The organism is Paenibacillus dauci (assembly GCF_000971985.1).
In the GTDB taxonomy this organism is placed as follows: domain Bacteria; phylum Bacillota; class Bacilli; order Paenibacillales; family Paenibacillaceae; genus Saccharibacillus; species Saccharibacillus dauci.
Genome location: NZ_LAQQ01000001.1, coordinates 288357 through 346027, shown reverse-complemented (window position 1 = coordinate 346027; position 57671 = coordinate 288357). Strand labels below are relative to the sequence as shown.

Annotated in this window: 50 protein-coding genes and 1 pseudogene (2 of these 51 cut by a window edge); 38 read left to right on the top strand and 13 right to left on the bottom strand. The window is 46.3% G+C overall.

Translation table 11 applies throughout. The annotated features are described in order from the left end of the window. On the bottom strand, window positions 1-809 hold the 5' end (the start) of the coding sequence (hcp, locus tag WH46_RS08920) for a hydroxylamine reductase (RefSeq protein WP_017812300.1). It extends 886 nt beyond the left edge of the window; only the first 809 of its 1695 coding nucleotides appear in the window; it begins with the start codon at window positions 807-809; its stop codon lies beyond the left edge, outside the window. Between the two features lie 205 nt (window positions 810-1014). Further along, on the bottom strand, window positions 1015-1896 hold the full coding sequence (locus tag WH46_RS08915; protein ID WP_017812299.1) for a LysR family transcriptional regulator: 882 nt from the start codon (window positions 1894-1896) through the stop codon (window positions 1015-1017). Window positions 1897-2252: 356 nt separating this feature from the next. On the opposite strand from WH46_RS08915, the gene WH46_RS08910 reads away from it, so the two are divergent. The 11 genes from WH46_RS08910 (at window position 2253) to WH46_RS08860 (ending at window position 16290) form a co-directional block, all read left to right on the top strand. Continuing rightward, the gene (locus WH46_RS08910) at window positions 2253-3968 is read left to right on the top strand and encodes an NAD-dependent malic enzyme (RefSeq protein ID WP_017812298.1); all 1716 of its coding nucleotides are present in this window, start codon (window positions 2253-2255) and stop codon (window positions 3966-3968) included. Between the two features lie 157 nt (window positions 3969-4125). Beyond that, window positions 4126-5088 carry an AEC family transporter gene (locus WH46_RS08905; RefSeq protein WP_017812297.1) on the top strand — a complete coding sequence of 321 codons (963 nt, stop codon included), beginning with the start codon at window positions 4126-4128 and terminating at the stop codon, window positions 5086-5088. A 195-nt stretch (window positions 5089-5283) separates the two neighbouring features. Further along, on the top strand, window positions 5284-6330 hold the full coding sequence (locus WH46_RS08900) for a bifunctional transcriptional activator/DNA repair enzyme AdaA (RefSeq protein WP_046226463.1): 1047 nt from the start codon (window positions 5284-5286) through the stop codon (window positions 6328-6330). A 2-nt stretch (window positions 6331-6332) separates the two neighbouring features. Next, window positions 6333-7115, top strand: a complete 783-nt coding sequence (locus tag WH46_RS08895; protein ID WP_046226462.1) for an isocitrate lyase/PEP mutase family protein — start codon at window positions 6333-6335, stop codon at window positions 7113-7115. A gap of 126 nt (window positions 7116-7241) precedes the next feature. Further along, the gene (locus WH46_RS08890; protein WP_046227168.1) at window positions 7242-7748 is read left to right on the top strand and encodes a GNAT family N-acetyltransferase; all 507 of its coding nucleotides are present in this window, start codon (window positions 7242-7244) and stop codon (window positions 7746-7748) included. 81 nt (window positions 7749-7829) lie between these two features. Further along, on the top strand, window positions 7830-8273 hold the full coding sequence (locus tag WH46_RS08885; RefSeq protein WP_046226461.1) for a MaoC family dehydratase: 444 nt from the start codon (window positions 7830-7832) through the stop codon (window positions 8271-8273). Between the two features lie 190 nt (window positions 8274-8463). Further along, window positions 8464-9639: a sensor histidine kinase gene (locus tag WH46_RS08880; protein WP_046226460.1), complete on the top strand. Its 1176-nt coding sequence runs from the start codon at window positions 8464-8466 to the stop codon at window positions 9637-9639. A gap of 9 nt (window positions 9640-9648) precedes the next feature. Further along, window positions 9649-10341 (top strand): response regulator, encoded by a 693-nt coding sequence (locus WH46_RS08875; protein ID WP_017812291.1) that lies wholly within the window; start codon window positions 9649-9651, stop codon window positions 10339-10341. 501 nt (window positions 10342-10842) lie between these two features. After that, on the top strand, window positions 10843-12366 hold the full coding sequence (locus tag WH46_RS08870) for an efflux RND transporter periplasmic adaptor subunit (protein ID WP_046226459.1): 1524 nt from the start codon (window positions 10843-10845) through the stop codon (window positions 12364-12366). Beyond that, window positions 12359-15490 carry an efflux RND transporter permease subunit gene (locus WH46_RS08865; protein WP_046226458.1) on the top strand — a complete coding sequence of 1044 codons (3132 nt, stop codon included), beginning with the start codon at window positions 12359-12361 and terminating at the stop codon, window positions 15488-15490. Before WH46_RS08870 ends, WH46_RS08865 begins: the two co-directional genes overlap by 8 nt. A 170-nt stretch (window positions 15491-15660) precedes the next feature. Beyond that, window positions 15661-16290 (top strand): hypothetical protein, encoded by a 630-nt coding sequence (locus WH46_RS08860; RefSeq protein ID WP_046226457.1) that lies wholly within the window; start codon window positions 15661-15663, stop codon window positions 16288-16290. A 178-nt stretch (window positions 16291-16468) separates the two neighbouring features. Here WH46_RS08860 and cyoE read toward each other — a convergent pair whose 3' ends face one another. Further along, window positions 16469-17389, bottom strand: coding sequence for a heme o synthase (gene cyoE / locus WH46_RS08855; protein WP_081604070.1), 921 nt, complete (start codon window positions 17387-17389; stop codon window positions 16469-16471). A 469-nt stretch (window positions 17390-17858) separates the two neighbouring features. Further along, entirely contained in the window at window positions 17859-19112 is a 1254-nt protein-coding gene (locus tag WH46_RS08850; protein ID WP_082208351.1) for an MDR family MFS transporter, read from the bottom strand. Window positions 19113-19252: 140 nt separating this feature from the next. On the opposite strand from WH46_RS08850, the gene WH46_RS08845 reads away from it, so the two are divergent. The 3 genes from WH46_RS08845 (at window position 19253) to WH46_RS08835 (ending at window position 22389) form a co-directional block, all read left to right on the top strand. Then, complete coding sequence (locus tag WH46_RS08845) at window positions 19253-21013, top strand: ABC transporter substrate-binding protein (protein WP_046226456.1); 1761 nt, start codon at window positions 19253-19255, stop codon at window positions 21011-21013. Window positions 21014-21029: 16 nt separating this feature from the next. Next, a complete protein-coding gene (locus tag WH46_RS08840; RefSeq protein ID WP_046226455.1) occupies window positions 21030-21659 on the top strand; it encodes an NUDIX hydrolase in 630 nt (209 codons plus the stop codon). A 214-nt stretch (window positions 21660-21873) separates the two neighbouring features. Beyond that, window positions 21874-22389, top strand: a complete 516-nt coding sequence (locus tag WH46_RS08835; protein WP_017812283.1) for a hypothetical protein — start codon at window positions 21874-21876, stop codon at window positions 22387-22389. 143 nt (window positions 22390-22532) lie between these two features. Here WH46_RS08835 and WH46_RS08830 read toward each other — a convergent pair whose 3' ends face one another. The 6 genes from WH46_RS08830 to psiE form a co-directional block, all read right to left on the bottom strand. Beyond that, a complete protein-coding gene (locus tag WH46_RS08830) occupies window positions 22533-23051 on the bottom strand; it encodes a GNAT family N-acetyltransferase (protein WP_046226454.1) in 519 nt (172 codons plus the stop codon). A 68-nt stretch (window positions 23052-23119) separates the two neighbouring features. Beyond that, window positions 23120-23611 (bottom strand): DedA family protein, encoded by a 492-nt coding sequence (locus WH46_RS08825; protein ID WP_046226453.1) that lies wholly within the window; start codon window positions 23609-23611, stop codon window positions 23120-23122. A 4-nt stretch (window positions 23612-23615) separates the two neighbouring features. After that, complete coding sequence (gene pssA, locus WH46_RS08820; protein ID WP_046226452.1) at window positions 23616-24140, bottom strand: CDP-diacylglycerol--serine O-phosphatidyltransferase; 525 nt, start codon at window positions 24138-24140, stop codon at window positions 23616-23618. A gap of 57 nt (window positions 24141-24197) precedes the next feature. Then, the gene (locus WH46_RS08815; RefSeq protein WP_046226451.1) at window positions 24198-24878 is read right to left on the bottom strand and encodes a response regulator transcription factor; all 681 of its coding nucleotides are present in this window, start codon (window positions 24876-24878) and stop codon (window positions 24198-24200) included. A gap of 32 nt (window positions 24879-24910) precedes the next feature. Further along, on the bottom strand, window positions 24911-26653 hold the full coding sequence (locus WH46_RS08810) for a sensor histidine kinase (RefSeq protein ID WP_046226450.1): 1743 nt from the start codon (window positions 26651-26653) through the stop codon (window positions 24911-24913). Between the two features lie 72 nt (window positions 26654-26725). Next, complete coding sequence (gene psiE / locus WH46_RS08805) at window positions 26726-27142, bottom strand: phosphate-starvation-inducible protein PsiE (protein WP_046227166.1); 417 nt, start codon at window positions 27140-27142, stop codon at window positions 26726-26728. A 314-nt stretch (window positions 27143-27456) separates the two neighbouring features. Between psiE and WH46_RS08800 the strand changes: the two genes are divergently transcribed. Then, window positions 27457-28062 carry a pentapeptide repeat-containing protein gene (locus WH46_RS08800; protein ID WP_046226449.1) on the top strand — a complete coding sequence of 202 codons (606 nt, stop codon included), beginning with the start codon at window positions 27457-27459 and terminating at the stop codon, window positions 28060-28062. 294 nt (window positions 28063-28356) lie between these two features. Here WH46_RS08800 and WH46_RS08795 read toward each other — a convergent pair whose 3' ends face one another. Then, entirely contained in the window at window positions 28357-28761 is a 405-nt protein-coding gene (locus tag WH46_RS08795; RefSeq protein ID WP_046226448.1) for a cupin domain-containing protein, read from the bottom strand. Between the two features lie 279 nt (window positions 28762-29040). Continuing rightward, the gene (locus WH46_RS08790) at window positions 29041-29967 is read right to left on the bottom strand and encodes an AraC family transcriptional regulator (protein WP_046226447.1); all 927 of its coding nucleotides are present in this window, start codon (window positions 29965-29967) and stop codon (window positions 29041-29043) included. 185 nt (window positions 29968-30152) lie between these two features. On the opposite strand from WH46_RS08790, the gene WH46_RS24495 reads away from it, so the two are divergent. From WH46_RS24495 to cntE, 18 genes and pseudogenes are all read left to right on the top strand, one after another. Beyond that, window positions 30153-30287 (top strand): hypothetical protein, encoded by a 135-nt coding sequence (locus tag WH46_RS24495; protein WP_269430600.1) that lies wholly within the window; start codon window positions 30153-30155, stop codon window positions 30285-30287. A gap of 154 nt (window positions 30288-30441) precedes the next feature. Next, window positions 30442-31422, top strand: coding sequence for an aldo/keto reductase (locus WH46_RS08785; RefSeq protein ID WP_046226446.1), 981 nt, complete (start codon window positions 30442-30444; stop codon window positions 31420-31422). 102 nt (window positions 31423-31524) lie between these two features. Beyond that, window positions 31525-32376, top strand: coding sequence for an aldo/keto reductase (locus WH46_RS08780; RefSeq protein WP_046226445.1), 852 nt, complete (start codon window positions 31525-31527; stop codon window positions 32374-32376). Between the two features lie 489 nt (window positions 32377-32865). Then, window positions 32866-33567 (top strand): hypothetical protein, encoded by a 702-nt coding sequence (locus WH46_RS08775; RefSeq protein WP_046226444.1) that lies wholly within the window; start codon window positions 32866-32868, stop codon window positions 33565-33567. A gap of 596 nt (window positions 33568-34163) precedes the next feature. Further along, window positions 34164-36395, top strand: a complete 2232-nt coding sequence (locus WH46_RS08770) for a TerD family protein (protein WP_046226443.1) — start codon at window positions 34164-34166, stop codon at window positions 36393-36395. An 81-nt stretch (window positions 36396-36476) separates the two neighbouring features. Further along, the gene (locus WH46_RS23350; protein WP_052714170.1) at window positions 36477-36983 is read left to right on the top strand and encodes a hypothetical protein; all 507 of its coding nucleotides are present in this window, start codon (window positions 36477-36479) and stop codon (window positions 36981-36983) included. A 141-nt stretch (window positions 36984-37124) separates the two neighbouring features. Next, window positions 37125-38000: an aldo/keto reductase gene (locus WH46_RS08760; RefSeq protein WP_046226442.1), complete on the top strand. Its 876-nt coding sequence runs from the start codon at window positions 37125-37127 to the stop codon at window positions 37998-38000. Window positions 38001-38225: 225 nt separating this feature from the next. Beyond that, complete coding sequence (locus tag WH46_RS08755) at window positions 38226-38807, top strand: LysE family translocator (RefSeq protein WP_046227164.1); 582 nt, start codon at window positions 38226-38228, stop codon at window positions 38805-38807. Window positions 38808-38831: 24 nt separating this feature from the next. Further along, window positions 38832-39608 carry an AraC family transcriptional regulator gene (locus WH46_RS08750; RefSeq protein ID WP_046226441.1) on the top strand — a complete coding sequence of 259 codons (777 nt, stop codon included), beginning with the start codon at window positions 38832-38834 and terminating at the stop codon, window positions 39606-39608. 285 nt (window positions 39609-39893) lie between these two features. Beyond that, window positions 39894-40730: a histidine racemase CntK family protein gene (locus tag WH46_RS08745; RefSeq protein ID WP_046226440.1), complete on the top strand. Its 837-nt coding sequence runs from the start codon at window positions 39894-39896 to the stop codon at window positions 40728-40730. 94 nt (window positions 40731-40824) lie between these two features. Further along, on the top strand, window positions 40825-41628 hold the full coding sequence (locus WH46_RS08740; RefSeq protein ID WP_046226439.1) for a class I SAM-dependent methyltransferase: 804 nt from the start codon (window positions 40825-40827) through the stop codon (window positions 41626-41628). Next, a pseudogene (locus WH46_RS08735) lies at window positions 41625-42922 on the top strand (opine metallophore biosynthesis dehydrogenase). The gene WH46_RS08740 and the pseudogene WH46_RS08735 overlap by 4 nt, the downstream one beginning before the upstream one ends. A 13-nt stretch (window positions 42923-42935) precedes the next feature. Beyond that, window positions 42936-44549, top strand: coding sequence for a staphylopine-dependent metal ABC transporter substrate-binding lipoprotein (cntA, locus tag WH46_RS08730; RefSeq protein ID WP_046226438.1), 1614 nt, complete (start codon window positions 42936-42938; stop codon window positions 44547-44549). Window positions 44550-44593: 44 nt separating this feature from the next. Beyond that, window positions 44594-45526 carry a nickel/cobalt ABC transporter permease gene (opp1B, locus tag WH46_RS08725; protein ID WP_046226437.1) on the top strand — a complete coding sequence of 311 codons (933 nt, stop codon included), beginning with the start codon at window positions 44594-44596 and terminating at the stop codon, window positions 45524-45526. After that, window positions 45527-46408, top strand: a complete 882-nt coding sequence (gene cntC, locus WH46_RS08720) for a staphylopine uptake ABC transporter permease subunit CntC (protein ID WP_046226436.1) — start codon at window positions 45527-45529, stop codon at window positions 46406-46408. Further along, window positions 46405-47217, top strand: coding sequence for a staphylopine uptake ABC transporter ATP-binding protein CntF (cntF, locus tag WH46_RS08715; protein ID WP_046226435.1), 813 nt, complete (start codon window positions 46405-46407; stop codon window positions 47215-47217). The genes cntC and cntF overlap by 4 nt, the downstream gene beginning before the upstream one ends. Before the next feature lie 2 nt (window positions 47218-47219). Then, window positions 47220-47966: an ABC transporter ATP-binding protein gene (locus WH46_RS08710; RefSeq protein WP_046226434.1), complete on the top strand. Its 747-nt coding sequence runs from the start codon at window positions 47220-47222 to the stop codon at window positions 47964-47966. Window positions 47967-47985: 19 nt separating this feature from the next. Next, the gene (cntE, locus tag WH46_RS08705) at window positions 47986-49188 is read left to right on the top strand and encodes a staphylopine family metallophore export MFS transporter CntE (RefSeq protein ID WP_046226433.1); all 1203 of its coding nucleotides are present in this window, start codon (window positions 47986-47988) and stop codon (window positions 49186-49188) included. Here the strand turns inward: cntE and WH46_RS08700 are convergent. Beyond that, the gene (locus tag WH46_RS08700) at window positions 49172-50017 is read right to left on the bottom strand and encodes an AraC family transcriptional regulator (RefSeq protein ID WP_046226432.1); all 846 of its coding nucleotides are present in this window, start codon (window positions 50015-50017) and stop codon (window positions 49172-49174) included. The two genes, cntE and WH46_RS08700, sit on opposite strands and share 17 nt — an antisense overlap. A 175-nt stretch (window positions 50018-50192) precedes the next feature. On the opposite strand from WH46_RS08700, the gene WH46_RS08695 reads away from it, so the two are divergent. The 5 genes from WH46_RS08695 to WH46_RS08675 form a co-directional block, all read left to right on the top strand. Continuing rightward, complete coding sequence (locus tag WH46_RS08695; protein ID WP_046226431.1) at window positions 50193-52244, top strand: beta-galactosidase; 2052 nt, start codon at window positions 50193-50195, stop codon at window positions 52242-52244. Between the two features lie 253 nt (window positions 52245-52497). Further along, window positions 52498-55650 (top strand): GNAT family N-acetyltransferase, encoded by a 3153-nt coding sequence (locus WH46_RS08690; protein ID WP_046226430.1) that lies wholly within the window; start codon window positions 52498-52500, stop codon window positions 55648-55650. Window positions 55651-55668: 18 nt separating this feature from the next. Then, window positions 55669-56532 (top strand): amidohydrolase family protein, encoded by an 864-nt coding sequence (locus WH46_RS08685; RefSeq protein ID WP_046226429.1) that lies wholly within the window; start codon window positions 55669-55671, stop codon window positions 56530-56532. A 266-nt stretch (window positions 56533-56798) separates the two neighbouring features. Further along, window positions 56799-57497: a response regulator transcription factor gene (locus WH46_RS08680; protein WP_017815099.1), complete on the top strand. Its 699-nt coding sequence runs from the start codon at window positions 56799-56801 to the stop codon at window positions 57495-57497. A gap of 2 nt (window positions 57498-57499) precedes the next feature. Further along, a protein-coding gene (locus WH46_RS08675; RefSeq protein WP_046226428.1) for a HAMP domain-containing sensor histidine kinase crosses the window boundary here: on the top strand, window positions 57500-57671 show its start. 1292 nt of this gene lie beyond the right edge of the window; only the first 172 of its 1464 coding nucleotides appear in the window; it begins with the start codon at window positions 57500-57502; the stop codon falls past the right edge of the window.

Sequence of the window (57671 nt, the reverse complement as noted above, 5' to 3'; positions counted from 1 at the left end):
GTTTGTTTGAGCAACTCTTCCATATCGTGCAGATCATGTCCACTAATCAGAATACCAGGGCGTTGACCGACACCGATATTTACTTTGGTTACCTGTGGATGACCATAAGTTGTTGTATTGGCTTGATCCAGCAGTGCCATCGCATCGACGCCATATTTGCCGGCTTCCATAGCGAGAGCGAGCAGTTCGGGTACGCCTTGCGTATCATCGAGCGTAGCAGCTAGTGCCTGACGCATAAACTGATCGATGCCGTTGTCGACATAACCGAGGTGGTCTGCATGATACGTGTAGGCAGCCATACCTTTGAGTCCATAGGTCAGCAGTTCGCGAAGAGAGCGAATATCTTCATCGGCAGTACGAAGTACCCCGATATGCCGTGCTTTCTCATCCAGCTCTTCAGCGGTATAACCTTTCCATACTGCTGCATCCGGCAGATGCGCAGGCTCTGAAAGAGTCGCTCCGATACAGGTTTGCCAGAATAAATGAACTTCATTGCGTAGAGCCAGTGCTTCATGAATTTTATCGATAAAGAATTCACGGTCAAAGTTGGCATTGGTAATTGTCGTAAATAGACCATCGGTAATCATGAGGGAAATGCGGCGATTCAGTTCATCACTCAGCTGAAGATCTTTGCTAAGATAGGATATGCCTTTGATTGTATAAATAAGCAAATCCTGCAGATTGGCTACATCATGTGGCTTGCCGCAGACGCCTTTGATCGTGCAACCGGTGCCTTTAGAGGCTTCCTGGCATTGAAAGCAGAACATGGATGGTTGGGATTCAAGTGTAGCAGTGGATTGAGTTGTCATTGGGTATTACCTCCTGAGATGAATTTTCTCGCTGCAATTCAAGCTTATGTATTCAGCATAGCCGCTTGTTGGAGGCCACCTTGTGATTACAATCACTTATTCAAAATTAGGTAAGTGAAATTTGGAATATGTGACAGATCGTTTACAACGCATAATAAAACCGCCTATATAACAAGGCGGTTTTATTATGTTCTGTGCAATCACTTCAATCTACCTTCAGATTATCCTGCACCATCCGGATAAATTCCTTGGCAGCTACACCGAGAAACTTATCTGTCCGATAAATAATTCCGATCTGCCGTGTTGGTGGATAATCACTGATTTTGATCAATCGCAGTGTTGGATCGTTGAGCGAGTTGGACAGGGAGTAGGGCTGCAGACAGGCACCTACATCGGATTTGACGAATCCGTATAGGGAAGATGCGGTTGATGTCTCTACAATAATATTCAGGTTGAATCCTTTTTCCCGGCAATGAGTCTCGATTAGTTCGCGTGCTTTGAATCCCTTCGGATAAGCGATTAGAGGAAGGGCAGATACGGTCTCCAGTGATACCGATTTCTCATTAGCCAGTTCATGCTCCTCGGAGACGACCAGGACGAATTCTTCCGTATACAGCGGAGTAATAATCAGCCTCGGATCAGTAAATTCAATCAATGTAATCCCGATATCGACGACATTATTAATAACCATCTCGGCGACTTCAATTGCAGAAGAGATTTTGAGATGAATATTGGGGAATTGATGATGGAAATCGATCAGAATCGGTGTGATTCGGTAATCCAGTTCGGCAGCCATAACGCCGACAACCAGATTTCCACCATTATATTCGCGCAGTCCATTAATCTCATCGTATGCATCCTGCAGCTTTAATAGAATACTGCGAGCCTGCCGAAGTAGAATGAAACCGGCTTCGGTGATCGTGATTTTTTTGCCGATCCGGTCGAACAGCAGTGTTCCGAGTTCTTCTTCCATCGTACGGATCTGAATACTGAGCGTGGGCTGGGTGATGCCGAGCCTTTCGGCAGCCTTGGTAAAATGAAGCTCCTCACAAACTGCTACAAAGTATTCCAGTTGTCTGATTTCCATATGTAACACTCCTCAAGCCTGGTTTAAATTATAATTTGCTTCCAACATTATCATTGCTTATAACTATGATGATAATTTATAGCATTAATTTGAACAATACAACGAATATATCATTTTTGCCTGCTATATAGCTAATGGAAGCGTTATGCTAAATTATATTTTATTTCAGAAACGTAAGTAAAATTTTGAATATATGAATTAATGATAGTTTTTAGCTATGATAAAATAATTTATCATAGAAAATATTCGCAAAAAGTCTTTACAATATGTCAAAATGATACTATTATTAAACATGTGATCAACGAGCTTACGAAAAGTAATAATAAAAAGAAAAGTAAGAAAGAAGGCATTTAACCATGAACGCTTTTTACCTTGACCGTGATGGATCGATCCGAACTCTTTTGAAAGGAAAAGATATCCTCTCCAATCCTATTCTGAACAAAGGCGTGGCTTTTACCGCTGAAGAGAGAAAAGAACTGGATTTGAACGGGATTCTGCCTCCTATGATTCTGACCATCGAAGAGCAGGTGAGCCGCGTATATGAGCAATTAAACAGCGAGCCCAACAATCTTCGCAAAAATATTATGCTAAACGATCTCTATAACCGTAATGTTGTATTGTACTATCGTCTGCTGAGCGAGCATCTGAGCGAGATGCTGCCTATCGTGTACACACCAACTGTCGGCCAATCCATTCAGGAATATAGCCAGCAGTACCACAAACCGGGCGGCGTATACCTGTCCATTGACAATATGGATGGTATTGAAGAAGCATTCCGTAACAGCGGTGTACAGCCTGGCGATATCGACCTGATCGTAGCAACAGACTCCGAGAGTATCCTCGGAATCGGTGACTGGGGCGTGGGCGGTATCAATATTGCGATCGGTAAACTGGCTGTATACACTGCAGCTGTAGGTATTGATCCAAGCCGCGTACTGCCGGTTGTACTGGACGCCGGTACCAACAACGAGAAATTGCTGAATGATCCACTCTATATCGGTAACCGTCATGAACGGATTCGCGGTGACCGTTATGATGAATTCGTCGATCGTTATGTACAGACAGCACTGAAGCTGTTCCCGGATGTGCTGCTGCACTGGGAAGATCTTGGTAATGTCAATGCGCGTAATATCATTAATAAATACGGTGACAAACTCCTTACTTTTAACGATGATATTCAGGGTACCGGAGCAGTTACACTGGCTGCGATCATGTCCGGCGTACAGGTGAGCGGTACACCACTGTGTGAACATCGTGTACTCGTATTCGGTCCTGGTGCTGCCGGTATCGGTAACGCTGACCAGATTCGGGATGCAATGATGAAAGAAGGCCTGTCCCAGGAAGAAGCGGAAGGACGCTTCTGGGCATACGACTATCGCGGATTGCTGACTGATGCGACCGAAGGCGTACTGGAATTCCAGAAGCCTTATGTCCGCCAAACATCCGAAGTCGAAGGCTGGGCTGTAGAAGCAGACGGCAAGATCAGTCTGCTGGAAGTAGTTAAACAGGTCAAACCAACGATTCTGCTCGGTACTTCCGGTGTAACCGGAGCATTCAGCGAAGAGATTATCAAGGAAATGGCCAAGCATGTAGAGCGTCCAATTATCATGCCAATGTCCAACCCAACTTCGCTGGCCGAAGCGGTTCCGGCGGATCTGCTGGAATGGACTGATGGCAAAGCGCTGATCGCTACAGGCAGTCCGTTTGCACCAGTAGCTTACAAAGGTGTAACTTACGAGATCGGACAATCCAACAACGCATTTGTATTCCCGGGACTGGGACTGGGTGCGATTGTAGCCAAAGCGACTGTATTTACCAAAGGTATGTTCACGGCTGCAGCCGATGCGGTAGCGAATGCTGTTGATTCTTCCGAGCCGGGTGCACCGCTGCTGCCTCGTGTGAATGAGCTGCAAAATGTATCCTTTGCCGTCGCTGTCGCTGTCGCCAATGCGGCTATCCAGGATGGAGTTGCCCGCAATACACCGGAAAATGTGGAACAGGCTGTCAAAGATGCCATGTGGCATCCTGTATACAGAACACTCAAATCGGTTGCTGTTACACAAGCTGTCTAATCCCCAATTGTCTAGAGTAAGCCGGGTTCACCGTCTGTTCGTAGAGATGACGGGGATGAGGTAGAACCCATGTACCAATCAGGTTGCCTATCCGCTATGGATAGGCAGTCTGCCCTTATGGGGATAAGTTGTAACAATAAGATGGAGGTCCTGTATCATGTCAGTCGGTCATATTTTTGTGATATTAATTCCAATTTTCTTTGTCATCATACTGGGTTTTCTGGGTGGGCATTTCAAAGTATTTAATCCCGCTTCATCCAAAGGCCTGAACACCCTGGTGACCAAGTTTGCGCTGCCAGCGCATCTGTTCATCGGTATTACGACTACAAGCAAGCAGACGCTGATCGATAAATGGCCGTTTTTTATGACCATGTTCCTTGGTATCATCGGTTTTTATGTCATTCTGCTGCTCGTTATGCGTCTTCTTTTCAAAAAAGATCTGAACACATCGTCGATCTTCTCTCTGAATTCTACACAGCCTTCTTTTGCATTTATGGGTATTCCCGTACTGGGCAGTCTGTTCGGTCCGGCTGAAGTAGCCATCCCGATTGCTATTACCGGGGTGGTAGTCAATGCACTGCTTGATCCAATAGCTACCATTGTTAGTTCGGTCGGCAAAAAGACCCAGGCAGGCCATGACAGCGGTCATCAGGAGAATCTGTTCAAGCTGACCATTCATTCTATTCTGCATGGTCTGAGAGAGCCGCTGGCCTGTGTGCCATTGATCGGTGTAATCCTGACCCTGTTTGGATTCCATTCGCCGCAGCTGCTGCAGGATTCCCTGGATCAGATCGGTGATATTACTTCCGGTGCGGCATTGTTTGCGATTGGTGTAACGATTGGTCTGAATCAAATCAAATTCAGTGCCAATGCGATCAGCATTTCACTGCTCAAAGTTATCGCCCTTCCAGTACTGACTTATCTGATCGCTCTGATGTTCGGTCTGTCAGCTACCGATATTACGATGGCAGTTCTGCTCGTATCCTTCCCGGGCTCTGCAGTAGCAGCCATGATTGCTACACGCTTTGAGACACTCGAAGTCGAGACGGCTTCTTCCTTTGTAATCAGTTCAGTATTGTCGCTCATTTCGCTGCCTATACTGATTTCTATTCTTTTGTAATATAGCTTTAATTTTAACTAAAATTTGATAAGGTCATCCGCTGCATAACCTGGTTACGGCGGATGGCCTTTTTTATATGGTTTGGTGATGTTCACCTGCAGTAGCGTACCAAGAATCAATGCCTGAATTTCGGCGATGTGGTTGTATAGCATCCTTTATAATAAGAGCATGACATTGCAAATAAGGAGCATAGCTATGATATCTACCGAGCATCATCACGAATACTATCAGGCACTGCTGGACAAAAAGACGGAATATGAAGGTCTGTTCTATGTCGGGGTAAAAACGACCGGTGTATTCTGCCGACCGACTTGTCCGGCACGCAAGCCCAAGTTCGAGAATTGTGAATTTTACCAGACTGCACAGGAAGCATTGTTGGCTTCGTATCGTCCCTGTCAGCGCTGCCGACCGCTGTCTCATCCCAATCAGGTATCGGATATCGTTCGTATGCTGGTCGAAGAGGTTGAGAAGCATCCCGAGAAAAGATGGAGCCAAGCAGACTTTCGTGCATTGGCAGTAGATGAATCAACCGCCCGCAGGCAGTTCAAAAAGCGCTTTGGCATGACCTTTGTGGAATATGCTCGCGCTCGTCGCATGGGACTCGCACTCAAACATATTCGCTCCGGGCAGTCGGTTATTGATACCCAGTTATCGGCGGGTTACGAATCCAGCAGTGGCTTTCGTGATGCTTTTGCCCGTATTATGGGTGCTGCTCCAACACTGGTGAATGAAAATCATGTGCTAAAAGCTTCCTGGATCGATACGATGCTGGGACCCATGATTGCTATTGCCAGCGAAGAAGCCTTGTATCTGCTGGAATTTGTAGATCGGCGTGGATTAGAGCGTGAGGTGGAGCGTTTACGGCAAAAGCTGCGCTGTGCTATCGTGCCGGGAATAACCGCTCCGATTTGCCAGATCGAGCAGGAATTGCACGAATATTTTGAAGGGCGACTTACTGTATTTACAACACCGCTGGCACTACTGGGGTCGCCTTTTCAACAGCAGGTATGGGAGCAATTAATGAAAATCCCACCAGGGGAGACGCGTTCATATGGTCAGATTGCTATAGCACTGGAACATCCTTCGGCTTTTCGCGCAGTTGCCCGGGCAAATGGTGCCAATCAGCTGGCAATTGTGATTCCTTGTCATCGTGTGATTAATGCCAATGGAGAATTGGGAGGCTACGGCGGAGGCCTTACCCGCAAAGAATGGCTGCTACAATTAGAAAAAAAGGGGGATTGATCATGACTACCTTACAGGAACAGGCTGCACATTTTCATGCTCTGCATATCAAAGGTGATCCACTAGTGCTGGTCAATGTATGGGATGTAGGCAGCACAGCTGCTGTGCAGGCTGCAGGTGCAAGGGCAATTGCTACCGGCAGTTGGTCTGTTGCAGCTGCTCATGGTATGCAGGACAGCGAGGCAATGCCACTGGATGATGTTGTTGCCAATATTGAACGAATACGGCGGCAGACCGATCTTCCTTTATCTGTTGATATTGAAGGAGGCTACGGTATTCATCCCGAAGAAGTTGGTCATACTGTTCGTAGAATACTCGGCGCAGGCGCGATCGGAATCAATATCGAAGATCAGATCATGGGCAGGAACCAGCTGTATCCGATCGAGGAACAGTGTCTCCGCATCGCTGCCGCTCGTGAAGCTGCCGACCGATACGGTATGCCACTTTTTATTAATGCCCGTACGGATATTTTTCTGCAAATGAATGAAGAGATATCCGGAGCTGCTCTGAATCAAGCAGTAACAGCGGTATTAACCAGAGCAGATGCTTATGCCCAAGCTGGAGCAAGCGGTCTGTTCGTTCCAGGACTAACCGATGCGGGTGCTATTTCGGCGCTGTGTCATCAATCGGAACTGCCCGTCAATATTATGCTAAGCCGTCCGGTGTCTTCTGTTCGGGAATGGGCAGATCTGGGAGTGTCACGTATCAGCTATGGTCCTTTGCCTTATCAGGAAGTGATGTCTCATTTACAGAGATTAGCAAGAAATCTTCTGGGCAGTGTATGATATTTGATCCCGGCTGTACGATGCCTTATTATAGAAAAAATAATATACAGACAGCAGAACAGTCTGGATCGACTTCCTATAATGAATCGCATGAGTGACATAATGATAGGAGAGGGGCAAGTGTTCATGGATAACAAAGTAATCATTAGGTTCTATCAGGATACATACCGTGAGCAGATTGCTGAGTTGATCGTCAATATTCAGCGCAACGAGTACCAGATTCCGATTAGTCAGGAGGATCAGCCGGATCTGGCGAATATCCGTGAATTTTACCAACAGGGAAACGGAAACTTCTGGGTAGCATTACACGGAGACAAGGTTGTCGGTACGATTGCACTGCTGGATATTGGCAATAAACAGACAGCCTTGCGAAAAATGTTTGTGGCGTCGGATTATCGCGGCAAGACCTATCGGACAGCCCAACTGCTGCTTCAGGAGGCACTTCAATGGGCAGAAGAACATCAGATCCGGCAGATTTATCTGGGGACAACCGAGCAGTTCAAAGCTGCACATCGTTTCTATGAGAAAAATGAGTTTGTACCGATTACGATGGACCAGCTGCCTGAAAAGTTTCCGGTGATGCAAGTGGATACCCGATTCTACTGCCGTAATCACCAAGCTGTGATGACATAACAAAATAATACATGGTATATATTAAAGTGGATTTATGGAGATCCCATTGGTTTTATTATTATGTGAATTATGAGGTGTAACATGCAATATCAGGAATTTCATATTGGACAGATCTTTCGAACCAAGTCACTCCAGGTGACTTCCGAGAATATCAAGGAATTTGCTTCAGAGTTTGATCCACAGTATATGCATCTGGACGAAGAGAAAGCCGGAAAGGGTAGATTTGGAGGAATTATTGCTTCTGGTATTCAGACGCTGGCAATTTCATTCAAACTCTGGGTAGAGACCGGCAGCTATGGTGAGGATGTTATTGCTGGCACAGCTATGAACAATATCCGATTTCTCAAGCCTGTTTATCCGGGTGACGAATTGTATACTATAGTAGAAGTGATCGATCTGCAGGAGAAGCGTAACCAGACAGGGATTGTGACGGTTACACTGTCTACCTACAATGACAAGGACGAAAAGGTATTTGTAGGCGATCTGTCTGTATTGGTTAAGAATGAAAACAGGATACAAGAATAAAGAGTGTGGAATTGCACATTCATCATTTGAAATACGATATACACAAGAGCCGACTTCATGTCGGTTTTTTGTGTATCCCGAAACAGCAGGTTTTGCAAAATAGTAGCGATAGAAAAGGGCATGCCCAAAAGTACAATATCTTCCCACAAATTCTTGATATAATGAAATAGGAATTTGAAAGGGTGAAATTATGCAAAATAGCCACCACCTTTCCGGCATTGCCCAGCATGCCAGAAAACTGATGATATTGTGGATCATTATTGTTACTAGTGCAATGAGTATTATCCAGACCTTATCGAAAATCAATGCAATTCATATTGCTTCGCTGAATTTGTTGCTGTTTACTTTTATGATATTAACCTGGTTTTTTGTTCCTATGACCCGTAGACATGCCTGGGTATATTTTACGATTCAGCTGGCGATTTTATGCGCTGCTTCCTATATGGCTATGTATATGTATGGTCTTATTATGGTGGGATTATTCCCTTTGCTGGTAGGGCAGTTTGCCTATATCTATTACAAAAAGCTTCACATTATTCTTTTTATGATTGTTCTTTACACGATTATGACGCTGTTTGCCTTCTATATAGATGCAGTGCCTGGATTGATTCCACCGCTGGTTATGCTTACGCTGATGTGCATGATCGTAATTGGACTCGTTAATCTGATGCTGGAGCAGTATTATGCACGTATGCGTACCCAGAATTTTCTGGAGGATCTGGAAATCGCGCACCGCCAGGTTGAAGAACTGACGGTTGCCAATGAACGCCAGCGGATGGCGCGTGATCTGCATGATACGCTGGCTCAAGGACTGGTAGGTATTATTATGCAGCTGGAAGCGATAAATGTACATCTATCCAATCAGAACCATGCACGTGCTCAGCAGATTGTACTGTCTTCGATGGAAAATGCACGAAGTACCCTCGCAGAAGCGAGAGAAGCGATTGACAATCTTCGCCTGCAATCAGTAGGTAGTCTCGGTTTTACTGATTCTGTACGTGCAGAGCTTGAGCGATTCACACAAGCTACAGGTATTTCAGTCGCTGACAAAGTGGAAGAAGTTGGTGATCTGCCGCAATTGCTCACCGAACATAGCATACACATCATTCGGGAGTGCCTGACCAATATTACCCGCCATGCCCAAGCCAAGCATGTACAGCTCAACATATTGAATATTAACAACAAACTGCTGATTGAGATTACAGATGATGGCAAGGGCTTTGATCCCGAGCAGATTGGTCGGCAGTCAGGGCATTATGGATTGATCGGTATTCAGGAAAGGGTACGTATTATGTATGGCAAATTATCGATTACCAACTATTTACCGCATGGTACGCATATTAGAATAGAAGTTCCTCTCGACTAGGAGGTCAGGATGAAATACAACATACTTATAGCCGACGACCATTTTGTCGTTCGGGAAGGGCTTAAATTAATTTTGGAAACGAGTGAACAGTTTCATGTGATCGGCGAAGCCGAGAATGGCAAAGTGGCTGTAGAGCTGGCAATGGAACTGCAGCCGGATGTGATTTTGATGGATCTGAATATGCCGGTTATGAGTGGGCTGGAAGCTATTGAACAGCTTCATGCACGGGATTGCAGGATACCTGTCGTTATTTTGACAACGTATAATGAAGATGATCTGATGGTAAAAGGATTGGCGATGGGAGCCAAGGGTTACCTGCTTAAGGATTCCAAACGAGAGAATCTATTCCGTACCCTGGATTCGGCAATCCGGGGAGAGACGCTGCTGCAGCCGGAAATTATGGAAGCTGTATTTCAGGCCAGAGTGCGTTCCAATACCTCTGCAGCCCACAGGACAGCAGTTTATACATCTGCCTCTAATACTTCCAGTGCAGGTTATATTCCTGTTCTCTCCGAAAAGGAAAAAATTGTACTTCAGGCGATTGCCCACGGTCATCGCAGCAAGGATATTGCATTTGATATGGGTATCTCCGAGCGTACGGTCAAAGCGCATCTCACCAATATTTATAACAAGCTGGGTGTGGATTCGCGTGCTCAGGCTGTCGCAATCGCAATCGAACGCGGACTGGTACATCTGGGATAACATGCACAGCAAGCAGATGAATATTCAGAGAGCTTCGTTCTGTATGCCGGTTAGGATACGACCTATATAATTTTCAAACCAATTAGTATCGCCAAAGCATCTTTCCGCAATGGAAAGGTGCTTTTTGTTATGCTCCGTCCAAAGGGCAGAGCTAAATTGCCCAAAAGGGCAAACGGGCAAATGTACCTACGGACGATTTCGAAAAATGTCGATTCTGCTATCCTGAGTACAGGAGCATAGAGAACTATATGTAAAGCGTTGTGATAGTGATTTTGTCGGCTTTATCGTGGAGAGAGATCCGTAAAGAACACTGTTCATCAGATATCGCTTGTTCACTGATTTATTGAAATCAGAAGAGTGATGCGATTATTTGAAAAATCAACGTCTTTGTATTCAACTTAAAAACCTCTATAGCTTGGTAGGTGTATTTCTCCGGATGATATATCTGAAGAATGAGCACCCTATATACAATAAACAGGTTTAGGGGAGGATATTGTAATTATGAGAAAACATTGGCCTATGACTTTTACAGCGCTTGTACTGGCTGTAAGTCTAACTGCCTGTTCTGCAGATCAACCTGCAGTAGAATCAGCAAGCAATTCAGTAGAGGTAACAGCAGCCAAGGAGCAGCCGCTGAATGCGTCCTATGATCTGTCCGGTACGCTGACAGCTTATGATGAGACGCCTGCAGCTTTCCAGACGGGTGGAACTGTAATAGCCGTTAATGGTGACATCGGTGATTCTGTAACCAAAGGCTCTGTACTGGCGAGACTGGATACCGCTGATCTGCAGCTGACGCTGGATACAGCCAACGAGGATGTAGCAGCCGCGCAGGCCGCTCTGGCCAGCTCACGAGCTTCACTCAGCGATGCAAGAGCCGGCCAGAAATCTGCTGCAGCCGGTGTGTCTTCTGCCCGCGCCAAAGTAGAAAGTGCCCGGATCAGTCAGCAGGATGTATTGGCAGGTGCCCGCTCCCAGGAGAAAGCACAGGCACAGAATGCAGTAACAACAGCACAAACCGCCTATAACCAGGCCAAAACCGAGGAAGCTCGTTCAAAAACACTGCTGGATAACGGACTGCTGACCCAGCAGGAATATGAGAAAACACAAACGGCACTGGCTGATGCGCAAACTGCACTTCAGGATGCCCAGTCCAAACTTTCCCTTCAACAGGAAGGAGCGACCGAATCCGAACGTGCCCAGGCAGCAGCTACAGTCAAGGAAGCACAGGTCGGTATCGAAAATGCTCAAGCCAGTGTTGCCAAAGCAAATGCTGCTGTAGAACAGGCCCAGGCCAGTGTGCAGCAATCCCAGGCCGGTTATGAGCAGAAGCTCGTTGCCAAAAAGACAGCACAGTTGAATCTGTCCCGCGCTAGCCTCAAAGCACCGGCATCCGGTGTGATTCTGACTAAAAGTATTACGGTTGGACAGACAGTAAGTGCCGGTGGAGGGACCTCTGCGCAGAGTGGCAGCAGCCCGCTGTTTACGATTGGAGAGATTGATCGCCTCAAAGTGCAGCTACCGATTGCCGACAGTGATATTGGTCAATGGAAAGTTGGACAGCAAGTCAGCATTAGTCTGTATGATCAATTACGTACCGGCAAGGTGACCAAGCTAAATCCGCAAACGAATGAAAGTACCGGTTCCATCAATGTAGAAGTTGTAATCAATAACCCCAAACGGGACTGGAAACCGGGTCAGGTTGTTAAAGCTTCCCGTCAGGTGTCTGCCGAGCAGGGAATTCTGCTGCCGACCGAGGCTGTTATCAGCTCCGGTAGTGAGCCGTATGTATTCAAGGCTGTAAATGGCAAAGCAGTCAAAACTCCTGTTGTGCTTGGTAAAATCTACAATAACAACTATCAGATTACAAGCGGAATCAAGGTAGGAGACAAAATCGTTACACGTGGAGCAGACCGTCTGTTCAATGGAGATGAGTTGACTGTCAGCCAGGCGGCCAATCCAAAGCCTGGCAGTAAGCCGGCTGATTCCTCCGCTGCCAACAGCGAGGCAAGTGCCAATGATTAAGTACTTCGTCAAAAAGCGCAAAATCACCCTATTGTTCTTCGTTATGCTCATTATTATGGGAGTTACCCAGCTGACCCAGCTTCCTCGTCAGCTGCAACCGGACGTTGTCGTCAAAACAGCCATGGTTACCACTACCTATGCAGGAGCTACTCCCGAGCTAATGGAGCAGACCGTCACAGAAGTTCTGGAGCAGAAAATCAAGGAAGTCTCCAATCTCAAGAAAATCACGTCCACTTCCAGTAATGGTGTCTCTACTATTACGGTACAGGCCAACGAAGACGCCGACACGACAGATACCTGGAATGAACTGCGCCGCAAAGTGGAAGACGCTCAATCCCAGTTGCCAAAGGATGCAGATACACCTGTGGTCAATGACAATCTGACCCAATCCTTTATCAAATCTTACATTATCTATGGCAAAACCAAGCAGGATATTTACGGGCTAAGTGAATTAATGAATACCTGGCAGGATCAGCTGCGCTCTGTACCGGGAATTACCGAGGTCAATATCAAAGGGATTCCGGATCAGGAAGTTCGCATCAATATTGATCCAGCCAAACTGCAGCAGTACAAAATCTCATGGGAGACGGTACAGCAGGCGATCCAATCGGCGAACAACCGTGTACCTACAGGTAATCTGACTCACGATGATCGAATCTATCAGCTTACGGTAGACAAGTCTGTGGATTATACAACGCTGAATGATATTGTCGTCCAGCAGACCGAAGCAGGTATTCCGGTCTATCTCAAAGACGTTGCCAAAGTAGAGCTAACCCAGGCCAAAGAATCCCAGCTCAGCTATTATAACGGTACACCGGCTATCTCACTGGATATCAGCAGTCAGACCGGTTCAGATGTACCGAATATGGATGCAGGATTAAGCACCAAGATCAATTCTTTGGAAAAAACACTGCCTGCCAACGTTAAATTGGCACCATTGTTCGCCCAGAATGATCAGGTAACCAAAAATTTTAACTCCTTAATCAAGGAAATGATTATAGCGATTATCGCTGTTATTATTATTTGTACACTGGGCATGAATCTGCTGACAGCCGGGTTTGTAGCGCTGGCGATACCGATCTCGATAGCACTTGGTCTGATTTTCCTGCCGGGTCTGGGGATTACACTCAATCAGATTACAATTGTTGGTCTGATTATCGTACTCGGTATACTCGTAGATGACGCGGTTGTCGTCAATGATAATATTGAACGCCGGCTGTCTCATATGGGTGAGAGTCCGACAGATGCCTCGATCAAAGGAACCAAGGAAGTCGCCGTTTCCATCATTACAGCGACACTTGCGACCATTTCGGCATTTCTGCCGCTGATGTTCCTGCCAGGCGATATGGGAGCATTTATCCTGCCGATTCCGGCTGTCATTTCTCTGTGTATGTTAGCATCCATGATTATGTCCTTGACCATTATTCCTATTTTCCGTCAATGGTATGAAGAACGTCAGATGGAAAGAGGCAAGCGGCGTGTGAACCGTCCTGCAGGCCTGTTGGGCAAGCAGATTCAGGCGGTAACCGACAGTTATGCACATCGCCTGATGCCAAGAGTACTGCAGAAGCCTCTGCTGGTAGCCTTGGTAGGTCTGATTATCAGTACAGCTGTGTATGGACTGGCCGCACTGACGCCTGTTGAACTATTCCCGACTTCGGAAGAAAAACAGGTGACCGTTAATATAAGTATGTCTTCCGGTACAGCATTGGAAGAAACAGATCGCGTTGTACAGAGCATTGCTGGCTGGGTGAAAAAACAGCCAAATGTAGAAAATATTGCTTATGCTGCAGGCGGCGGAGCACCTTTGCTATTTAGCAATCTGGGTGGAAGCGGAGGTGGTGGAAGCAGCAATGGACAAATTCTTGTTGTTGGTGATGAGAATATGGATATTGAGGCCGTAACCAGCCAGTGGTCCGCTACTTTGAAAAAAGACTATCCCGGTATAGAGACCTCAGTCGAAGGGAGTGCTGTGGGTATCCCGGTAGGCAAGCCGGTATCAATACGTATTACCGGCGATAATCTGGATGAGATTCGTCAGCTGACCAATCAGATCAAGCAGGTTATTGGAGATACGCCAGGCACTTATGGCATTACCGATACGATGGGCAATGACAACTATGGACTGAATTTCTCCGTGAATAAGCAAGCTATGGATCGTTATGGAGTCACCTATGGCACATTGACTCAGACGCTACTCATGATGGGCAGCGGTATAAGCCTGGGGGACTTTGATAATGGAGAGAATCTGATTGATATGAAACTGTATCTGGATGGTTCCGATAAAGAAAGTCCGGAATCCCTGATCCAGAAAACGAATATCACCAATTCGTCCAAGGAACAAATTCCCTTATCACAGATTGTCAGTATGAAGCCTTCCTTCTCGATTCAACAGATTGATCGTTATGATCTGCAGCGAGTAAACACAGTTGAAGCCGAAGTGAATGGTCGTACAGCGACCGAAGTAATGGCAGAGATCCAGCCTAAACTGGATCAGGTCAAAATTCCGGAAGGATATACGCTCGAAGTTGGCGGCGAGACGTCAGATCAGGCAGATACGTTTGGAGATATGGGACAATTGTTTGTCGTCGCCATCTTTATTATCTTTGTTCTGATTGTTATTCAGTTCTACTCGTTGTCGATTCCATTAATCATTATGACTACCGTATACCTGGCAGCTGCCGGAGCGGTACTTGGATTGTTTATTACCCGTACTCCGATTGGTTTTATGGCGATCATGGGTATCATTGCGCTTGCCGGTATTGTCGTTCGAAACGGTATTGTGTTTATCGAATTTATCGAGGATGCCCGGCATGAAGGTATGGAACTGAAAGAAGCCGTCATTCAGGCAGCATCTGCACGTTTCCGTCCTATTATTCTGACTTCATTGACGGCAATCGTAGGTATGATTCCGATCGCTACAATCGGTGAACTGCTGTTCCGTCCACTGGGCGTAGTTATTATTTTCGGTCTTATTTTCTCTACTATTCTGACACTGTTCGTTGTACCGTCACTCTATATGGTTATTGCACGTGCCAAAGACAAACGGCAGGCGCGTAAAGCGGAACGCAAACAGCAAAGAATGGATAAGCATAACTCTGCACCATCCGATTCCACATTGTAAGCGAAATGATAATAATCAAGATGCAAGAGATGCTTATGAATAGTAAATATGTCAATTGAATAGAAGCGCTTCTCCGCTGACTGAACAGACACATGGAGTGGTGCTAAAGCAGAAACAGACATCCCCCCGTCTGTTTCTGTCTATATCCTGTATTGGAGAGGAGATTCCCTATGGATAGCAAACAAAGTGTGATGGATACAGCAGATCAGCTGTTTACAGGTCGGAGCGGCAGCGCAGATATTCAGCAAGGCATATTTCGTATGTATAGTGACCATAGACTGGATGCCAAACGCAAGCTGGCCTGGTACATTGAGATGTATATGAGTACCATGTCCCAGCAGGAATTGAGTCATACGACAGATCGAAGCCTGCGACAGCAGCAGAGTGGAGCAGTAGAGAATAGACCAACTTTGCAGGAAACAGAATATCAGCTCAGTATATTGTTGATTGAGATGATGAATATCGTTATTTATGAAATGAAAGATGAGCATGGTGATCCACTCTGGAATTGGGACCAGCTCAAGCGGAAAATCCGGGTCTCCAATAACAAAGTACTGCTCGAGGCTATCCAGGCTCAGGAGAATCTGTATCGTTCCAAGCTGCTGCTGCATCAGATGAAGGTATCTGACGAGTTTCGCAGGGAGTGCTGGTATTCCTTTCAGCAGATGGAAAGAGAGGTACTGGGAGAGCAGCATCGATTATATCTGGTGAAGGCCTGGCTTGATTTTATCGAACAGCAGCCGGAATTGGTTGAAGAATGCATGCAGCTGTCCGATCGTACCCACCTATTGCTGCAATAGGTGATGCTTCTTCCGACGACTCGTATCTAGCGTTCAATCTGTAGTCAACACAAAAAAGGAAGTACCGATTATAATATCGGTACTTCCTTTTTACTTATCTATTCGGCAGATAGCAATCATTGATTACTTCATACTATACAAAGTAGATGATCAGCATTCCTGAAAAGTGCATTCGCTATTACTTGAGCAGCTGTGCGATCAGAGAGTAAGCGATAATGATCAGGAATAGCAGTGTGATGTGGTTGAGGGAGAAGATGAACATTTTCTTGGCCCAGTCCTTGATATCATCCTTGCGATAGCTGCGTACGCTGAATACCAGCCAGAACAGGCTCAGCAGGAAAGCAACACCTGCAATATAAGGGCTCAGCGGCCAGAACATTACGCTGGATACGATCAGCAGTACCAGGTAGAAGTTCGACTGCACATACGTACGTTTGATACCTTTGACAACCGGCAGCATTGGTACTTCGGCAGCTTTGTATTCGTCAAATCGACGAATCGCAATCGCATAGAAGTGAGGCATTTGCCAGATCAGCATCGTAGCTACGAGTGCCCAGATTTCGAAATGTCCCAGATCACTGGAAATAGCAGCCCAGCCGATCAGTGGAGGTACGGCGCCTGAGATACTGCCGACTTCGGTATTATAGATCGTTCTGCGCTTGGTCCACATCGTATAAGGAACCACGTACAGGAACAGTCCCAGGAATCCGAAGAAAGCGGCGAGCGGTGAACTCAGGTAGAGCAGAATCACGCCCGAGATACTCATTGTAATCCCGATCGTCAGACCAGTTCGGGTATCCATTTTGCCGGTTACGGTTGGCCGTGTCTTGGTCCGTTCCATAATGGCATCAATATCCCGGTCATACAGATTGTTAAAAGCCCCGGCAGAGCCGATGACGAGGGAAGATCCAACAAAGGCAAGAATGATCGCCCAGATATGATCTATAAAAGATACGTTAAAGATGTAGAGCGCCATACTTAACCCGGCGAACATCGCTATAAGATTGGACTTGATAATACCCGTCTTGATCGTAGCAAAAAAGATCGCGGGCATGGAATTCACTTGTGCACTTGCACTTTGGTTTGGTTGATTATTCATCTCTGTATTTGTCACCCGTTTCGATTGTTGTGACTTTATCATAACATTTTAATTTTGAAGAATGGAAATGAAATGACTTTTTTTAAAATTACGTCATTAAATTGTGAATAATTTATTAATTTTTGCCCGGATGGATAGGAATTTAAGCAAAAGTATGCTCAAACATTAGTCAGACATCAAGATAAATTTATTCCCATTTCCACCTGAAAATCCATACATATTCCAACTATTTCTAGTCAGTATCAGATAAAGCCGGATATACATCATATCACCGTAATCAGATATAAAGAAGCAGCTATGCAATAGGGAAAAATAATATACAAACCAAAAGCCCGACTCCACAAAAAGGGAAGGTCGGGCTAAAGCAGCAGACGGATCAAGCCATATTTACAATAAGTGAAGCAGTATTACGAATCAAGAAGCAGTATTACGGATTCAAGAAGTATTCAGGCTATATGTAATCAATATTTTACGAAGCGGAATCTGCTGAGGATCGGATAACAGGGGCTTCGTTCTGCTCTTTGATCGTCAGCCGCTTATGTGCTGCCAGCAGAAACGGAATACCTACCGCCGTGAGCAGCGCAAGCGGAGCAAAAACGGCAATACCGCTCTGTAAGGCAAAACGATCAATCAGCAATCCACCGACTACCGGTGCGACCACGTTACCGATATTGTTGAATCCGATGGTACCAAAGTAAGTGCCTTTCCATTCGGGATGGGCAATCCGGTCGATCAGAATATCCATCATTGTAAATAGCAGCACTTCGCCTACAGTAAAAATAAATACACCGATCATAAAAGCAATCAGACTATGTGCCATACCGAAAATCAGCAGAGAGACGGATACGAGAATATTGCCAAGAATCAGTGGAACAACAGGATGGAAGCGGCTGACGGTGCGTACTATCGGATACTGGACGATTAGCACAACAGCAGCATTCATCGCCAGCATATAGGAGAAAATGCGACTGCCATTTTCCAAATCGGGAGTCAATGACAAGTACTGTGCGAGCGTTGAACTGAAGTGACCGTAACCAAGTACACAAAAGGTGGTTCCGATCAACACCGGCAGGAATACCCGGTCTCTGCTAGTGATTCGAAAAGCTTCGCGAATCTTAGGCGGTGCAGCAGTCGAGAGAGCAGGCAGCGCAGCGCGGTGGACAGCAAATTGCAGTACCAGCACCAGTCCATACAGAATATACACGAATCCTGCAATCACAAATGGAAAAGTAGACTTGGCTGAGCCCAGCTGCAGACCAAGAATAGGTCCGAATACGACACCGATATTAATAGCGGCATAGCGCAGATTAAAGACCAGCAGCTTGTGATCTGGCGGCGTAGTATCCGATAGCAGCGCGCGGGAAGCAGGTTCAAATACCGAGCGGCACAGACCATTTAGTACATTCATAACAAAAAACATCCAGATTGCATGCGCGCCGGCAAATCCGAAAAATACGGCAGCCCAGCAGAACACTGAGACGAGCATTACCTTTTTGCGTCCGATCCGGTCCGAAATATAACCGCCATAGAAGCTGATCGACACACCGGCTAGTGAGCTGGCAGCGACGATAATACCTGTCAGTGTAGCAGATACGCCTAGTGTGGAGGTGAGATAGATAGCGAGGAACGGAATGCTCATTGAAGTGACGAGTCGTCCAAACATCGTCCCGACAATAATTGTCCAGGCCAGAGGATGAATCATTTTGAGATTTTTTGCGATCATAAGCTACACTCCCATATTTTACAAAGCTTTTATTGAACTGTTATCATTGTAATAAGAAAAAAGGCGAAGAAAAAGAGTAAGCTTTTGCAGCTGCCTTTCACCTTTTATATCAAAAAATAGATAGAAAGGGGAAGAGAGGATTGGATAATGATGCTATTCAGTACTTGCAGCTATATGACAAATTGAATCCTAAACGACTGCATCATACACCGCTGTCTGTTACGGTAGCCATGCTGGCAGAAATGCTGTGCTGTACACCGCGTAATGTCAAATTCATTTTGCGGCGACTGGAGAGCAGAAACTGGATTATCTGGCAGCCAGGACGAGGCAGGGGCCATACTTCGCTGTTGCAGTTTCTGTATCCGGATACGGATATGATGGAAGTACGACTCCGGCAGCTGCTGGACAAAGATCGGGTCAAAGAAGCGCTGGAGCTGATCAGTACCCTGGAAGCAGACGAACATAGCCGGGAGAAGCTGTGGAATATACTGCATATATATCTCGGTATGCACAGCGAGCAGGAAGAGAGTAACATCCAGGATGTACTGCGGATGATTCGTTATCGTTCGCTGGAGAAGCTGGATACGGCAAATGTGTTTACAGCATTTGAAGTGTTTATACTACGGCAGATCACGGATACACTGCTGGCATATGATGCAGGTTCACGTCAATTCTTGCCGAGAGTGGCGCATCGCTGGGAACATAATGAAGACCACACGATCTGGACTTTTTATTTGCGTAAAGGAGTTCGCTTTCATAACGGAGCTCTGCTCACTGCCCGGGATGTGCAGTATACCTGGCAGAGACTGTATAAGCAGCAAAGCAGTGCATTGTGGCTGTACCGGGACATTCGTGAAGTGGAGCAAAAGGGAGATCATGTGGTGACTTTTCACCTGCATCGCAGCAATCTATTCTTTTTGCATCTGATCACGAATGTATATATGGCGATTCTGCCTGCACATATGGAGCAGGAGGAATGTCGCATCGGCAGTGGACCTTTTCGAATATCCGAGCTGACCGCGAACAAGCTGTCTTTGCTGGCATTTGACGATTATTATGGACTGCGCCCGGTGCTGGATCGGGTAGATGTCTGGTTTATGCCGGAGCAGGGTCATAATGGTCGCCTCTACCAGTTGAGTGAGCGGGATGATCAGATGGTGAGCCGCCAGATTAATCATCCGGTGCTGGGATGTCGTTATCTGCGTTTTGATTTTCGTAAGCCTGGAATTCAGCATCAACGTCATTTTCGCGAGTGCATCCGTCATCTGTATGATGGACAGAGAATGATGCGCGAGCTGGGTGGTGACCGGATTGCACCAGCCCACAGTCTGCTTCCCTGGAAAAGTGCGGATTATCATGCTGCACAGGAAGGCTCACTGGCTGTAGCTGAGCTACTGCTGCGACAGAGCGGATATGATGGCAGCGAACTCGGTATTTCTTTTCTGGATAAAAAAGAAGAACAGATCGAAGCACAATGGCTGCAGCAGCAGGCTGCCCAGATTGGTCTGCGTCTTCGGCTTCTGCCTTGTACACAAGCCTATGGTACGATGCTATACGGCAGGGATAGAGGAGAAATCATGCTCGGTATGGAAATACTGGAGGATGACTGGGAATGGGATATGATTAATTTTTTTGGCAATGAAGGCAATTACCTGTATCATGCTCTGGGCAATGAGCAGCAGCTTCAGCTGAAAAAGATGCTGGAAGGAATTATGCAGCTGGAGCAGGAGGAGCGTGAGGTTGTACTGGATCAGGTCGAGCGGCTGATGAGAGAAGAGAACTGGGTCATATACGGCAATCATCTGAATCAGCAGGCCTATTTCAATCGCAATCTGTATGGGCTGCATATCGAGTCGTTCGGATTTCCGAATCTGTCGGCGCTCTGGATCAGGAAGAAATAAGGAAGAGGTGTCAGCGATGACAGCTGTAGAGATATTGGATGTATTTAACGAACAGATGCAAAAGACAGGTACAGCTACACGAGAAGAAGTCCATGCTCAGGGATTGTGGCATCAGACATTTCACTGTTGGATCGTCTCCGGTTCGGCCGAAACAGGCTGGAAGCTGCTGTTTCAGCTGCGTCACCCGGACAAGGAGACTTTTCCCGATAAGTTGGATACATCCAGTGCCGGGCATTTGATGACAGGCGAGTCGCCGGAAGATGGGGTACGCGAACTGGAAGAGGAATTGGGTCTGGCCGTGACATTTTCAGAACTGACATACTGCGGTACACACAGGGACGAATATCGTATCTCTGATCACTATATGGATCGCGAATTTACGCATGTCTATCTATATGTATGTGACCATCCGCTGGAAGACTATCAGGTTCAGCATAGTGAAGTGACAGGATTATTCTGGATCGCAGCCGAGTCATTCCGAGACTTGATTCATGGTAAGTGTGAAGCGGTCACGGCAGAGGGAGTTATTTATCCAGGGGTTGAACAATCTCCGGTCAATCAGCAGCGTTCGGTTGGTCTGGACGACTTCACTGCCAATACAGAAGCTTATTATAATTTATTGTTTCATGCGCTGGGATATAAATAAGCGGAGATGATCTGTATGGTTTATGATAAAGAGGATAACGCTTCCTTTTTTGTGGAAACAAGCGCAATTTATGTAGAAATTCCTGCTTTTTTCTCTATTTATTGTCGATAAACAATATACAATAGAAAATATAGGGTAAATACATCAAAGACATGACTCTTTGTATAGTGAAGAGGCGGCAGAACTGATATCTCTTATGAAGTGGGGGTAAAACATGATTTATTTTATCAAAAAAAATAAAGTGGATCAGCTGCCTGAAGACAGCAGAGAGCTCGATAATCATCTTCAGCAGATGGTCCAGGATAATGAAGCGATTCTGATCGACAGAATACCAGCTGAGATGCAGATGCAGAGTATGGAGCTTCTGCTGGGTAATCCTGCATTCACATTAATTCATATTCAGGAATCCCATATTGATCGTTTTATCCGTTCACCTCTTCATGGTCATGCCAGTGAGGTATACCAGGAATCGCTGGATATCGTGACCAGTTATATACGGGATCTGCAATTCGAGATTGAAAAAGGGGCAGCAGCGCTGGCCAATTACCAGCAGGGCGAAAAAGCGGGCATGGTCAAAGACAGTCTGCGACGAGCACTCAGCAATCTTGGTGAGCGACGCGAGGTGACCAGCATGATTCTACAGGAACTGCATCACCGTCTGGGCAAACAGGCCGAGCGGGAGAACAGCAGACCGAGCGAGCGCTTTACCGATAATGAATGGAATACCTGATTCAGCAGTAGATGGCATTATAAAATAGACACCGTCCGATTAGTGGATGGTGTCTATTTTTGCCTTTTGAGAGGATATGCATACAGCTCTGCAGAGCAATTAAAGTATAAGTACTTGGCGTGTATAATAATGATCTATTGTATTTAGCGGCTGCGCAGTGATCCGAGCAGTAGACGCAGTGGCTGCCATGTATGGTGTTCTTTGTTATGTTTTACTTCGAGCTCCATGACTTGACCGGTGAATGTACCTACATCATCGGTTTCCCCTGTAGCCTTGAAGCCAAGCAGTTGGGCAAAACGCTGGCCATTTAGATCTTCCGGATGAATACTGATCATGACCTTTTCATAATGAAACCGCTGATGAAGATAATCGAGCAGTAGAGGGAAGAACTGACTACCATATCCTCTGCCCTGAAATTGGGCGTCGATCATAAAGCGTTCAATCCATAGACTGTCACTTTCTTCGCAATACCAGCCATACATCGCATAACCGACCAGCATCACGCCATCATACAGACACACAGAAGTCGCATTATATTCATATTTGGACTCGGCAAGCGAGAAGGCATTACTCTCCATATAGGGGCGCTGGGCTTCTGTAACCTGCAGCGCAGCCGCAGCACGCCAATTCATTTCTGTTACTTCCTTGATCATCAAACTCATGTTACCCAATCCTTCTTTCCATTCATTTTCCCCTTTTGAATGGGTTGGCGACTATAGTAGGGTGATAGTTAAGCCACTACCTTTAATCCCACAATGTATCCAATGGATACGAAAAGTACCGTCCATATTGCGGCACCAATCACACAAATTAACAAATACTTACGAAAAGGCATGGCACTGATCCCGGCGATATAGCCGGCTGCGTGACGAACGCCCGGAATAAAATAAGAGAAGAGCACAGTCCAGATCCCGTAGCGGGTAAACCATTTCTGTACCCGGTCAAATCGCTTGGGATTCAGCCCGACCCATTTGCCGTATTTATCCACAACTTTGAAGCCAAGCTTGTTGCCGATGGCATAACTAACCATCATCCCCGCAACAGAACCTATGAAGCTGAATAAGATAGACAGAAGATAACTCAGTACCCCTGTTGAAGACAGATAGCCGATGAACAGCATGAGCGTCTCATCGGGTATAGGCAGACCGATAATACCAAGCGCGAGCAGTACTGTAATAGCAATATAACCATATTGGGAGATATATTCTGCTGCAATTTCCATATGCTCACTTCCTCACCATTTTATTTTTGAAGGCGGGAAATGGGATGCGACTGATCATCAGCAGCGACATGACGGCCATCAATATAATTGTCCAATAACTGGGTAGATCGGGACCTGACAAGGAAGAGAGTGCAAGTAGCGTCCCGGCAGCTGTAATTGGCAGCCCGGTGAATCCGTTGATCGATCCAGAGATATTAAATCGAGCCAGGCGCAGTGCACCGCAGATCACGAACAGAATAACGGCTGCCGGACCGAGCCAGCGGTCATCGTTCAGCTGATACAGCAGAACGAGTATAGCCGGAGCAGCACCAAAGGAGATCAGGTCTGCCAGAGAATCCAGCTGTTTGCCAAATTCACTCGGGCAATGAAGCAGACGGGCGAGCAGTCCGTCGAGTACATCAAAGATAGCCGCCATGGCGATCCAGATCAGTGCAAGTCGGTAATGTCCATTAATAGTAAGTAGTATCGAAGCTGTACCTGCACCAAGATTCAGCACAGTACACAGCGTAGGTAACCATGTCGGGTTCATAGAAATTGTTGTCCTTTCTTCGTGCAAAATGGCAGCATCAGGTAGCGTTTAAACCGATTAAGAGGTTAGCTCGAACCGGTATCCCGTACCAATCACAGTACGAATATGACGCGATTCGTAACCGAGTTTGGCACGGAGCTTTTTAATATGAGAATCAACAACCCGGGTATCGCCTTCAAATTCAAGACCCCATACCCGGTTCAAAATGGAATCCCGGGAAATAACAATATTTTTGTTCTGAATAAGGAGGAGCAGTAAATCGTATTCCTTGGGTGTCAGCTCGATCTGGGAACCATCTACTTCCAATCGATGTGCCAGTGTATTAAGCACAGCCGATCCGAATGTAACCATATGTCCTTGTGGCTGATAGTTCTCGGTCACCCGTTTCATAAGCGAGTTGGCGCGGGCGATGAGTACTTTGGGACTGAAGGGCTTGGTAACATAGTCATCTGCACCCAGTTCGAATCCCAGCACCTTGTCCTGATCGGCAGATTTGGCAGTCAGCAGAATAATTGGTACCCCTGAACGGGTACGTACCTGACGACATACTTCGAATCCATCCATCCGGGGCATCATAATATCGAGAATAACCAGTTCAGGTTGCAGCGTATCCAACCACTCCAACGCATCCAGTCCATTATCTGCTTCATGAACTTCCCAGCCATCCTGTTCAAAATAATCTGCCACTACTTCGCGTATCCGCGCCTCATCTTCGATCAGAAGCACTTTTCTTGCCATTGTGCATCCCTCTTTCTATATCAAAATGAAACCTATCGTTCAAAAATAATGGAGAAGCAGACACCCTTTTCCCGGTTGTGTACTTCATAACGGAAACCATGCAGATCGAGAATCTGCCGTGAAATCGACAATCCGAGTCCGGTACCGCCAGTCTGACGATTACGTGAAGCTTCGCCGCGATAGAATCGCTCCCAGATCTGAGCTAATTGATCCTCTGGTATGGGCTCACCCTTGTTCTCTACAGAAAAACGAGTGGAGTGAGGCTCGCTGACCATCTCGATCACAATCGTACTGCCTTCATCCGCATGGCGTATTGCATTAACAATGAAATTGCGAATAACCTGTTCAATCCAGTCCGGATCTGCTAATACCGGCAGTTCATTAACCGGAATAATCATAATTTCCAGCTTACGGGCCTGCAGCAGATGAACGAGTCGATCTGCGACTTTCTCTGTCAGCTCGCTAAGCATAAAGGATGTCGTATGCAGCCGGATCGTTCCCGACTCCAGTCGTGCCAGATCCAGCATATCCTTGATCAGCATTTCCATTTTGTCTGCTTCTTCAATAATGACAGAGATATAATGATCCTGTTTATTGATATTAACCCCGTCCTGCAGTCCTTCCGCAAAACTTTTCACAATACTGAGCGGTGTTTTGAGTTCATGGGAAGCATTGGTGAAGAAGCTTTGCTGCATCATCTCGATTTTTTGCTTTTGTTCCATATCCTGCTGCAGCTGCTGGTTGGCTTCCTGAAGTTCACGCAGTGCCCGATCCAGGCTGATAGACATTGTATACATACTGCTGGCGAGACTGCCCAGTTCATCATTTTGCCGAACAGGAGGTGCATCTACGCTAAAGTCGAGTTTGACGATCCGTTTGGCCATCGCATTCAGTGCAATGAGCGGTCTTGTAATAATTTTGGAGAAAAATAAAGACAAAATCAGGATCAATATAAAGCCGCCAATGCCAAGATAGAGATAGAACCAGCGCAATGCTTCGGTGGTATCACTAATCTCCTGCAGAGACGTAAGAGCGAACAGTAGCTCCACTTCCTGGTTGGAACGTTTGACCGGCTGAATCATAATGACATTGTGTGTTCCACTCCAGGATTCGGTCCATTCATACTGCAGCGGCTTCATTGCCAGTAGCTGCTCCTGTTGACTATCCGATAATGGAAAGGCACGATACAATGCTTCCATGAGCAGTCCCTGTCGCTGGTTCCAGTTCTTGGGCGTAGGTAGCACCATCTCGGTAACCGTGCCGGAGATGTCCGGCATATATGATGCAGTCCGTGGTTGATGCTTTTCGATTTGCTCCGGTGTAAATACGATTTGGGACTGGCTCACCTTGGTATCTGCATTTCCCCACAGATCCAGTTTGTCACCAGTACGAATATTCAGCGCCCGATAGGAGTCTTCATTCAGATTCATATAGAGCGAGAGGGAGACGGATACCTTTTGTCCATTATCTTTGCGAAGAATCAGGTGAAATGGATCTTCCAGGACCATCTGCCCATCCATATTGACTATAGTCAGCTGGCTTTTATTACGGTTCATGAATTTAAGTACTTCATTGGACATCTGTCGGTAATTATCACCGGACTTTGTATAGACAGCAGCGAGTCTTTCCAGATCGTTTTCTGCTTTGTTGACTTTGTGCTCTTCGTAGAAGTTATTGAAAAACAATAATTGGCTTAGAATAACCATCCCGTAAAAGCATACAAAAAAGAGGACTGTCATTAGAAAAAGCTTGAACGTAATACTGCGATTTTTCATAGATTCTCCTTCATCCGATCCCTATTCCGGATACCGTTATCTATCCTTAAGAATATCACTGGATCAGCGGGATTAGTGATCTTTTCGCACCACCCGGGTATTGGCCAGGAATAATGAAGCAATCAATACAAGAATAGCCATCGACCACCAAAAAGTGCTGAGTGCCTCGTCATGATCCACAATAATCAGCCGTACAATCGCCGTAATCCCGATATAGATAAAATAGCGCAGCGGGAAATGAAAATTGGATTTGAAATATTTGACGATCAAAGCAATAAATTCAAAATATAAAAAGAACACAAGCAGCTCGTCGGTGAAAGCAAAATAACTGTCAATCTCTTCAGAAGATAATATAACCGATGAGAAGATACTCCATGTTTCTTTCATCAACAGTACACTTAGTACAATCGCCATCAAGAACAAGCTGATATTGAGTACGATCTGCAGCAGTTCCGGCAGTTTACGCGTTTGCATCATAATAAATTTCATTTTCATTGTTCATCTCTCCTGTGAGCTATTCGCTTAGCTCATTGATTAACTAACTTTATTGTAAAGGTACGGTTTGTCCTTCGTGTGTCCTATATAAAACCTCTTTTATAAAATTAATGAAGCAACAATACATCATTTCAAAGTATATACAGGCTGATTTGTAATTGACTTTGCTGATGGCTTATGCAGGGGCTTGACACCTATATGGTATTATAGAAACGCGAATGTACTGATTTTAGTATCCTGTTCATCAACGATGAAGCTGGAAATGATCAGACAGTATATATACCAGAACAGGGCACAGGAGGAACAATATGTACCAGTATAGTGACCAGAAATATGAATCGGTTCGTTTTGATGGACAGGATCTGAGATACGGAGAGATTGTACGCTGTACATTTCAGAATTGTACATTTATGAATACAGCCATGGACGAGATTGACACCAGTCACTGCCGGTTTATCGAATGTGATTTTCGCGGAGTGACGCTGAATGGATCGATTCATACGGAGTCTGCTTTTGAGAACTGCCGATTTGATGGAGCGAATCTGTTTGCTGCCAAATTCAGTATGTGCAAAATGACGGGTTCGGATTTTGCCGGAGCACAGATGGATGGTATTACACTGAATGGGGGAGACTGGGCATACACCAATCTGAGCCATATCAAGCTGGGGCGTCAGGATCTGCGAAGCATCCGGTTCTATGAAACCGACTTTTCCAATACCGATCTTGCCAAAGCAGATCTGCGCGATTGTGATATGACCGGAGCCAGTCTGGCCGGGACCAAGCTGCAGGGAGCCGATCTGCGTGGTGCAATATTGGAAGGGATTGATCTGAAGTCGATCAATGTGCAGGGTGCACGGATGGATCGGGAGCAAGCAGTGCTATTTATGCGGTCGTATGGTGCCAAGGTAGATTAGACGCCGGGTATATTCCTTTGACAGGGGTTGCCTTCCGGGGAAACTGCATTGTGATTCGTGGTTTATTGTAATATGGCTTGTTATGGATCACCTTATCCATGGTGACTTTTGCTTCATTTAAGATATAAAAGAATAAGAGTACGTCTTCCGGTTGAGTCTGGATATCCTCGAATAAAGTATTGGAGATGAGGATGTTCAGGCTTAACGTTCGTACGTACTCTTATTTATGTTCATTAAAAAGTGATTTACAGATAAGCATGGATATCTAACAGCGACCGCTGAATACTCTGCTGATTACATAGACAGTTGGTTGTACCATTCGTTATCAACGGGTTCGAGCCACTGGGTCTCGCCGGGAGTAATTGCCAGATGAACGAACCAGCTGTCATTGGTGGCGCCGTGCCAGTGTTTGACATTGGGTGGAATATTGATTACATCGCCGGTTGTGATTAAGCGGGCAGCTTTGCCTTCTTCCTGATACCAGCCTTCGCCACCGGTCACGAGCAGTACCTGGCCGACATTATGACTGTGCCAGTTATTACGTGCTCCCGGTGCAAAAGTCACATTACCAATAACAGCGTTCAGTGGAGCGGGATCGGTGGATACCATTTGCAGATAGGCATCTCCTACAAAATAGGCGGCATTTGCTTTTTGTCCGAGTGGAAAGATCGTGCTGTTGTTCAAGTGTTCGTTTTTCATAGGGTATCCCTGCTTTCTATTCGTTTGGATAGATTTCTTTTTACAAAGATCAGCTAAATGAACACAAGTATGAGTTCGTGCTGAATTCACCGAATAAAGATAACCAATGATTAATCAGAGAACTCACAGCTGAATAGCCAGCATCTAAAACGGACTGGGAAGGTAGAAGCAGTAGTATCTTACGATCCGTCAAAGATCTGTATAAAAGCACAATTACAACAAAGGAGCAGTCTATGAGGATTGCTCCTTTTTCTATTCGCTTCAATAGGCATTATTTGGCTATTCAGCAGAAGGTAACAGAGTGCGTTCATACTGCTCCTTTAACCGCTTGATATCGGTTCGAGGCGGAGCGCCGAATGAGCGGGAATATTCACGGCTAAATTGGGATGCGCTCTCGTATCCAACACGAAAGGCTACGTCCGCCGCATCTGCCGATTCGGTCAGCAGCAGACGACGGGCTTCCTGAAGACGAAGCTGTTTCTGGAATTGCAGCGGACTCATCGCGGTCACTTCCTTGAAGTTACGATGAAAGGAAGAAACGCTCATATTCGCCAGCTCGGCTAATTCTTCAATACGAAGCGGCTGATTATAATGGTGGGTAATCTGCTCGATCGCATCCCTTATGCGGTACGTACTGGTACCTTCCATGGCAATCTGTGCCAGTGTAGAACCATAGGGTCCCTGCAATAATCGGTACAATATCTCTCTGCTGCACATTGGAGCGAGAAAAGGAATATCCTGCGGCCGATCCAGCAGACGCGTCAACCGCAGAACCGCATCCAGCAGTTCGGATTGAATATCGCCTACAAACAGAGCGCGGCTGGTATGTTCTCTGGATACCGACGGCAGTTCAAAATTATTCAGTACCTCGATAATCTCATTTTGCGTAAATTCCAGCTTGAAAGCCAAATAAGGTTCATCCGGTGTAGCCTGAATCACCTGGCCGACCACTGGCAGATTCATCGTAGCGACCAGAAAATCGGAAGGACCGTAATTATAGCGTTCTTTTGCCAAAAATATATCTTTATGTCCATTGGAAATATAACAGAAACACGGATTATATACGGTATGAGCAGGCTCAGTAGTATGAGAGTAACGGATCAGAAACAAGGAAGGAATAGCTGTGTGTTGTGCTCCTTCCTCCGTGCAGTGTCGCCGGATCAGATTGGCCATTTCTGTCTGTTGCATCAGCATAGGATCAGTCATAGTTACCTCCTCTGTAAAAGTGTAATAGGAATTATTTGTTCATTATACGCTGATTACAATTGGGATGTTAATCCTCATAAGAGAAATAGGCAATCATTTAAGACGATCAAGATAACGGCCTGGCTGTCCTATACGGCATAATGAATCCATAGCCACAACAACAATCATCCAGGGAGGAGAAGCGAATGGAAAAGTTTAACGAATGGCTCGACAAAGCCATGATTCGCAGGCTGACGGATATGATTGCTCTGGAACAGGAGGCTGTTTTTAAAGAAATCTACCAGAGCTCTCTTCGCAAGCTGTATTCTAGATATAGTTGATCCCAATCATCTAGAGATCGGCATGGGCAGTGTACTGTTATGATGAAGTAATCCTAGCGAAATCCTTATACACTGCCAGCAGTATGCAGAACAACTACCTGGCAACAACAGGCATAACACGTAACCACCATCTACCAAAGGAGTGTGTAACATTATGGAATATACGAAACTTGGAAATACAGGTCTGGATGTATCGCGAATCTGTCTGGGATGTATGGGGTTCGGAGATCCGGGACGCTGGACGCATCCCTGGGTGCTGAATGAAGAGAATAGCCGTCCAATTATCAAAAAGGCACTGGATCTGGGAATCAACTTTTTTGACACAGCGAATATCTATTCTACGGGAGCGAGTGAGGAAGTAGTGGGACGCGCACTCAAGGAATACGCCAATCGGGATGAAATTGTCCTTGCGACCAAAGTATTTATACGTATGCATGAAGGTCCCAATGGAGCAGGTCTTTCCCGCAAAGCGATTATGAGCGAGATCGACAAAAGCCTGAAACGTCTCGGAACTGATTATGTTGATTTGTATCAGATCCATCGCTGGGATTACAATACGCCGATTGAGGAGACGATGGAAGCACTACACGATCTGGTCAAAGCAGGCAAAGTGAGATATATCGGCGCATCTGCTATGTATGCTTGGCAGTTCCTCAAGGCGCTCAATGTAGCAGAGCGCAATAACTGGACACGCTTTGTATCGATGCAGGATCACCTGAATCTGCTGTACCGTGAAGAAGAACGCGAGATGCTGCCGCTATGCCGGGCAGAAGGTATCGGCGTCATTCCATACAGTCCGCTCGCTTCGGGACGTCTGACCCGTGATCCGGAGACTGTCACCCACCGCTCGGAGACGGATCAGGTACAGCGATCCAAATATGACAAAACCGCCGATCAGGACCGGGTCATCGTGGAACGTGTCGCCCAGCTGGCTGATAAATATAGCGTACCGCGTGTACAAATTGCGATAGCATGGCTACTGCAAAAGGCTCCGGTTACTGCTCCGATTATCGGTGCGACCAAGCTATCCCATCTGGATGATGCAGTCGCTGCTCTTGACGTTACATTGACCGCAGAAGACGTAGCGTTTCTGGAAGAACCGTATGTACCCCATGCGATTGTAGGATTTAATTAATATACGAAGCTTGATTATACTGAATAAAAAGGGGATAGCCGCTAAACGACATAGCTATCCCTCCCAAAGATAAACAATGAGCAGTAAAATGGAGGTTAAACAATGCAGACAGTAACGTTAAATAATGGAATCGAAATGCCGATCCTGGGCTTTGGTGTATATCAGATCAATGATGCACAAGAATGCGAACAATCTGTTTATGAAGCCATTCAGGCAGGGTATCGTCTGATTGATACAGCGGCTGCCTATCGTAATGAAGAGGCCGTAGGACGAGCAATTCGGCGCAGTGGCATGCCTAGAGAAGAGCTTTTTATTACAACCAAGCTATGGATACAGGATACTGGTTATGAGAATACCCGCAAAGCTTTTGCTGCTTCACTTGAGAAGCTGGGACTCGATTATATGGATCTGTATTTGATTCATCAACCATTTGGAGATGTATATGGTTCCTGGCGAGCCATGGAAGAGCTCTATCATGAAGGCAAAATCAAGGCAATAGGTGTCAGCAACTTCTACCCGGATCGTCTGGTCGATCTGATCATGCATAATGAAGTTGTCCCTGCAGTGAATCAGGTAGAGACCCATCCGTTCTGTCAACAACTGGAGAGCCAGCAGATCATGCAGGAATATAATGTACAGATCGAGTCATGGGGACCTTTTGCCGAAGGACGAAACAATATGTTTGAGAATGAAGTGTTGAGTACTATTGGCAAAAAGCACAACAAATCAGTTGCTCAGGTAGTGCTGCGATGGCTGATTCAGCGTGATATTGTAGTTATTCCCAAGTCTGTTCGCAAAGAACGGATTATAGAAAACTTCGATGTATTCAACTTTGAATTGGAACGGAATGAGATGGAGCAAATCGCCGCTCTGGATAGGAAAGAGAGCAGTTTCTTCTCGCATCGTGATCCAGAAATAGTGAAAAATCTGGGAAATGTTAAAATCCACGATTGATCATTGTTCAAGACTTGAATAGAAGAAGGATAATGAAAAGGAAATAGATTACGCATTAAAGAGAAAAGCATAAATAAATCAATGATTATTGAGGCGTACGAATAGTGTGCCTCTTTTTTAAGTTGTTTTTGCAAAAAAAATATGTCGAACATAAAAATTAAGAAGAGTTTTGAATGAACAATTTTCAATTGGAAATATTGAATTTACTCACCAAAATAAAAAATTCAACATGTGAAAAATTCACAATAATAAAACATATATTACTTAGATACCTCATACGATACGCAAACCAACCACCACTATAAAATAAAAAAGAAAAATATCTCATTTCTTAACAAGATGCAACAAAAATAATTGAATTGAATACATTTTCATGATCAGAATATATTCAATAAAAAAGAATTCACTATACTTATACCCTGTTAATCTTCACTACTATAGAGGAGAATAACCACATACATAACAAACCAACAAAGGAGCTTTCCTATAATGAGTGACACATTTCTTAATTTAACATGCAGTTGCGGAAGTAACCCAGAGGTATACCCCCAGCTGGATAAGGGATATGATATATTTGCTTTTGAAAGTGCAGTAAGCTGGGTAGAAGCTTTTACCGCAGATGAAAAGAACTCCGAAAATCCACATCGCTGGATACTAAGAGATCATCGACCTCAGATAGGAGAAGAGGTTGTAATCGAAGTGACATTCCCGTTCAATTACGAACCGGGAGATACCTTCTGGGGATTGTTCTCGCCACCTTACTCCTTTATAAATGGATGGGAACACAGCAAACAGGATGAAATTAATCAGTCCGCTTTTATACAAAGCCAATTTCTATCGATAATTGATCGCAGTGAGAGGAGTGCCCGAATCAGGACACAAACCCAAAAAGTATACCTGCTACCAGAGATCGGAACTCATTTGAAAGAACAAGACGGAAGTGGCTATTTGAAAGAAATGGGCATGTTCAGAGGACTTCATCTGGATCGATTCGACAATTGGCTTTACTTTACAGATGGAGCCCAAGGAGATATAGGCATCTGGGCACTTCTGCATATAAGAGAAAATAACTATTATCTCGTAGCTTATGGCGATTGGGGCTTTCATAGAGATTATATATACGGCGGCAATTTACGAGTACTTTCAGCAGAAGTGGATCTGCTGATCAGTCAAGCAAAAGTGACAGGGTAGCTCAGCTCACGTAAGCAGCATCTACCAGATACCAGATTGCAATATAAGACAGGATACGTTAATATTTAAAACATTATAAAGCCGCAGGCTATGGAAAAGCTTCCTTCTACTATTGGGGACCGGACACCGGGGACATTGTCTACCGGGCCGGTAAATCAGCGTTTCCGCTCTCCTGCGGTTTTTTGTGTTTTCTTTAACGTGTATCTGCAAACGATATATTCTTCCTCGAATGTATACTTCGCCATACTTGTGCCCTGTTCGCTTCAACCGAGATCACGTACACTAAGAGCATAGATAAACCGCAGGCTATTGGAAGACTTCCTTCTAAACACATCCAAAGTATAGTGTTCCAGCTCTCCTGCGGGATATCGTCAACGTATAGCTTATTACTTACTATAATGTGCAACCCAAGCGATTCTTCAAACAACTCTATACTGTTATCACCTGATAGATATGAATTCCAACAACCGGTCATGCAAGTTATCCCATTTTAGAATATCAAATAAGCTGCAGGCTATCGGAATGCTTCCTTCTACCACCCTTGAACCAGCGTTCCGGCTCTCCTGCAGTTTTTCCTTAACAAGGAGGCTTTACATATGAATATACAAAATCCCCATATCGCTATACCGTCACCAATTATTAATCCGATTCTGCTGCGCCGCAGTCAGAAAATTATACTTTCTTCACAGCATCCCGTAGCACAGCCGATGTCCGATCCAGCTATACTCGCGAGTCTGCTCAAAAATATCGAAAGTCTGGGTTACACCTTTTCCCCGGAATTGGTACAGGCAGCCCTTCAGCTAAATAAAATTGAACTTACTGAGCTGTATCAATCCATCGTACCGATGCTGCAGAAGATGCTGGGCGCTCATGTACAGCATCGACCGATGTATCCGAATTTTCCCGATCAGGTTATGGAATCTTCCGAAGTGGAGCTGTATCTGAATGCCGTTATTCATTATATGTATGGCACATTCCCGGACACAGAGATCAAGCAACGTCCTCTTAGCCTGGATCACAAAAAGCTTAAGGTGATCGGTTTGGGTACTGAGCAGGAATCGCTGCAGATGATGCGCAATCTGGTTACTGCCAACGGTTCACTTTCCGAAGAGGATAAAGAGGATCTAAAGGCTGCTCTCCAGCATATTTCCGATGTGAACATGCTTCTGCCAGAAGAAATCCCCTATAAGGAAAATGCAGCTTGGATCGCCTCGGTTCTACTGGAGGAAGGACTGGCAAGTATAGAGCGGTTAGCACGTTACTTCCGTACCGCTACGGATGTACTGCGCCTCGCAGCAGGACTGTCGGGTCTGGATACAAGCTTATACTGGGCCAAACGTATTCCGGAGCTGACCCAGCCTTTTCAAAATATATACAATTTGAATCAGAGTATGCAGGTACAGGTGACCAATAACCAGGCAGCGCTACCTGTCTATCATTTCCGTAAATTCAAGCGCGCGGAGCGACGTCTGCTGCTCGGACTACTGGAAAAGACAACAGCGCCGCTGGAAGATATGCTGCTATACCGGGAATTATGGAAACGTCTTGGAGAGATCCTCCATCCTGGGGAAATGCGCAACCGTTATCCTGTAGCATTCGAAGCCTTTACCCGACTACGCCGGGAGAAACAAATTCCAACCTTCCGTAGTGAAGTGGAACAAGGACTGCAGACAAGGGACATAGCTGTACTCTCCACACTTGCTTCCCGTCCCGGTGAACTGGCACGACGATTGGATCTTTTACTGCGTTCTCAGCCGCAGGCCACCGAAGAAATTCTGAATACTTTTGCAAATGTAATAACAAATATTGCATCACCACTACTGCTGCAGCTGATGACACATTTCAAACATCGTCATGAACAGCGTCCATACCGGGTCTTTTTCCCGAAAGGTAATATGGGCAAAGTGGTCGCTGTCCCTAACCGATTGCCGTCTATTAAAAACGATCGATCCGATGCTGTAGTACAGCTGATTACTGTAGAACTACGAACACGATTTGCAGAACGACCAACACTGGGCCGCGTGTATATCGATCCGGTGCTAGCGAAGATACCGGTACCTTTCTCGCAGCGTTCTGCCAGTAAGTCCTTGCGCCCACTACCACGTGGAAGCCGGGTTGCTATGCCGGCAGGGGAGACTGTTCGTCTGTTCTGCTGGTGGACCAATCTGCGAGATGGAGACAAGAATCAGCGCCGAGTCGATGTCGATCTGTCTCTGGTTCTGCTAGATGAGCACTGGAATTCGATCGAGACGCTGGCATTTTATAATTTGAAAGAATCCTATGGTGCACACAGCGGTGATATTACGGATGGAGGCAAGGATGGTGCGTCGGAATTCATCGATCTGCATATACCGGCAGTACTACAGGCGACTCAAGCCCGTTATGCGATGGTCCAGGTATCTTGCTTTACCCGTCAGGCCTTTTCGGAACTGCCGGAATGCTTTGCGGGATTCATGATGCGTACCTACAGCCAGACCGGCGAGATCTATGATCCACGTACCGTCGAGACCAAATTCGATCTGACTGTCGATGCCCAGCAAGCCGTTCCACTGGCACTGGATCTGCAGCAGCGAGAGATGATCTGGATGGATGCCGTTCTCAAAAATCGAAGCTTTGCCATTACCGCCGAGCAGAATATGAATGGAATTGAGATGCTTGGACATGCCTTTACAGATATACGAAAAGCGACGCTGGCAGAGCTGTTCACGCTGCATGCAGAAGTACGCGGTACTCTGGTCGATTCCATAGAAGAAGCGGATACTGTGTTTGCTATGGAAGAGGGGATTACACCTTATCAGACCGATGTAATCCTGGGTGAGTATTTATAAGAAGCATTATCTCGAGCAAAGATATAATGGTTCACAACCGTTCTCTCATAAAGCAAATACGCTCATAAAGGAGTAATGACCTTGGACTCTACCTCTATACAATATACTAGCTACACCAAGCAGCACATGGATATTATCCAATCAGGCGTTGATAGTATTAAAGACTTTTTGGAAAAAGAAAATCATCGGGAAAAACAGAATTTATTGTTTTGTATGGATCGCTTTCTCGATCCATGGTTTGGTTATCAGCTTCCTTATACTGACCAGATTATCATTTTGCTGCAGCAGCACTTATTTGTAGAGGAATCTTCCGAGATTCAAATGGATATTCTGGATTTGCTGTGCCAATATGGTCAGCAAAAGCTGGATATTCTGGCACAGCATGTTGGAAACTTCGAACTGGATCTGCAGAATGATCCTACAGATCAATCCAAAGTAGAAGTGTTAGCTAATGCTTTATGTGCATTGGGACTTACTTATAATCGCAAATACATCCCGATTGTTACAGTGTATGAAGCTTACGATAATCCGGTCATTCGGAAAGTTGCTACCGAAGCGCTGCAAGAACTTGCTCTCGCTAAATCATGATACTATCGGTCACATGCTGCAAAAACCACCTCAAAAAATAATATCCTTTTTATCGATAAAAAGACGACATTAAGGGTAAATATATAATTAGGTATAGAATAGTAAGCAAATCCTAATCCGTAAATGAGAGGTGTTTTTCATATGACAACCGAAAACCTGAATGCCGCTGCTGCTGGCACGTTCAAGATCGGCGGCGATCTGGAAGTTAATCGTCTTGGTTATGGAAGTATGCAATTGACCGGCAAAGGGGTATGGGGTGATCCGAAAGATCCGGATGAAGCAGTGCGTGTATTACAGCGCGCCGTAGAGCTGGGTGTTAATTTTATTGATACGGCAGATTCCTACGGTCCGTTTGTAGCCGAACAGTTAATTCGTAAAGCGCTACATCCATATAAGGATGGACTGATTATTGCAACCAAAGCGGGTCTGACTCGTTCAGGTCCGGATGATTGGCGTCCGGTGGGACGTCCGGAATATTTGCGTCAACAGGCGGAACTGAGCCTGCGACATCTTGGACTAGAGCGGATCGATCTGTTCCAATTGCACCGAATCGATCCTCAAGTACCGCTGGAAGAACAACTTGGCGAACTGGAAAAGCTGCGCCAGGAAGGCAAAATTCGTCATATCGGACTAAGTGAAGTAAATGTAGAAGAACTGCAGGCAGCCAGCAAAATCACCCAAATAGCATCTGTGCAAAATCTGTACAATCTGTCCACCCGCAAATCGGAAGACCTGCTGAATGAAGCGCAAAAGCAAAATATCGCCTTTATCCCATGGTTCCCGCTTGCAACCGGTAAACTCGCCCGCGAAGGCGGTCCGCTGGACGAAATCTCCAAAAAGCTGAATGCCAAACCGGCACAGATCGCGCTTGCCTGGTTACTACGTCGTTCGCCAGTCATTCTGCCGATTCCGGGTACATCGACCGTGTCCCATCTGGACGAGAATATTGAAGCAGCGAATTTGCAGCTGAGCGATGAAGATTTTGCTACACTCGACAAACTCTCCGAACAGGAATAACAGAGTCGAACCATCACGCTTATCAATGGTGGAAAATAAAGAAAACCCGCAGTGCCTCATTATGGCGCTGTGGGTTTTCTGTTTTTCTATTACCACCCATTAAGAAATGATATAAACAGACGTATTTCTTTTTCGTCTGTCTGCAATAATATACTATAGCCATTCTCTAAAGGCAGGTATAGTGATGTAAAAAACACCGACAACATGCAGAAAGGGGTTTTTCTCATCAGTATCCTGTCTTTTTTATTGTACTGCTTCATCGTCACCTTCACACCTGGACCAAGCAATATTATGATTCTCTCCATTTCGCAAAAGGAAGGCACAGCGAAGGCACTTCGTTATACGTATGGTGCTACGCTCGCATTCGGATTGCTGTTGACAGCATCGGCATTATTGAGTGGTCTACTCGCTGTTCTATTACCCAAAATACTGATTGGTATGCAGATGATCGGCAGTCTGTATATGCTGTATCTGGCATACCAGATTTCACGCAGATCCAAATCATCTGCACCGGGTACGTTCAGTCAGATGGGGACATTCCGCTCTGGTTTTATAACCCAGTTTGTAAATCCAAAAGTCATCCTGTTTACGATGACCGTTATTCCGACCTTTATTATGCCATATAATCCAGAGGCTACCGGACTCATGATAGGGGTGCTCGGCATTACCTGTATCGGATTTCTTGCCTATGCAACGTGGGTAATGTTTGGTACAATTTTTAAACAGTTTTTACAGCGGCATCAGCGGATCGCCAATCTGGTCATGACTCTTTTTCTGATCTATGCGGCTGTCATGCTATGGATATAATTCACGGCTGGAGAGGTGATCATTTTGGAGAAATTCATTTACAAACAGTCGGCAGGTATCACGGCTTTATCTGCAAGTATTACTGATTTCACATACAAAAGACACTCCCATCAGGAATACGCCATGGGTGTAACCCTGCGGGGAATTCAGCATTTCACGATGGACGGAAGCTTGCAGTTATCTCATCAGAACGGAGTCATGCTGTTTAACCCCGAGCAGGCTCATGATGGGATGGCACATGATCGTAATGGACTGGATTATGTCATGCTGTATATCGATCCGCCATTGCTGCTGGAAGCCATGGAGAAAAAGGAAATCATGCGCTTTGCTGCGCCAATCGTATATGATCAACAGCTCAAACAGCGGATTATCGCGCTGGCGCACAGCATCCTAAATGAAAAAGATGAAGCACTATGCAGTGAACGACTCGTCTCTCTCACAGATGGACTGGCAGAGACAAATCTCTCTACTAGCTACAAAGCAGATAATGGCATGCTCCGGGCAGCCAAATATATGATCCATGATAACCTGGAGACCGTACTGCGACTGGAAGAGATCTGCGAGGAGTTAGGATTGTCCAAATTCCAGTTTATCCGGTTTTTCAAAATGCATACCGGGATTTCGCCATACCAGTATTTTCTCAATTGCAAGCTTGAACGCGCCAAGCGGTTAATCGAAAAGAACCGGGATATTTACTCGGCGGTGGCAGAATGCGGATTTGTGGATCTGACACATCTGAACAAACATTTCAAAAGTGTGTATGGCACTACGGCGTTTGAATATATGACTCATCTTGGTTAGCGGTATTGGACCGATCCTGCTGGGTGCACTGGTTTTCCTTTTTCCACTATAGATGCCTGATAAACGAGGCTGAAAAGCATAAACATCGGAAAAGCTGTATGTAATGCAGTGATTCGGATGCTTATGCTTTTTGTGTTTTTATGAGATGGAATAGTAGTCATTAAAAAGAATTGTTGACATTATTTATTAAACTATTATATTCTTATTAACGATAATCGTAATCATTACTATTATTATTCAGAGGACATGGTACTTCTCTAACGAACTAATGAGAGGAGATGAGTCATGAAGCAAGAAGTGGATTTTGTAAAATGCAGTCCTACGCAAAATATGACTGTTCTGGTGAAGAGCCGGCATCCGGTAGAAGATCATTTGCATATCGCTGCAAGGCTGATGTCTTACGACAGTGTGCATGCCGAACAGGTTGGTTTTGTAGAGGAATCGGTACAATATCCAAATGCAGCTGCCTATTTGCGAATGGCTGGGGGCGAATTTTGTGGAAATGCCTGTATGGCGTTGGCAGCATTACTGGCAGCAGAGCGAGGAGTGAGTCCACTGGATACAAGTCATATTCTGCTGGAGACCTCCGGGACCGATCAGCTGATTGACTGTCAGGTTCGTTGGGATGAAGATGGATATCACTGCCGAATCTCGATGCCTGTACCCGAGAAGATCCATCTCCGAACCCTGCAATATGGAGAGCGAAATTGGGAGGCTACCGAGCTGATCTATCATGATGCTATACACCTCGTCATGGAAGTCCAGCAGTTCAGCAATGCGATTCGGGAAGAAGCTGAAGCATTGGTCCGCACGGTAGATGTTGATGATCGATTCAGTCTGATAGGCATGATGCTCTATGATGCAAAGTCTGGAGAAATGGCGCCGCTCATCTACGTACCGCTGCTGGATAGTCTGATCTGGGAAAGAGGATGTGGTTCGGGTACTGCCTCTATGGGAGCCTATCTGGCGTGGAAACATCGAAGAAATATCACTGCTGATATAAGGCAGCCAGGCGATACAATTCATGTGGCTGCCGATTACGGACAGCAAGGCCTGAGCAAATTGGAGATTGAAGGTACGGTTGGGATTGTGGCAAAAGGCAAAGCATTTATTCACGCGTAATCATTGTCTTGTTCAATAGATGGTTTTGTCCTGGCATGACAAAATCAACCCACTGAAGCCTCTGACTATAATAACGAAATTGGAGTGATGTCCCATGGAGAAGCTGGCAAGTATACAGGATAGTCTGAATTATTACCGGGATTCATTTCAGCAGGCAGCCGCCCAGTATGATCAGACGATGACCCATCATATGGAGCTGCAGAAGTTGATCGATGATTACTCGCGTTTTATTACCGATCCGCATCATCAGCAGATATGGGAGCGATTACAGGATGAGGAAGCTGTGCATCTGTCTCTGATCGCAGAGGATCTAAGACATATCTCTGCCTGGTGTGTAGCGTTGATGGAGAAATACCGTGCACTGAAATTGCTGGAAGGCAGCAGCGGAATCACTGATTATTTCAAAAATATCGAATCCTGTATCGAGCAGGAGTTTGGCGGAGTGCAAGTCACCGGCGAATCACGGGTACTGATGATCGGCTCCGGCTCGTTCCCTATGACACCAATGCTTATTGCAAGACGTACAGGGGCTGAAGTGATCGGAATAGATATTGACGAAGAATCGATTCAACTGGGAAGATCCGTTATCGATCAATTGGGACCGGAACTAAATATACGGCTGCTGTCTGCTCCAGTAGAAGAGCTCGATGTTACGGGTACGGCTACTCATATCATTTTCAGTTCTACCGTTGCGCAGAAATACGATATTCTAGATCGATTATATCCTTTAACCAACCGCAAAGTTGTCGTAGCCATGAGGTATGGCAATGATCTCAAATCGCTGTTTAATTTCCCTTTACAGGAAACCGATCCCCGGAAATGGAAGCTAACCGAAACGATATTGCGACCGGATCAGGTGTTTGATATCGCTCTGTACCGAAAGGAGTCTGCACAATGAATGTATTCGGCAATGTGCTGCTGCTGGGCACAGGACCGGTAGCGATTCAATTGGCGGTGATGCTGAAAAATCAGCTGAATTGTACGATCGGAATTGCCGGTAGACCATCATCCCGTTCGGCACAGCTTATGGACGCACTGGAAAAGAGCGGCGGAGTAGTTGAGTTCATATTCAGAACGAACAGCATCACCGCATGGCAGGGCAATGCCGGATGGATCATAGATATACCGGATATCTAGATATCACCGGGCAATGGGATACACTGATCCTCGCTGTAACGACAGATGCCTATACGACTGTACTGAAGCAGATCGACAGGGAAGTTCTACAGCATGTTCGTTCTATTCTACTCATCTCGCCAACCTTTGGCTCAGGTCATCTGGTTCATCATTACATAAAGCAATTCAATCCGGCAACCGAAGTGATCAGCTTCTCCACCTACCATGGGGATACACGCTGGGCACATCAACAACCTTCTTGTACCGTACTGACGACAGCGGTCAAAAAGAAAATCTATGCCGGTTCCGTACAAGGAAAGTCTCCCCGACTCATCTATTTACAGGAAATGTATCATCGATTGGGGGTGCAGCTGCAGATGATGGATTCACCGCTGGAAGCGGAGACGAGGAATATCTCTCTGTATGTGCATCCGCCGCTGTTCATGAATGATATTGCACTACAAGCCATTTTTGGTGAGGATTCGATTCCGAGATATGTCTACAAATTGTATCCGGAAGGCCCGATCACCCAGGAGCTGATTCGAAGCATGCTCACCCAGTGGCAAGAGATCACATCCATTCTGAAGAAGCTGGATATCTCCGGTATCAATCTGCTGAAGTTTATGATTGACGATAATTATCCAGTGCGGTCGGAAAGTCTGAAACGTCAGGATATCGATAATTTTGATCAGCTGGATACGATTCATCAGCAGTATTTACTGTATATCCGCTACGCATCACTACTCATTGATCCTTTTTCCGAACCGGATCGCCAAGGAAGATATTTCGACTTCTCTGCTGTACCGTTCCGTCAGGTATTTATCAATCAGGAGGGTGAGCTGGATATTCCGCGTATGCCGCAAGAAGACTATTACCGAATCAAAATGATACAGGGAATTGCCCGTCACACGAGTACTCCCTGTCCAATGATCGATGAGTTTATCCGCCGATATGAATATACGATTCGGGAGTATGCACAGAACCATTCGGAACAATCTCTATCATCTGCATTCACAGTACAAAATTTCCATGAAGATCTGAACAGGATCTGCAGTACTATTCAGCCTGTTCACTAAGGAGAGAATCATTATGTCCAAGTCATTTGCCAAAATCATGCTGCTGATTGCACTGGCGGCTACGATCCTGTCTGCCTGCTCCCCTGCAGGTGAATCTTCATCCCGCCCTACAGCTTCTGCTTCCAACAACGAAATAACCTATGCTACCGCCAAAGATATTAATGATATGAATCCCCATCTGTACACCGGATCAATGCCGGCTCAGGGGATGGTATACGAATCACTGGTAGAGAACACGAGTGAAGGAATCAAGCCGCTGCTTGCATCCTCCTGGGAAATCTCCAAAGACGGCAAAGTATACACCTTTCATCTGCATCAGGACGTAAAGTTCCATGATGGCGAACCCTTTAATGCCGAAGCGGTCAAACAAAATATTGACGCTGTTCAGCATAATGCGGAGAAGCATTCCTGGATCAAATTATCCACAAAAATTGTGGAGTGCAAAGTGATCGATGAGCATACCGTTCAGTTAACCTTGTCCGAACCGTATTATCCTGCTCTGGCAGAACTGTCCATGACTCGCCCGTATGTATTCCTATCACCCAAGGATTTCAAAAATGGAGAGACGATGAATGGAGTCAACGGCTACCATGGTACCGGCCCCTATGTACTCACAGCCCATGAACCGGAGCAGTACGCAACATTCGAAGCTAATACTGACTACTGGAACGGAGCACCTTCGATCCATAAAATTACTGCCAAAGTACTGCCGGCAGGAGAAACAACATTCCTGGCCCTACAAAAAGGAGAAGTGAACTTTGCTTTTACCGATGACCGCGGAGCAGACAGTATGGATGTGGAAGCCATGAAGCAGCTGGAAGCATCCGGGGATTATCAGATTGTACGAAGTGAATCGATGAACACCAAGATGATCGTCGCCAACAGCAGCCGATCCGGCAGTCCGGTTCATGAGACGGCTGTTCGGCAGGCACTCTGGCATGCGGTCGATCGAGAGACAATCAGCCGCGATATTATGGGCGGTACCGAGACAGCTGCGAACACCCTCTTTTCCAGTAATGTAAATAATGCGGATGTACCGCTGGAAACAAGAAGCTACGATCTGGCAAAAGCAGGGTCACTTCTGGAACAGGCAGGCTGGAAACTGGATGCCGGCAGCGGAACCCGAAGCAAAAACGGCGTGCCACTAAGCATGAGCATGTACTATGACAGCAACTCTTCTTCGCAGAAAATCCAGGCGGAGCTGATCCAGAGTGCGGCTGCCTCGATTGGAATACAGTTGAAGCTGGTTGGTGAAGAATCTGCCTCGATCGCCAACCGCCGAACAACAGGCGAGTATGATCTGCTGTTCAATCAGACCTGGGGATTGGCTTACGATCCGCAGAGTACCATTTCGGGATTCACTTCTGAAAATGCGTATTTGCATACAACTCAGGGTATTGCCCAATCCGGACAGCTATATGAAAAAATCAATCAGGTGATGGTATCGTCGGACGAACAAAAACGCAAAGCACTCTATGCGGATATTCTGCGTACGGTTCATAAGGAAGCGGTCTTTATCCCGCTTACCAACGGTAATATTACGGTCGTTGCACCAAGCAATCTGCAGCATATTTCATTCAAGCAGACACAATACGAGCTGCCCTTTGAATTAATGAGCTTTCAATAATCAGCAGGGCATGAATTCATGCATGCTCAGAGGAGGAATTCCTGTTGGGAATGTATATCATTAGAAGAATGCTGCTTGCCGTTCCGCTGTTATGGGCGATTTCCCTGCTGACTTTTATACTGATCAATCTGTCTCCAATGGACCCGGCAGTAGTGGTGCTGCAGGCACAGGGTGTACCGTCGATTACCGATGAACTGATTGAACGTACACAGCAGCAGCTTGGACTGGATCAGCCTTTTCTTGTCCGCTATTTGAACTGGATGCTGGACTGTCTGCAGCTGGATTTTGGGAACTCCTATATTACAGGACAGTCTGTCTGGGCGCTGATCGGACCGGCTTTTCTGAATACACTGCGGTTAACACTGGTATCTGCAGTAAGCATTATAGCCGTATCCGTTTTGCTTGGCGTGCTCTGTGCACTCCAGGCAGGAAGGGTATTGGATAAATCGGTGCGCACACTGGCCTTCATCCTGACGGCTATTCCGTCTTACGGACTGGCGGCACTGTTGGTCTGGTATTTCTCGGTTCGACTGGATCTGCTGCCGACGAGCGGTATGGATTCGTATCGCAGCTATATTTTACCGGTACTGATTATTACGATCAGTTATGCTGGCCTGTACTTCCGCAATGTACGCAGCTCTATGCTCAGTAATATGAACAAGGACTATGTACTGTACGGGCGGGCATCCGGGCTACCCGAGAGAGTCATTACTATGCATATTTTACGGAATTCCCTGCAGGTAGCGATCTCGATATTCTGCATGGCTATCCCTATTATCCTCGGCAGTACGGTTGTAGTAGAAAATGTATTTGCCTGGCCGGGGCTTGGCAGTCTGAGTATACGTGCCATCTTGAGTCGGGACTTTCCCGTGATTCAGGCGTATGTGCTGATTCTGGCTGTCTCGTTTGTTATCTTCAATGCGATCTCGGATATGATCAATGCTGCGATGAATCCCAAATTAAGGAATGGTCTATAAATGAATGTATGGAAAAATTCAGCCATGGATAAAATGGGGCAGCTGTCCCTGATCGTTGTGGTTGGTGTGATTATTGCCGGATTATCTGCTCCTGTGCTGGCACCGCATGATCCGCTGGCTGTGCAGATGAGTCTGCGATATGCGGAGCCATCATGGGAATATCTGCTGGGTAACGATCAATTGGGCCGATGTATCCTGTCCCGATTACTATATGGGATTCGTCCCAGCGTGCTGGCTGTCCTGGTAGTATTGCTGCTGTCCGTACTAATCGGGGCGATACTCGGATTCCTGGCAGGCTATTTTAGAGGCAAAACCGATACCTGGATTATGCGAATATGCGATGTTGTTCTTTCTTTTCCCGGTTATGTCATGACACTTGCGATGGTCGGCATACTGGGTGTTGGACTGGAGAATATACTGATTGCGTTTGTACTCACCAAGTGGGCATGGTTTGCGCGCGTTATACGGACATCGGTACTGCAATATACGGAAATGGATTATATCCAGTTTGCCCGCACGACGGGTATGGGGCATGGAGCGATTATCCGGCGCCACCTGATCCCGGTTACTTTTGCCGATATTGCGGTTACAGCCAGTAGCTCGGTCGGTTCGATGATTTTGCAAATTTCCGGATTCTCCTTTCTCGGGTTGGGCATTCAGGCACCTCAGGCCGAATGGGGCATGATGCTGAATGAAGCCAGGGAAGTGATGTTTACCCGGCCGGAAATGATGCTTCCGCCAGCGATTGCGATTGTGATCGTTGTCTCCGCTTTTCATTTTCTGGCGGATTCTTTGCAGGTGGCGCTTGATCCCCGGCTGCGTCAGTCCGGCCTACAGCCGGATCGTCTACCGGATCAGCAGGAGGTGGCGGTAAGGCTATGAATATACTGGAAGTGAATCATCTGAATATCCATGATATCCACATCGGAGAGCCAATTGTAAAGGATATTTCCTTTGATCTGCAGCAGGGACAATGTCTGGCTATTGTAGGGGAAAGTGGCAGCGGGAAGTCGGTCACCTGCCGATCGATCATGAAGCTGAATCCATCTTCTCTACAGCAGTCGGGCAGCATCGTATTTCAGGGAATCGATCTGAATACGCTGACTGATCAACAGATGCGGAAGAGACGAGGCAAGCAGATTGGCATGATTATGCAAAATGGTATGAGTGCTTTTGACCCTTCTTGTGTCATTGGTACTCATCTACGGGAGACGCTGGGCCAACATTATGGCTGGAACCGCAGCAAGATAGACGAACGCATGCATATAGCGATGCACAGCGTTATGCTGAATCATCCCGATCGGCTGATGAACCGATATCCACATGAGTTGTCGGGAGGGATGCTGCAGCGGATAATGATTGCACTTACTTTGGTACTGGAGCCGGATATCCTGATTGCCGATGAGCCGACGACTGCACTGGATATGCTATCCCAGCAGGAAGTGATGGCACAGTTTATCCGTTTGCGCCATACACTGGGATGCTCGATGATTTTCATTTCGCACGATCTTGGAGCTGTTCGCCATATCGCAGATCATATTCTGATTATGAAAGACGGAAAAGTGATCGAGCGCGGAGAAACCGAGCAGTTATTCACTGCACCACGGCAGGAGTATACTCGCGATCTGCTCTCGGCCCGGTTCGCGCTGGATAACCATTTCAGACAGCTGATGGAGAGAAAGGAAGGCTGAATATGCTGCAAGTTCAGAATATAGAGAAATCATACCGAACCGGCGGATTATGGAAAAAGCAATCGCAACAGGTACTTCGCAGCGTAAGCTTTACCTGTAAGGAAGGCGAGTGCCTCGGTATTATTGGTGAAAGCGGCAGCGGCAAATCTACATTGGGACGTCTGATCCTGGGTATTGATCAACCCGACCAGGGAGCGATTCTGTTCTATGGGCAATCTGTAGAGCAGAGGAAGGTACGACGGGGAATGATCAGCGCCGTATTTCAGGATTATACCTCATCAATTAATCCCTTTTATACAGTAGAACAGGCGATCAGGGAACCGCTGGAGCAGGAAGGGCAATCACGCATGGAGCAGAGCAGGCGGATAGATGAACTGTTGGAGCAGGTGGGGTTAAGTCTGGATTATCGATCCAAATATCCCCATGAATTGTCCGGCGGCGAAGCGCAGCGGGTATGCATTGCCAGAGCAGTATCGACCAGACCGCGCTATCTTGTGCTGGATGAGGCGATCAGCTCGCTGGATGTGCGGATTCAGGTACAGGTACTTCATTTGCTCCAGGAACTGAAGTCCGTCTATGGGATGGGTTATATCTTTATTACGCATGATATTCAGGCGGCCGCTTATATGTGCGAGCGAATGATCATTTTTCAAAAAGGACAGATTGTAGAGACAATCGATACCGCGAGGTTAAGTGATGTACAGTCCGATTATGGCCGTACACTGCTGAGTGCAGCGATTGCACGATAGACGATAAGGAGGAGAATCAGTGAACGGAGCGCTATCCTGGCCCTTTTTGCGGCTGTATATTCTGGTGCTGGGTTATTTCAGTGCCAACGCGATCCTCAATGTGATTATTCCGCTGCAGGGGAATGCCTGGGGAGCGAGCAATACAGCCATTGGTGTGATTATGGGCGCTTATTTATTTACGACCATGTTTTTCCGGCCCTGGGCCGGGCAGATGATTCAGCAGCATGGCCCGATCCGTGTACTGCGCATTATTCTGGTGATTAATGCATTGGCACTTGTGCTGTACACGTTCACAGGACCGGCAGGGTATCTGCTGGCACGAATTCTGCAAGGCGTATCCACTGCCTTTTTCTCGATGGCACTGCAGATCGGAATTATCGATGCGCTGCCGGAGAAAGATCGATCCCAGGGGATTTCCCTTTATTCATTATGTTCTTATATGCCCGGGATTATTGCTCCGGTGTTGGCACTGGGTATCTGGCAGAGTGGGAACAGTAATTACTTTACCCTGACGATGATAGCGATAGCGATCTTCACCGGAGTATTCGGATATACGGTTCGAATGGACCGCAATCGGAAGGCAACGAATCAGACGGGCACACCGCAGCGCCTGGGAACATGGTCATCTTTCAATCAGCTGATGAGAAATCCGCTGCTGCGCAATTGCAGTGTGATTATGCTGGCTGCTTCTACTGTATTTGGAGCGATTACGACCTTTATCCCGTTATATGCTGCCCAGCTGTCCAGCGGTAGTGCAGGTATCTATCTGATGCTTCAGGCAGCGAGTGTAGTGATTGCACGGTTTGCACTTCGTAAAAAAATCCCTTCGGACGGGCGCTGGCATACACCATTTATTATCGGAGCACTGGTACTGCTGACGATAGCCGCGCAGTTGGTAAGTATATCGATTGTCGGAGGATTCTTGTTCTTGTATAGCGGAGCTGTATTGATGGGTATCGCTCAGGCAGTCATTTATCCGACGCTGACCACGTATCTCAGTTTTGTACTGCCCGAGCAGAGCCGCAATATATTGATGGGTCTGTTTATTGCGACAGCCGATCTGGGTATGTCGCTGGGCAGTATCCTTATGGGTCCGCTGGCAGACTATTGGTCGTATTCCTGGATGTATGGCATTTGTGCAGCAGTCGGCGTTCTACTGATTCTGTTTGTACTACTGCAGCAGCAGGTGATGAGAACTGGAATGATCAGGAATCCCAGCTGATCCGGAATTGTTCCGGCGTCATATGAACCACTTTTTTGAAGCAATGAATAAAGTAGCTGCTCTGCGAAAATCCCGACTCCAGTGCAATCTCGCGAATAGGAATATCGGTCGACAGCAGCAGCTTCTTGGCATACAAAATACGTGATTCCAGCAAATAGGCGGTAGGAGTCACGCCCATGGACTGGTGAAATTTACGTGTAAAATAGGGCACGCTGTACCCGGTAAAACGGGCAATATCCGTAATCGACAAAGCACGGGTGCAGTGTTCACGCATATAATCGGCTGCGGCATGGATGCCGGGCAGCGATGGGTCACGGGGCAGATGCAGGGAGACTGCATCTTTCATAATATGCAGCAGCAGCTCATATAGCACAGCCGATACACGCATCTCCTGCTTCAGATCAAAAGCCGCTCCAAGCTTCATTAATTCATCCATGCACTGATTAACCGTATGTACATCCTTTAGCTGAAACAGCCATACTTCACCTATTCCCCGATTCCCCATAAAAGACTGCAGTTCATGCGTAGCAAAGTGAATCCAGCGTATATCCCACGGATCGTGCTCATCTGCTTCATAGCATTCCGGCAGACCCGGCCCATACAGGAATCCGTGTCCGGCACCAAGTTCATATCTCGTTCCGCCCCAGGTCACATATCCTTTGCCCTGCAGGATAAAATGAAGATTATACAGCTGATCCAACTGAAAATCACTGCTTTTGGCAGGACGGTTCACGGCATGCGTCGGATAATCGCTATAGCCGCCAATAAAGTTTGGATAGCAAATATAATGGGGAAATGCAGGCGTTGCAAAGAAAAGATGCTCTCTCATATCCTAAGCCCTCTCCAGGTGAAATTAGTGGTATTCTGCTATTCATTGTACAGGATAGATATGGCTATCGTCATACGTTAATCGCAAAATCGTGTTATCGGGATAATTACTCGTTATATACGAACACGTAAAATGAATCTACAATCAGAGTATCCAAACCATAGAGGTGACCTTAATGACAACATCTATTCAACTCAAGTCTCTGCAATTGGGAGTATGCTATTATCCTGAACACTGGCCGGAATCCCTATGGGAAGATGATCTGCGCCGAATGAAAGAAATGAATCTGTCCCATATCCGGATTGCCGAATTTGCCTGGACAATCTTCGAACCCGAAGAAGGCGTATATCAATTCGATCTGTTCGACCGTTTTCTGGAACTGGCGCAGCAATATGATATGAAAGTAATCATGGGCACACCTACAGCAACGCCTCCGGCATGGCTGACACATAGCTATCCGGAAGTGCTTAATGCCCAAATAGATGGAACCGCTTACCAGCATGGGATGCGCCGCCATTATAATTACAGCAGCCCACGTTATCGTGAGCTGTGTGCAGTGATTACCCGTCAGCTGGCTGAACACTATAAGGATCATCCAGCTGTAATCGGCTGGCAGATCGATAATGAATTCAACTGTGAAATGGCCAGCTTTTATGCGGAAGCGGATCATATCGCTTTCCGCAAATGGGTCAAAGAAAAGTATGTGACGCTGGATGTGCTGAACCAGGCGTGGGGAACCGTATTCTGGAGCCAGACGTATACCGATTGGGAACAGATTCATCTACCGCGTCCTACACCAGCTGATTCGACCAATCCGCATCAAGTACTGGATGAGAAACGGTTCATTTCCCATAATACAATTGAGTTTGCGCGGATTCAGGTGGATATTCTGCGGGAAATCGCGCCTAATCAGTGGATTACAACAAATGGACTGTTCGGTCATCTGGACAGTCATGCATTGACAGAAGAACTACTGGACTTCTTTTCCTATGATTCGTATCCACAGTTCTCGACCATCTCCGGGACTCAGGAAGACAAACCTTTGCTGGATCGGAAATGGAGTCTGAATCTGAGTACAATACGGGATATCTCGGCGAACTTCTGTGTAATGGAACAGCAATCTGGTCCAGGTGGCTGGGTAAACCGGATGGATATGCCTTCTCCGCGTCCTGGTCAGCTGCGACTCTGGACTTATCAGTCTGTACTGCATGGTGCCGATCTGGTCATGTATTTCCGCTGGCGGACAGCGACATTCGGTACCGAGATCTATTGGCACGGGCTGAATGATTATCATAACCGGCCCAATCGCCGGATTGCCGAGGCGACCGGAGTAGGACAGGAATTCGCTGCTATAGGCGAGAAAATTGCCGGTACCCGGTATACAGCCGAGATTGCTATTATTAAAGATTACGAGAATGAATGGGATGGCGAATTCGATATCTGGCATGGCCCGCTGACAGGCAAAAGTATCAACGCATGGTTCAAGCAGCTGCAATATCGCCATCTGCCGGCAGATGTAGTCTATCTGCGTAATCAGCAGCTGAACGATCTGCAGCAGTATAAGCTGCTGATCTATCCGCATGCAGCGATTATGACCGAGCAGACAGCAGCTCTATTGACTGCTTATGTCGAAAATGGCGGTACATTGATCCTAGGCGCACGAACCGGTTACAAAAATGAATACAGCCACTGCCGGATGGAGCCTATGCCTGGACCTGTCGCCAGTCTGTGCGGAATCTCGGTGTCCGACTTTACCATGATCAAAGGAACGGTTCCGGCGTCGGGACTGCAGTGGAAGCACAGTAATACAGTCATGAACGAAGCGGCAGAAGCATTTAATGATATTCTGCATATTGATGATCCCGCTGTAGAGACGATGGCGACCTATACGTCCTGCTATTATGAGGATGCCCCGGCACTTACCCGCCGCAAACAGGGCAAGGGAGAAACATGGTATTACGGAGCAGCCTTTAACGAACAGGTTGTGGATGCTGTGATTGACCTGCTTGGCTATACTTCTCCTGCAGCCGATTGGCTGGACCTTCCGGAGCAGGTAGAGCTTGGGATCCGTAAAGGAGAACAGGGAGAATACATTTTCCTGCTGAATTACGGAGAGCATGCTGCTCATATCCAATTCCGTGAAGCCCGTACCGACCTGCTGACCGGAGAGACGCTACATGGAGATATTTCCATACCGGCGTATGGGGTAATGATTCTGGAACTGTAAATGAATCGATAAGGATTTGGCAAAAAGGATCTGTACTCCGTCAGGAATGTACAGGTCCTTTTTGGTTATGTATGTTGTATCTTCTTCGCTTGTTATCTACCAACGGTTCGATGCGCTCTATTCCCTGAAGGTGCAATTCTTCGTATTCTTCTATATAATACAGGGAATCAAAGCTACTGGATATTACCATCGAAGAGGTTTTGATTACGCTTACAAATAAGCTGCATTTTATCGTATTGGAGGGATTGAACGAATGATCACTGTAGAAGATATCCGCATTGTAGAGTATGAACCCCGCTATGCCGCTTCGCTCGCGGACATGTGGAATGCCAGCCATGAGAGCTGGGGAGGCGATAGCGCTATACAAACCGAACAGATGATTCTCAAAGAGCACCATAACAGCACCCACCTGTATGTATTTCTTGCAGTAAATGGCAAAGAGGTCGTAGGCTACTGCAGCTTTTCCCATTACAAGGAAGATGCCGGCGCACTCTATATCCCGCTGCTGAATGTACGTCCGGATTATCATGGACGCAAAGTAGGCAAACGACTCGTACTGCACGCGGTACAACAGACGATTACACTCGGCTGGCCCCGGCTGGATCTGTATACATGGCCAGGGAATGTCAAAGCCGTACCGACCTACAAGAAAGCGGGATTTTTCTGGGAGAAACGCGATGATACGACGCATTTGATCAATCTGATTCCTTCGGTGCTGCAGACCCCGGCAGTACAGCATTATTTTGACCAACTGGATTGGTATGCGGACAGTGTTCGCGAGATTGATACACGTCCGGATGGACGAGAAGAGTACGGATTCGATTATTTCACCTATGAATGGAGCAAGGAAAACACCTATCTGCGTATGGAATATGAACGTACCGGACGTGGACTGCGTCTGATCGAGACCGAAGATTATCTGATCCAGGCCTGTATTCCTGCAGCACATCGTCTGCCGTTTGGCAGCAGCTACCCTGTCCATTACGAGGTAGTGAACAAGACCGGCAAGCCATTGTCTGTAGAAATAACGGCAAAAGGTAACTCCGCTATTGATTTTGAATTGCAGACATCTACCGTAGTTACTTCACGTGAGACGATCGAAGGCAGTTTCCATGTTCAACCGATTGAAGAAGAGCAGAATCCATTTCAGACTCATCCGGTCGTAGAAGCCGAATTACTCATTAATGGTCTGGCAGCTATATTCAAGCTCGGCATAGAGCCACGTTTCCCTGTACGACTGAAGCTGCAGGCACCCCATCGTAGTCTGTATACAGGTGAAGTATTCGAATTGGAGCTCAGTGTAGAAAATGAACAGAATACCGACTACACCTATTACATGCAGTGGCCGGAAAATAAACTGCTTGCTTTTCAAGAGCCTACTATCGCTATCCATGTCCCTGCGAACTCCCGTCGCTCGGCTAAGGTAAAGGCAGCTCTGCTGGATTACGGGATCTGGCATCATCAGATTTCCATATATAACGATATGAACCGTGCCGCCAATTCCAAAGTGCTGGATCAATACATAAGCCTTATCCTACCTGGAGCCACGAATGCTTTTGGCGGTGAGACCTCCGAAGAATGGACCATCTGTAACGGTCTATACAGTGCACGCTTGAACAAACAGAGCAATAATCTAAATCTGTACGAAGGCAGTAAAGTAAAGACGCAACTATATCCACCCAAGTTCGGTCTGCCTTATAGCAATGAATTTCATAAAGATCGTGCAGTGTCTGTAACCTTCCGCGAAGAAGATGCGATGATTATGGAAGCGCAGTACGAGTTGACTTCCTATTCCCTACTGCTGACTACAATAGTCAAAGTACACCGCAATGGTCTGATTAGTCGCCATCACCGGGTGCAGATGCAGGAAGATGCCGAAGCTCGTACAGAACCGCTACTTTTAAAAGAACGTTTTGATTTCTCTCTGGAAAATAGCATTTTGCCTTATCGTAATCGTTATATCCATACCTCCGAAGGTCCGGATGCTGCTTCTGTTGACTATTGGGAGACCAGTGAATTCACGGAAAATTGGATATTCGCTCAGGACAAGCAATCATCAATGGGCGTCACCTGGCCAGCTGAACTTCCACTACTGCTCGAAATATGGCAGTATGCCATTGAGCATCCTATCCATCATGCAGCTGGAGCTGTTGTAGAGACCTCACCTCTTCAGGTAGCTATCGGTACATGGAACAAATGGCAGGATTTTCGTACATTTGCCCAGCAGCAGGGGACATCGGATACATTGTCTGCACAGCCGTCACTGGAGCTGTTCCTGAATGGCGGCAACCCCTTTGCTGCCCAAGCTCCCGAATTGGACATTGTAGAGCATAAAAACACGGTGCTGGATGGCGATATTTATGTCTCTTCTCACCATGGAAGTATACAAGAACAGCTGAATGTATCGGCTAAAGAGAGTGTGCAGCAGTACAGTACGCAGCTGTCCCTGCCTGCCGGTCAGGAAATGGAACTGGTTCATGTACATCTGGATATGGATACGTATGAGATTAAATATGCACGGGCATTGTTCCCGGTACTGCCATCAAGCAAGGTCGATTCCCGTATTGTACAAACCGAACAGGGCGATGTTCATACCGTTCATAACGGTGTACTGCAATTTCAGGTGAATACTTCCTTTGCACCGACCTTGTTCTCGCTGCAGCATCATGGGGTGGAATGGTTGGATTCTTCGTATCCGAAGCCAGGTCCGCGTTCTTGGCTGAACCCATGGTTTGGCGGTATCCATTTACAGGTGCGGGGACTGGCGGATGCGAATCTGCAGAACGAGGAACGCCAGGTCGATTTCGTAGACGTACGGGATCAGTTCGATAATCTGTGGTCCGGTATTCGTATTACTATTCATATTCGGCATAACCTCAAATTCAAAGGATTGTCGGTGGAACAGTATTATGTGACGCAGCCGGGTGTACCGGTACTGGCAACCTTTGCCCGAATCAATAAATGCACCGGTACTTCCTTGTTCCCACTGGCTATTCAATGCTTTAACTTTTACAAAGCTAGCGAGGATCTGCTGGATACTCGTGCGCAGATTCGTAATGAAGCGGGTGAATCGGTTACCTACAAAGCAGGAAGAGTGCAGTACGATGAACAGTCTACAAGCCAAATCATTCGTTACACTTCAGCCGAACGACAGCAGCAGCTTACCTGGGTTGCACATCCAGAATCTTCTTACAGCGGAGTATTTCTGAATACACATTTTGCAGCAGCGATGGCGATTGACGATATGTATCTATATGATCAGCAGCAGACAGATAACCGGCCGCAGTTCCACATCATCTCGGATGTACCTATTCCGGACGAGGCATTGACAGATCTTCGCAATATCCGCTTTGGTGAAGTGGTTCACTCATCCGCTTCCACGAATACAGCGAAAACAGATATATGATCTAGAAAGGGGTACAACATGAAGATTATCGATGCACATGTTCATTTCTCGGAGATTGAGTCTTTTCATGAGACGGCACGTGACCTGGCCTCTATCGATTACAGCACCAAGGGACTACTGGATGAATTCACCCGGTCGAATGTGATTGCTGGTGTCGGTATGGGAGTGACGGAGACGAACCCGGGTGCATTTCCGGATCAGACAGCTGCCAATCCGATGCTGCTCGATCTGAATGACCAAATGCCGGACAATCTGTTTACGTGCGTCGGTATTAACCCAGAGACCCTGCATCTGGAAGGACAGCTGGGTGCATTGGAACAATCTCTGCAGTCCGATGCAGTCGTAGGTATCAAACTGTATGCAGGTTATTACCACTATAATGTAGGCGATGCTATTTATGATCCGGTCTATCGACTCGCTCGTCAGTATGAACTGCCTATTGTGATTCACGGCGGATTGACCTATGCCGATAGCGGACTGCTCAAGTATTCGCATCCTCTGTCGATGGAAGAGACTTTTCTGAAGCATAGGGATATTACCTTCATGCTCTGTCATCTGGGAGATCCATGGGTGATGGATACTGCAGCCCTATTGGAAAAAAATCCAAATCTGTACGCCGATCTATCCGGCTGGATTGTAGGAGATACTGCCAAAGTGCAGCGTCTGATGGGTGAACAAACCTATGTGGATCATTTCCGACGTGCGATTGTATTCGCGGAGAAGTATGATCGGCTTGTGTTCGGGACGGACTGGCCGCTGGTACCGCTGGATGCCTATATCGCATTTATCAAAAACCTGATTCCCGAGAAACATTGGGAAGCAGTATTTTACCATAATGCGCTGGCTGTTTTTCCAAAAGTGAAAAAATGGGTGGAAGCCTGATCACAGAGATATGGTGAATCGGAAAAAATGAAGAGTCAAACAGGAGCGCTGCTTGTATAAGAGTCGCTCCTATTTGCTGTGGTAAGAACGGGTAATTCTTTTTTCTTGCGGATTTATATGAGAATTTTGGCTTGTTATTCTGTATGGAGAATCCTTGGGTAACAAAAATGTGACAAATCTATATTTGATTGTTGGTTAAGTACTCGTTAATATAATGGACGGTACCTTACAAGATAAAATGATTCAAAACAGAGACGAGGATTACGATGAACAAAGCCAAAATTCTGATTATTGAAGATGATAAACCGATTGCTGATTTGCTTTCCTATGGACTATCCATGGAGGGGTTCCAGACCCGTACAGCAGGTAGTGGAGCAGCAGGAATGGCTGAACTGGAGTCTTTCCAGCCGGATTTGCTGCTGCTGGACTGGATGCTGCCTGACCAGAGCGGTCTGGATATTTGCAAAAAAGTAACAGCCAACTATAATCTGCCCATTATGATGATTACCGCCAAATCCGATATTACCGATAAAATACTCGGTCTTGAATTTGGAGCAGACGATTATATTACCAAGCCATTTGACTTGCGTGAGGTCGTTGCACGGATTCGTACTATTCTGCGCAGAGTCGAGCAGGCGGGCAGCCCTAATCAGGTCGAAGCTGAACCTGTTGTGATCCAATACAGGCATATCGAGATTGTCGAAGCAGAGCGGCTGGTGCAAAAGGAAGGACAACCTGTTGAATTGACGCCAAAAGAATATGATCTGCTGCTTATGCTGATCAAGCATCCAGGCAAGACATTTACACGTGCAGAGCTGCTTGATCTGGTATGGGGTTACCATTTTGTGGGTGACACACGTACAGTAGATACGCATATCCAGCGGCTGCGCAAAAAGCTCGATGCCAACTCGCTGATTACAACTGTCTTTGGAATAGGATACAAATTTGAGAAATTGGGTGGCTGAGCATGATACGTAAAATCAGCATCAAGTTTCTAATCGGTTTTTTTCTGATTTTCTCGCTTTCGTTTGTGGTGCTTCATCAGACGGTCAAGGAGTTTATTCAGACCAGCAACCAGAATCTGGTCAGCTCCGAACTGGACGGACTCAAAAGCAACAGCAATGTCTATATCCGTCAGG

Coding starts and splice junctions, on each gene's coding strand:
- WH46_RS08915 (WP_017812299.1), bottom strand. CDS start 1,896: ATGGAAATCAGACAACTGGAATACTTTGTAGCAGTTTGTGAGGAGCTT.
- WH46_RS08910 (WP_017812298.1), top strand. CDS start 2,253: ATGAACGCTTTTTACCTTGACCGTGATGGATCGATCCGAACTCTTTTG.
- WH46_RS08905 (WP_017812297.1), top strand. CDS start 4,126: ATGTCAGTCGGTCATATTTTTGTGATATTAATTCCAATTTTCTTTGTC.
- WH46_RS08900 (WP_046226463.1), top strand. CDS start 5,284: ATGATATCTACCGAGCATCATCACGAATACTATCAGGCACTGCTGGAC.
- WH46_RS08895 (WP_046226462.1), top strand. CDS start 6,333: ATGACTACCTTACAGGAACAGGCTGCACATTTTCATGCTCTGCATATC.
- WH46_RS08890 (WP_046227168.1), top strand. CDS start 7,242: ATGGATAACAAAGTAATCATTAGGTTCTATCAGGATACATACCGTGAG.
- WH46_RS08885 (WP_046226461.1), top strand. CDS start 7,830: ATGCAATATCAGGAATTTCATATTGGACAGATCTTTCGAACCAAGTCA.
- WH46_RS08880 (WP_046226460.1), top strand. CDS start 8,464: ATGCAAAATAGCCACCACCTTTCCGGCATTGCCCAGCATGCCAGAAAA.
- WH46_RS08875 (WP_017812291.1), top strand. CDS start 9,649: ATGAAATACAACATACTTATAGCCGACGACCATTTTGTCGTTCGGGAA.
- WH46_RS08870 (WP_046226459.1), top strand. CDS start 10,843: ATGAGAAAACATTGGCCTATGACTTTTACAGCGCTTGTACTGGCTGTA.
- WH46_RS08865 (WP_046226458.1), top strand. CDS start 12,359: ATGATTAAGTACTTCGTCAAAAAGCGCAAAATCACCCTATTGTTCTTC.
- WH46_RS08860 (WP_046226457.1), top strand. CDS start 15,661: ATGGATAGCAAACAAAGTGTGATGGATACAGCAGATCAGCTGTTTACA.
- cyoE (WP_081604070.1), bottom strand. CDS start 17,389: ATGAATAATCAACCAAACCAAAGTGCAAGTGCACAAGTGAATTCCATG.
- WH46_RS08850 (WP_082208351.1), bottom strand. CDS start 19,112: ATGATCGCAAAAAATCTCAAAATGATTCATCCTCTGGCCTGGACAATT.
- WH46_RS08840 (WP_046226455.1), top strand. CDS start 21,030: ATGACAGCTGTAGAGATATTGGATGTATTTAACGAACAGATGCAAAAG.
- WH46_RS08835 (WP_017812283.1), top strand. CDS start 21,874: ATGATTTATTTTATCAAAAAAAATAAAGTGGATCAGCTGCCTGAAGAC.
- WH46_RS08830 (WP_046226454.1), bottom strand. CDS start 23,051: ATGAGTTTGATGATCAAGGAAGTAACAGAAATGAATTGGCGTGCTGCG.
- WH46_RS08825 (WP_046226453.1), bottom strand. CDS start 23,611: ATGGAAATTGCAGCAGAATATATCTCCCAATATGGTTATATTGCTATT.
- pssA (WP_046226452.1), bottom strand. CDS start 24,140: ATGAACCCGACATGGTTACCTACGCTGTGTACTGTGCTGAATCTTGGT.
- WH46_RS08815 (WP_046226451.1), bottom strand. CDS start 24,878: ATGGCAAGAAAAGTGCTTCTGATCGAAGATGAGGCGCGGATACGCGAA.
- WH46_RS08810 (WP_046226450.1), bottom strand. CDS start 26,653: ATGAAAAATCGCAGTATTACGTTCAAGCTTTTTCTAATGACAGTCCTC.
- psiE (WP_046227166.1), bottom strand. CDS start 27,142: ATGAAATTTATTATGATGCAAACGCGTAAACTGCCGGAACTGCTGCAG.
- WH46_RS08800 (WP_046226449.1), top strand. CDS start 27,457: ATGTACCAGTATAGTGACCAGAAATATGAATCGGTTCGTTTTGATGGA.
- WH46_RS08795 (WP_046226448.1), bottom strand. CDS start 28,761: ATGAAAAACGAACACTTGAACAACAGCACGATCTTTCCACTCGGACAA.
- WH46_RS08790 (WP_046226447.1), bottom strand. CDS start 29,967: ATGACTGATCCTATGCTGATGCAACAGACAGAAATGGCCAATCTGATC.
- WH46_RS24495 (WP_269430600.1), top strand. CDS start 30,153: ATGGAAAAGTTTAACGAATGGCTCGACAAAGCCATGATTCGCAGGCTG.
- WH46_RS08785 (WP_046226446.1), top strand. CDS start 30,442: ATGGAATATACGAAACTTGGAAATACAGGTCTGGATGTATCGCGAATC.
- WH46_RS08780 (WP_046226445.1), top strand. CDS start 31,525: ATGCAGACAGTAACGTTAAATAATGGAATCGAAATGCCGATCCTGGGC.
- WH46_RS08775 (WP_046226444.1), top strand. CDS start 32,866: ATGAGTGACACATTTCTTAATTTAACATGCAGTTGCGGAAGTAACCCA.
- WH46_RS08770 (WP_046226443.1), top strand. CDS start 34,164: ATGAATATACAAAATCCCCATATCGCTATACCGTCACCAATTATTAAT.
- WH46_RS08760 (WP_046226442.1), top strand. CDS start 37,125: ATGACAACCGAAAACCTGAATGCCGCTGCTGCTGGCACGTTCAAGATC.
- WH46_RS08745 (WP_046226440.1), top strand. CDS start 39,894: ATGAAGCAAGAAGTGGATTTTGTAAAATGCAGTCCTACGCAAAATATG.
- WH46_RS08740 (WP_046226439.1), top strand. CDS start 40,825: ATGGAGAAGCTGGCAAGTATACAGGATAGTCTGAATTATTACCGGGAT.
- cntA (WP_046226438.1), top strand. CDS start 42,936: ATGTCCAAGTCATTTGCCAAAATCATGCTGCTGATTGCACTGGCGGCT.
- cntC (WP_046226436.1), top strand. CDS start 45,527: ATGAATGTATGGAAAAATTCAGCCATGGATAAAATGGGGCAGCTGTCC.
- cntF (WP_046226435.1), top strand. CDS start 46,405: ATGAATATACTGGAAGTGAATCATCTGAATATCCATGATATCCACATC.
- WH46_RS08710 (WP_046226434.1), top strand. CDS start 47,220: ATGCTGCAAGTTCAGAATATAGAGAAATCATACCGAACCGGCGGATTA.
- WH46_RS08700 (WP_046226432.1), bottom strand. CDS start 50,017: ATGAGAGAGCATCTTTTCTTTGCAACGCCTGCATTTCCCCATTATATT.
- WH46_RS08695 (WP_046226431.1), top strand. CDS start 50,193: ATGACAACATCTATTCAACTCAAGTCTCTGCAATTGGGAGTATGCTAT.
- WH46_RS08690 (WP_046226430.1), top strand. CDS start 52,498: ATGATCACTGTAGAAGATATCCGCATTGTAGAGTATGAACCCCGCTAT.
- WH46_RS08685 (WP_046226429.1), top strand. CDS start 55,669: ATGAAGATTATCGATGCACATGTTCATTTCTCGGAGATTGAGTCTTTT.
- WH46_RS08680 (WP_017815099.1), top strand. CDS start 56,799: ATGAACAAAGCCAAAATTCTGATTATTGAAGATGATAAACCGATTGCT.